Origin of the sequence: Roseivirga echinicomitans (genome assembly GCF_001592935.1) — a bacterium.
In the GTDB taxonomy this organism is placed as follows: domain Bacteria; phylum Bacteroidota; class Bacteroidia; order Cytophagales; family Cyclobacteriaceae; genus Roseivirga; species Roseivirga echinicomitans.
The window spans coordinates 1-44,826 of record NZ_LRDB01000052.1 but is presented as its reverse complement, the minus strand read 5'-3'; the positions used below and the strand labels follow the sequence as shown (position 1 = coordinate 44,826).

Below are 44,826 nucleotides of genomic sequence, written 5' to 3'. Positions count from 1 at the left end.
ACGGTTATACGAACCGTTGGCTGTAATCTAAAAAACGAAATCTATGAATGAAATTATACAATGGATAAAAGATAATTCAACAGCTATTATTGCTGGTATAATATCATCTGGTATTGTTTTGCTTTTGCAAGTCTTTATAGGTTCTATTATAAATTCAATAACATATTTACTTACGAATAGACTTACTTTATCTCGATTATATGGAATCAAAGATGGAGATTCTGCCTATATCGCTTCTGGAGAAATCCCAGTCACACAACCTCAAGGAAATAACACTACGATTCTTCAAGGACCAGATTCGACAGCAGCTAATTTTTTAGTCGGGACACTACAAGAGTTATACAAAGATTCAAGTATAAGACATATTTATACTGGAGCTTCAACTAAAATTCAACCTATTCACGAAAATATTTTTACAGTTGGAGGACCAAAATATAACAGTACTACAAAACATTTTATGAAATATTTACCTGATGAAGTTGACTTTGACCAAAATGGAATATTAAAAGTATTTGGAGAAAGTTTTCAAAAGGATAGTACAAATCAAGAAGATTACGGATTATTAGCAAAAATCAAAAGCCCATATATGCACGATAAATATATTTATATTTTGGCTGGTTGTGGCACATATGGTGTACTTGCAGCTTCTTATCTTATTTCTAATCAGAGATATTTCCCAAAACTAAAGTTGGAATTGGCTAAAGAGTTAGGCCTTTTCAATAGAATTAAGAAAATGGAATACGTTGCAGTTGTAAAATGTGACACAAATAATAATGAAACTGGAAAACCAAAGCTTGTTTTAGTTAAAAAAATATCGGAATGAATAAATTAATAACAAAAGACAATCATCAAATTTCTTTTTTGGAAAATGAAATATCAGATAATGAAACTGTTTTAATAATGGCTCACGGTATTACTGTGAATAAAGATGAAAATGGTTTTTTTGTTGAACTTGAAAAAAAGTATAACGCTGAAGATTTTAGTACTATTAGATTTGATTTTCGTGGTCACGGAGATTCGCCCATTAAAGATATTGATTGTACAATTACAGGAATGATAGAAGACTTGTATACTGTTATCAACTACGCAAAAAACAAATACAAAAAAGTAAATTTATTGGCTACAAGCTTTGGATGCAGTATATCATTATTATTACTTAAACACTTTAAAAAAAACAAACTAAATAAGATTGTTTTTGTAAACCCAGTTATTAGTTATAAAACAACCTTTACTGATACAGATTTACCTTGGGGAAATTCATTTTTCCCTCAAAAAGGTATTGAAAGTGCAATAGATTCAGCACCAATCTTAATCGGAAGAAGAAAGTTTAAAACAGGTTCAAAAATGATTTCAGAATTGTTCTATTACGAACCAGAAAAAGTCAAAATAAAAGAGATTCCATTATCGCTTCATCACGGAACTAATGACACAATGGTTTCTTATAAAAGTTGTTCAGATTACTATGAAAGTTGTAAAAGTGGTAAAATACAAATGACTGCTTACAACGCTTCACACGGAATAACGGAAGAACGTGAAAAACTATATATCAACATTGATAAATTCTTAATTGATGCTTAATTCAATTATTCATCCTTCAAGTATTATATCAAATAACGTAACTATTGGAAACGGTGTATATATTGGACCTAATTGTACAATAGGTTTCCCCAACTATAATACAAAAAATGAAGAACTTTTAAACGTTGACAACTCTTTAAATAAAGTTGTTATTTCTGATAATTGTAAAATTATGGGGAATGCTGTAATATGCCAAGGTTCTTTGATTGGAGAAAATAACAGAATTGATTATCATTCATACATTGGAGAAAATGTGAAAACTGGAAGAAACGTTGATGTTAAATATGGTAGTCGTATATATGCCAATGTTAAAGTTGGCGATAATACTTCTATTTCATCATTTGTAGCGAAAAACTGTATAATTGGAAATAACTGTATTATACAGGGGAATATTTTTCACTTGTTTAAAGATGTTGTCTATGGAGAAGACGAACCTGCACCAATAATTAAAGATTTTGTTTTTATTGGTATGAATGCAGTTGTTATAGGTAGTATAACAGTTGCTGAATACTCATACATTGGAGCATCTGCTGTAATTAAAAAAGATACGCTACCTAATAAACTTTATATTGGAAATCCAGCTAAAGAAATTGGAAAAGCACCAAGTCCTTACAAAAAAAGACCATTTGAATAAAAGACTACAGCCAACAATGTATAAAAATAATAGCGGTTTAATCACTAAAACGAAAGTAAGTAAATATAAAAAAGGTCTTTGTTTAACCGAGAAGTTAGTGTGTGTAAATCCGCTACTATTCTTATACTAGACCGTTGTAGCAAGTAAAAGATAATCATGAATTCCGAACAGATTAAAGAACGAACAAGACCCTTAGTCAACAGAGTGTCTCCTGTGTCTGAGGGGTCATTAGATCTGATAAGTGATTTGATTTTAGTTGAATTTTATGAAAAAGGAGATGTGTTTATTGATAGAGGGAAAAAGAATAACAAGGAATACTTTGTTTACGAAGGTGTCTGCCGGAGCTTTTTGCTAAGCCCGGAAGGTGAGGAAGTAACTATATCTTATTTTCTTGAAGGCAGTGTACTTTCTCCCAATAAAACGAGAACAGCTAACCAAAAATCTCACCTCAACTTTCAAGCGCTTACAGAGCTGACCGTAGCCAGTTTAAACGCTGACAAGTTTGAGCAGCTAATGATAAATCACATTGACATCCGCGAGTTTGGAAATATGGTTTTACAATATGAACTCCTTGCAAAAGTTGAAAAAGAAATTGCATTGGCCTCGCTGAACGCTAAAGAAAGGCTCATTCTTTTTAGAGAAAAATATCACTTTCTGGAAAATCTAATCTCACATGTTGACATTGCCTCCTATCTGGGAATTACAAATATTTCCCTAAGCAGGCTCCGTAAAGAACTCATGAAGTAAGATGTCATCCTTTAACAAATGTTAATGGATTCGAAATCAACATCATCAATCTTTGTAGTGAACTTAAAAACAAAGAAAGATGAAGAATTCATCAAGTACCCAAACACAAGGATTCTCTGTAGATAAAATTAATCCACTTTATTATCTCGCAATTGGAATGGTTACCATGGCCCTTACTCACATGACATTTAGTATTGAAGTCATGGCTTGGGTTTCAAGTGTTCCATTTCTAATTTATCTAAGTCACACACAAGGTTGGAAGTCAAGGTTAACTTTTTTTCTCGCTTTAGTTTTGGCTTGGTCCTTCGTTGTAACCAAGATTATTAGCGATCCAATTCCATTGGTGTTGGTCTTTCTCTACTCGATCCCAATTAGTTTGTTTCACCTGCCGGGATACTTGGTCTGGAGTAAGTTTAAAAATCAAAAATTCGCGTTGTTTCTATTTCCTGTCATCATGGTTATTATGGAATGGATTCAATACACCTTTACCCCTCTTGCCAGTTGGGGAGTAGTTGCATATACCATGCACGACAATGTATCGCTTACTCAAACGGTGTCTTTGTTTGGTATGGCCGGTCTAAGCTTTCTGATTTATTGGGTTAATGTCTCAATTGCCAACATCATAATCAAACGAAAAATCTCTATTCCAACATTTCAGCTGCCGTTATTTGTGCTGTTACTTTTTATTTTTTTTGGCTCCATCCGATACGACATGAGCAAAGCCAATGGTATTGACACTGTTACTGTTGCGGCAGTTGGAACAGACTCGGAGGCAAGTGGTTTACCATTACCAACTAAGGAAAGAACTGAACAAACAAGAACGGCATTATTTAAACGAACCAGAACTGCAGCGGAAGGTGGTGCTAAAATAATATCATGGAACGAAGCTGCTATATTTATAATGCCTGAAGATGAGAAGGAATGGATAAACTCCATCAAGGAACTAGCTTCTGAACTCAATATCACTTTGGTCGCTTCTTATGTGTCACCCATTTCACAATCTCCCTTGAGGTATGAGAACAAGTACCAGTTTATCGATTCATCAGGAAACATTACGCTTACATACCTCAAGCATCAACCCGTACCAGGAGAACCAGCTGTGCAGGGAAAGTCGCCTTTAAAAGTTACTGATGTGAAAGGAACAAAAGTCGGAGCCGCAATTTGCTATGATTATGATTTTCCGTATCTGGCAAAGGGGTATGGTGAATTAGGGGCAGATATGGTTATTCTTCCGTCAAGTGATTGGAGAGGCATTGACCCTGTTCATACAGAAATGGCAGCCTTTAGAGCTGTTGAGCAAGGTCACTCGGTGCTGCGTTCAACGCGTTTTGGACTCTCTGCAGCAATTACACCATACGGTGAAATGGTCTCACAAATGAGCAGTTTTGACGATAATGATAAAATCATGTATTCACAACTACCTACCAAAGGTGTCATTACATTATTCTCAGTTATTCAAGATAGCTTCGTCTACCTGTGTATTGGATTCTTACTGTCGTTCATGGCTATTGCGTCTCAATCAAAAAACAAATCAAACCCAACAACAAAAGATGATTGATTTGAATAGAACTATATTAGTATTACTTGCTACAACATAGGCTATGATAATGGGGTGAGTTTACAGAACCGTTTTAACGGTTTATAATTTAAGAATTCAACAGTAGCCCTACAATTAGAAAGAAGCGAGTTTTTAGGTCACAATTCAAGCCCAACAACTGACCCCGAAGCCTCAGGGTATACACATATTACTCATAAGGGCTTGGAAAAAAATCACCTTTAGACAAATTAGACCTTCAATAAACTTCCTTATAGCGACTGATTTGGATGCTATAAGGAAGTTTTGATAAATTACATGATATATATGCGTCACAAACGTGGCGTAAACATAACGTTGTAGCCAACTAAAGGAAAAATCATTAAAAATTAAATGTCAGTTCGTAGAAGATGATAAGGTATAGTAGAAAATGAGCAACAACCTACCTATATCATCATCCAATAAGTCCATTGTGGTTCTCCCTTTTGTTAATATGAGTGCCGACCCAGAGAACGAATACTTCAGCGATGGCATTACCGAAGAAATTATCAATGCTCTAACCACCGTGAAAGGCTTGAAAGTCATTGCCCGCACATCCTCTTTTGCATTTAAGAATAAAAATATAGATGTACGAACCATTGGTGATCAATTAGGGGTGAGTACTGTTTTGGAAGGGAGCGTCAGAAAAGTCAATAACAAAGTTCGTATTACAGCACAGTTAATCAATACCAATGATGGGACTCACTTCTGGTCAAAAAATTTTGATCGGGAGATGGAGGATATTTTCGCCTTACAAGATGAAATAAGTTTGCGAATAGCTGACCAGATTCGAGAAAATTTTGGTCACATCAACATTCAAGAACATTTAATTGAAGCACCAACTAAAAATATAGAGGCCTATGACCTTTATCTTAAAGGTCGTTATCAGCATTTAATGTGGGATGGACAAGGAATGGTAAATTCAATAGCGCTCTATGAACAATGTGTAACAACAGACCCCTCATTTGCTTTACCTTACTTTGGTTTGGTCTATAGTTATGCCATGTATGGATCATGGACAAATAACAAAGGATTATTACAGTTGTCAGAAGAGAATCTTAGCAAAGGTTTTAAGCTTGATAAACAATCCTATACAGGGTATTTTGGTAAAGCGACATTACTTTTTTGGGGTCAATGGGATTTCATCAATGGGCATAATTTTTTTCAAAAAGCAATAGAACTTAATCCATCCTATACGGAAGCAGAAGAAGGTTTATGTGAATTGTACACAGCAATAGGGTATTTCGAAAAAGCACTATGGCATGCCGATAATATTTTAAAAATAAACCCTCTGTCTCCAAATCATTATTTCACCAAAGCGAATATTTATTATTTAAAAGAGGACTATACAAAAGCACTGGAATGTATAGAGACCTCATTGAGCATCAACCCAAGTTTTACACATCCCATTGCACTAAAACAACTGTGTTTAATTCTAACAAAAGATTACGAAAAACTAAATGACTTCTTAGATAAAACCCCTTTGGCGGAAAGACCAGAAGAATGCCGAGTATTATACAAATTGGTAAATCCGGAAGATAAAATCCATGTTGATATCAGCAGGGTTACCTCAATGATTAAAAAAGAGATTGGGGAAGCGCTTTTTCCCTGGCAACTGTTTTTGACGGTCCATTTGGGGAAGCACGAAATGGCGTTGGACTTTTTGGAAGAAAACATCAAAATGCGTACTGGTCAAATCATAAATTTCATGAATATTCCGCTGCTTAAACCATTACACCGATATAAGCGATTTCAAGATTTAGTTCAAGCTGTTTTCCGAGAAGAACTATTGCCATCTAATTCCGAAAAACAAATACGAATTGCCCCTCCCAAAGCCTTAATGTCAGAGGCTGAAATCGACATGGCTTTAGAAATTTTTGAAAAGGGAATGAAGGAAGAAAAGTGGTTTCAAAACCCATCCTTATCTTTACGCGAGCTAGCCGAAAACGTGAATATTAGCAGCAACAAGCTTTCCTGGTTACTGAACGAACGAATCGGCCAAAACTTCAATGAATACATCAATAGTTTGCGTTTAGAGGCCTTCAAAGAGCTTGCCCTAAACCCAGCTAATAGCCACTTTACCCTCTTAGCACTAGCCTATGAAAGCGGTTTTAATTCTAAAACGGTATTCAATGCCTTCTTTAAAAAAATCGAAGGGATGACACCGAAAGCTTGGTTGAAATCTAAGCAAATTTAAGCCTGTTATAAAAGTCCCAAATCTTACCATTAAGTCCTGAATTACATTTCAGAACGATTCACTTTGCTTTCCAGCCCACCTTTGAATTATCAATCCGGTCAAAATGTAAATATACATTGGATGATATTTCCTTCTCTTATGCTAAACAGTCTAACAGTAAGCGAAAGTACTTTGTGAAAAGCAATTTAATTCAAACAACATTAAAAATTAAGGTCATGAAAAATCTATTAATCATTCTTTTATTCTTCAGCACATTTGGTGCTTTTGCTCAAACACAATCACAAGAAGAAGGAAAAGAAAAAACTGAAGTAACCCATAAGTGGAGGGTAAGCACACCTTTTTTTATTCTTACAGATCCTCTTGGAGGAGGGTGGAATGATCGGACAAGTACACAAATGATAGAGCTTCACGTAAAGCGTAATCTGGATAATAAGAATATCATAGGATTGAAGCTTGCCACCTGGCGATTGTTTCAACCCATGGGCATCCAATGGTGGGATGGCCTTTTGGATAAGTTAGATACAGAAAGTGAATTCTATCCAGGACATGTGCGAGAAAGAGGAATAGGATTTACATACCAACGTATGTTATGGAAAGGACTATTCGCAGCTGTTGAAGTGTTACCACAATTTCAAACCTACATGGATCTAGATGGTAACAAAATCGGGAATGATTTTAAGCTCTATAATTCATATCATGTCGGTTATCATATCGCATTTGGTAAGAAAAAACGTTTTTTTATTGAGCCTCAAATTCATGTTAACCACTGGATGTTTGACAACAATGCTCCCGAAGCATTTAAGGTAATAGACGATAAGTGGAAAAACTACTTTCTTTTTGAGCCTAACATTTACTTAGGGGTGAATTTTTAAGTTATAGTCTGACAAGTCAAATCAATTGCTTTTCACATAATTATTAAAAATGAAAAACTTATTAATTTTTGTATTTACGTTTTGTACGCTTCTCTGTTATGGTCAAAATGAGACCAACCACATTGAAAGAAAAGGATTTGTCATTGGTTTTGGAATTGGCGGTGGTGCTATCAGTATATCTGACAGCGATCAAGCAATGCCTTTTGATGAAGCTCAAGCAGGCGGCAGTTTTCCTAATTTGAAAGTGGGTTGGATGGTCAATGATCGTCTAGCCATTCTAGGCATGTATGCTGGAATGGGCTACGCATACGAAGACAATGACCGAAGTTTTGATGCATTTATGCCCTCTGTTCAATATTGGGTAAAAGACCGTTGGTGGGTCAATGCTGGTGCAGGTCTAGCTATGGATTTTCCAGCAATCTATGAAGACAACATTAAAAATGAAGATTGGAATTTTGGTGGAGCAGTTGCCCTTAGTACAGGGTATGAATTAGTGCAAAAGAAACGCTTTGCTTTAGACCTTCAAACGCAACTGCAGTTGGGATGGACAAATTTGAGCAATAACAAAGATCGAGACGTTGTGATACTCTCCTTTGGAGTCGGATTTAATTGGTATTAAAAACGGATGTCTTGAAACGTTTATATAGGAGTAAATTTTTAAGCTATAGTCTGACAAGTCAATATTCACAGTTCTTGGGTTCTCAGACAATAAGTAAAAAACAACAAATAGCATGTCCAGCAAAAAGGAAGGGTATGAAATAACACAGGGACTTAACCAATCTACTGTCGCAGGTTCTCAGATTTATCTGCCTTTGGCAGAACCTGCCACCACTATTCACCAAAGGCTCAGTCCTTGGGATAACAAAGCTTATCTCCAACATTTATGTTTTAGCCCCTTCCTCGGAAGCCTCGGAGTAAGGGTAGGAAAACAGGCAGATGCTACTGAAATGGTTAAAACCATTACCCCACTAGCAAACGGATCCTGAAACGAGTTCAGGATGACTGTTAAAACATAGCCCACGGTTTAAACCGTGGGCTATGATAAAGGGATGAATTGATAGAACCGTTTTAACGGTTTATATTGGTAATTATAAAAGAAACACCATGTCACATTCCTTCAATAAAATATGGGTTCATACCATTTGGGCAACTAAAGAAAGGGCTCCGCTCCTAAAGGATAACATAGAGCAAAAGGTTTATCAATTTATTTCTACTCAACTGCGAGAACAAGGCTGCCCAGTTAGAATTATCAATGGTATGCCAGACCATATTCATTGTCTATTTCTTCTAAACCCACAAAAATCAATAACTGAAGTCATCAAACAATTAAAAGGGAGTTCCTCTCATTTCGTTAATCAGAATAACCTGATGTCTGAGAAATTTTCTTGGCAAACTGGTTATGCCTCCTATTCCGTATCGGAATCGATAGTGGAAAAGGTTTTTCTATACATAAAAAACCAAAAAGAACACCACCAAAAGAAATCATTTCAACAGGAATATGATGAATTCTTGAGTAAAAACGGATTGAATACCGACTGTTTTAGTACACATAACAAAGCCCACGGTTTAAACCGTGGGCTTTGTTATTCTATACATTACTGAGACCGTTTTAACGGTCTACATAAGCACTATTAATAATTACCGAAGAACACCGCATTAAACAATAGCCTGTTGGTGCCGTACCACATGCCACGGAAATTCGGATTATCTACAAACATGACCACATTGCCCCTACCCATTCCGGTAGCAATCAATGAGGCTGTTCCGCCAATATCTTTCAAATTCGCTTTGTTTACATAACCACTCAACAGCGGGTTTTCAGTGTATTTTACCACCGTATTGGTTGGGCTTGAGCTCGGCTGAATTAAAGTAGTATGGTTTCTATATACTGGTAATTCACGGCTTGTATATCCAAAGCCAATCGGATGGCTAATGTCAATGTCCGTCATGTACATTGAACCACCCACAGAACGGGCACCGAAGAAGTCACGTGAAGTCACATAATCCATACGGTCAGGCGTTACTTGTTCGCTACGTGCAGCATATTTTTCATTCACCCATTTTGCGCCAATGGCCCAACTGGTCGCTCCTTTAATGGTAATCAGTGTTCCGCCTTCTCTTACCCAAAGCTTAATTCTATCCAGCGTGCTTTCGCCCAAAGAATTATAAGACCCAGAAACCAGAATCAATGTGTTATAATCGCTCCAGCTAATTCTTCCAGCATTGTTCATGTCCACTTTCGTGATAGGCATTCCTACTTTAGAATCGAACAAATGCCAAACCTCACCCGCTTCTGCACTATTGGTGTTTCCGCCAATCAGCATAATCGCTTTTGGCTTTCTTACCGTGGTAAAGCTTCCGCTTCCTAAGTCTACTCCAGAAGTACTAAAACCAGTTTTCACACTTTGCGCACGAATACCAGCAATTTCGGTGGCTTCTTCTACATAGGCATGTACCAAATCGGCATCCATTTCCTGACGGGAAACTGGAATCATTAAAGTGCCATAGCCATATTCCTTTACGCCTTCGTTCGTTTCGATAGAGAAAGGCTTACTGCCATAATTCACATAAACGCCCTTTTCCAAAAGGTAATTCAAAGCCTTTGGCGCATAGTATTCATTCCATTCAATCAGGTAAGCATAATTGGTTTTTGGAACTCTAGCGTACGTGCCTTTCAGGTCTGTTCTCGCTAATTCTTTTCCCGACAAATCTTGTTTCCCTTTCCATTCGGCATAAGGCATATTGTAGGTTAAAGCAGCCGTCCAAGAAGAAGCATCATAAAAAATACTGTCATAGAATGTCGTTACCTGCTCAAACATGGTTCGTACCATTCTGTATTGCTTTTGCGCATTAGGCACATAGAATGCTTTGCCCGCTTTATAGTTTTTTCCATTCAGTTCGATGTCATCATTCAAAGCCACCGTTTTGATTCTGTGTCTCAACAACAAATCAATGAAAGCTTGATTTCTTCCATCATCCGCAGGATCACCAAAAACCCATCCTTTTACTGGGTTCCTACTTCCTTCTTCTAAGGCAGAATCGAAATACTTTTCCATGTGCTTTAAGAGTACTTCACGTTCTCCTACCGAAGCACGCACTGTGGCCAAACTAGAGGTCACGTGGTTTTTTATTGTAAAAGCAAAACCCACTTTTCCTGTTGGAGAATCTTGCACATGTCCTCTTGAACTGGCTTGTTCAAACACCAAACCGAGCGCTCCGTGAATATCTGGGTAAGTTGAACCATAACCAGGGTAACTATTGTCGTACTGTTCTTTGGTGAAATATAAAGAACCAATCTCGTCCAAAGCTTCATGGAAATAACCAGCGAACAAGTTGTTCAAGCCATCATAATTATCTCTCGGCACCACTGGGTTTTCAGAACCAAAAGGTTTTGTGGGTTCGAAAAAGTAAGTAGAGTTCGTTCCCATTTCGTGAAAATCGGTCACCACATTCGGATACCATTTATGATAGAAGTCGATTCTCGCTTGACTTTCTACATGCGCCAATGGCAACCAGTCACGGTTTAAGTCATACCAATAGTGATTGGTTCTACCGCGTGGCCAAGCTTCATTGTGCTCCACATCAATGGGGTCAGACACCATAGGGTCGCCTAAATAGGAATTGGCCCAAGTAGTATGGCGATCTCGCCCATCGGGGTTAAAAGCCGGGTCTACCATTAACACCGCATCTTTTACGGCAGCCCTTACTTCGGCAGACTGACCCGCTACATAGTAATAAGCCGTCAGCAGGGCGGCTTCTGAACTGGAAGGTTCATTTCCATGCACATTATACCCCAAAAGCACCACAGACTTCATGTTCGAATAATCGTCAATGCTTTGATTTGGGTCCGTAAGCTTCAGATGTTCTTTCCTAATACTTTCTAAGTTCCTATGATTTTCAGGAGACGTGATGGTCAATACCACCAACTGTCTGTGTTCATAAGTTTCTCCTATGGTATCAAGTGTAGCACGATCCGAAAGCCGTGCGAGTTCACGCATATAACCTACAATCGCATCGTGACGCGTATGCAAAGACCCAATTGGGTACCCTAAATATTTCTCAGGGGTTGGGATTTTCGGATCGAAACGAGCACCTTCTGCAAAAAAGTAATCGTTTTGAGCATTAAGGTTCAGCAGGCCAAATAAAAGAATAATGGCAGTAAATAGACTTCTGTACTTCATGGTTGAATATTTTTTTTCTCTTCAAATGTGAGTAAGTTAGAATAATACTATTCAAACTTTCTCATTTAGGTTTGCTCCTTTTTGCGAACTTTACTTCCCGAAAATATAACACCAAGTTAAAATCAAAGCATGAAAATCTCAGGTCATATTTTAGATGTAAGAAACAGAAGGTTGTTCAAAGGCATCCTGCACATCAAAGATAACAGAATAGAAAGAATTGAGCCATCAGATACTGTGGACGGTCAATTCATTATGCCTGGGTTTATCGATTCGCACGTCCATGTAGAAAGCTCGATGTTAGTTCCTTCCGAATTTGCCCGACTTGCGGTAGTGCATGGAACTGTGGCTACCGTGTCTGATCCCCATGAAATCGGCAATGTTCTGGGTGTGAAAGGCGTGGAATACATGATTGAAAATGGGAAACAGGTAAACTTCAAATTCAATTATGGAGCGCCATCTTGCGTACCTGCCACAACTTTCGAAACCGCAGGAGCCGAAATAACCCCTGATGAAGTTCGATACCTGCTCGAAAAAAATGAAATAAAATATTTAGCCGAAATGATGAACTGGCCAGGCGTGCTTTTTAACGACCCTGTGGTTTATGAAAAAATAAACATCGCCAAATCACTAGGTAAACCTATAGACGGTCATGCCCCTGGTTTAAGAGGAGAAAAGGCAGAAGCCTATGTAAAAGCAGGCATGTCAACCGATCATGAATGCTTCACCAAAGAAGAAGCCCTCGACAAGCTAAAGCATGGAATGAAGATTGCCATCAGAGAAGGCAGCGCAGCAAAGAATTTCGAAGCGTTAATAGATCTCCTAAATGACCACCCTGAAATGATCATGTTTTGTTCCGATGACAAGCACCCCGACAACTTGGTGGAAGGCCACATTAACTTACTGGTAAAAAGGGCGCTTGCGAAAGGTCATGAGTTATTCAATGTACTTCAAGCGGCATGCATTAACCCCATAGATCATTACAGCTTGGAAGTAGGAAGCCTCAGGGTTGGAGATGCTGCAGACTTTATCATCATTGACAACCCGAGCAATTTCAAAGTTTTGGCCACCTATATTAATGGTGAAAAAGTAGCCGAAAAGGGTAAGACATTAATTCCAAGAGTCAATAACGACATCATCAATAATTTCAACTGCCACCCGATTGTTGAATCGCAAATTCAAATCAAAAATGAAGGAGGAAAAGTAAATGTCATTGAAGCTCTGGACGGACAATTGGTCACCAACTGTATTCAAGCAGAAGCCGCCACCGACCAAAACGGGAATATAGTATCGAATACAGAAAGTGATGTGTTAAAGATGGTAGTGGTAAACCGCTATCAGCCAGCAAAACCAGCCATAGCATTTATCAGAAACTTTGGTTTAAAAGAAGGCGCCATTGCCTCTAGTGTGGGGCACGATTCGCACAACATTATTGCCGTAGGCGTTACTGACGCAGACATTGTAAAGGCGGTAAACCTAATTATTGAGGCAAAGGGTGGTGTTAGTGCCGTTTCTGAAAAAGAAGAAGCATTAGTGCCATTACCCGTAGCAGGCATCATGAGTGCAGAAGATGGTTATAAAGTAGCCGAGGCCTATTCGGCAATTGATAAGATCTCCAAACAAATGGGAAGTAAACTAAATTCACCGTTTATGAGTTTGTCTTTTATGGCATTATTAGTGATACCATCATTAAAGCTTAGCGACTTAGGTTTGTTCGATGGAGATAGTTTTAAGTTCAAACCATTATTTGTTAAGTATTCGTAACAATTTAATAACGAGCCTAGGTTATCGCCATTTTTAATTGCGTTAATTTTGGCTCATTAAAATGACAATTATGAAAAAGTTAATATTCTGTCTTCTTCTAGGGCTCTTTGCTTTTCCAGGTTTAGCACAAAACCCGGAAATAATCTATCCTGATGACCCTAAAATGGCGGGAAAAGCAAAAGAAAAATTCGCTATGTCTTTGGACGACATGTCCCTAGAAAGATATAGAGAAGCTGCCAATTCATTGGCCTGGTTACTAAAAAATGCACCAGACCTTTACGAAGGCCTATACATCAATAGCTACAAAGCTTACGAAGGAATAGCTGAAAAAGAAACTGATCCAGCCAAAAAGAGAGTATATCTAGACTCCATGTTTACAGTATACAAGTTGAAAGACGAAAGGTTTCCACTTAGCGATACAGAGATTAACAATGTGGCTTACAGGTATTACAAATACCATAAAGATGATGCCGACAAATACGATGAGGCCTTAAAAGCCTTTGCTAGAGCATATGAAAACCCTGATGAGGTGATCAATAACAATTTGGTTGCCTATATGGATATTGTTAGACGAAGCCATATAAAAAAGAAGAACATTACGGAAGATCAGGTTTTGGATATTCATTCTAAAATAACCGAAATCATTGAAAAGAGAATTGCAGAAGGTCAGGATGAACCCAAATTCGAGCAGTACAAAACAATAGTAGATCAGGCACTCACTTCTATTATTGATGTAAATTGTGACTTCATACAGCAAAAACTTTATCCCCAACTCAAAGAAAATCCAACCAATGTGAAATTGGCTAAAAGGATATTTCAACTATCACTTACTGCTAAATGTTCTGACTCTAAATTCTTTATGGAAGCCGTTGAGGTAGTACACAACGCTGAACCCACAGCCGGACTTGCAGGCATAATTGGACGTAAGAAGCTAATTAGTGAACAGTATCCAGAGGCTATAAAGTACTTACAAGAAGCCGTCAGTTTAGAGCAAGACAAAGCAAAAAAAGCAGAAACAACCCTTTCTCTAGCCAAAGCATACGCCTTGTCTGGCGAAAAAGGGAAAGCTAGAAACGAAGCTATAAAAGCTGCTGAGCTTGATAAAAGCGTAACTGAAGGTGCTTACAATCTAGTTGCTACACTTTATATGGGTAGTTTTGAAGATTGTAAACAAAACGTAAGTCAAGTTTCAGATAGGGCCGTTTTCTTTGCTGCATATGATGCCTATAAAAAGGCTGGGAATGCAAAAGGAATGGAAAGTGCCAAGGCTCAATTTCCTACAAAAACTGAGGTTTTTGAACAAAACTTAGAAGAAGGCGCTTCCATTAAAGTAGGTTGCTGGATTAATGTTACTTCAACAATTAGAACTAGACCCATAGAATAATGACCATAAAAGATGATGCGGAACAGCTAATCAAAGACCTCCGCAATAAAATTGATGAACTTATAGAAAAAGCTAAGGACGCTTCAGGAGATGTTCGTGAAGAAATGGAAGACACCATTGAAAAACTCAAAAAGCAACGCGACAAGCTTGAAGATAAGATGGACGACTTTCGGATTAAGAATGAACCGAAGATAGAAGAAGCTAAACATCATTTAAAAAATGCTTTAGACGAAATAAGTAAAGCCTTCGAGAAAATGTTTAGAAAAGGTCCGAGTGCCGAAGAAAAGAAGGATTGAGTTATTACAATTTACTGAATTTAGGAGCCAGCCATATCTTAGCGCTGGCTTTTCATTTAACACCTAACCATGAAATAGGTTAATAAAAAACATTACGTTTTTCTATATTACATTCAACTCTGATTAAATTATAATGTAACACCACTAAGCAACACACATTACTTTTACCATACTACCCAAAAAACATCAATGCAAACCCCGACCAACAAACCCTCCAAAGACCGTAGCGAGTTATTCGTTGAGCAGTCTCCTTCGGCAATTGCCATGTTTGATCGTGAGGTACGTTACTTGGCCGCCTCTCAACAATGGTTGAAAGACTATGATTTGGAAGGGTTGGACATCATTGGGAAAAGTCATTATGATGTTTTCAAAAACATCAGTCAAGAATGGAAAAAAATTCACCAAGAATGTCTAAAGGGTGCCATTAAAAAGAAACAAGAAGATTCCTTCTTGACCAACGATGGATCTCTGCAATGGATAACCTGGGATGTTAGACCATGGTATACAGAAAAAAATGAGATTGGGGGTATTCTTATGTATACAGCGGACATCACTACGATTAAAAAGAAAGAGCACCTGTTAACAAGATATCAAGACCTGCTTGAGAAAACCAATGAAGTAGCGAGTATAGGTACTTGGGAGATTGACCTCAAGAAAATGTCTGTCACATGGAGCCCAGTAACCAGAGCAATCCATGAAGCGGAGGAAGGTTTTGAGCCAAATATCGAAACTGGAATTAATTTTTACAAAGAAGGAGAAAGCCGAGATACTATTTCAAAATATTTTCAAGCATGTATAGACGAAAAGGAGACCTTTGACTTAGAGCTTCAGATTGTTACTGCAAAAGGCAACCATAAATGGATCCGTACAGTCGGAATTCCTGAAATTGAAAATAACAAAGTAGTTAGCGTATATGGTGTTTTTCAAGATATTGACGAAAAAACCAAAGCCAATAAACTTCTAGCCCTTCAAGAAGAACAGTTTCGCCAAACATTTGAGTTTGCAGCCAACGGAATGGCATTAGTAGGCCTTAAGGGGGAGTGGCTACAAGTAAATAAAAGCCTCAGCCTGATTATTGGTTATACCAAAAGTGAGTTCGCAAGACTAACCTTTGCCGACATAACACACCCTGAAGATTTAGAGAAAGACTACAATTTGCTAAACCAACTTACAAGAGGTGAAATTGATAGTTATCAAATGGAGAAAAGATATTTCCATAAGAAAGGCCACATTATTTGGGTGCTGCTTTCTGTCTCCATGGTGAAAAACAACTTAGGGTTACCAAGCCACTATGTTGCCCAAATCAATAATATAACGGAAAGGAAGCAAGCGCAATTTCAATTGCAAGAGAGTATAAGCAAGCTCCAAGGAATACAGGATGCCAGTACTCAAGTGAGTATTATTGAAACCAACTTAAACGGAGTGATAAAATCATTCAACCGTGGAGCAGAAAACCTACTAGGATATTCGGCAAGTGAAATGGTCGATCAGACAACACCTGAAATTATTCATTTAGCAAGTGAGGTTGAGGAGCGAGGTAAAGAACTATCTAAAGCTTATGACAAAGATATCCAAGGTCTACAGACTTTGATTTATCAGGCCTCAATAGGGCTTTACGAAACAAGAGAGTGGACTTACATCCGCAAAGACGGTTCCACCTTCCCGGTCCAACTCACAGTAACTGCCATAAAAGATGCGAAGGGTGAAGTAAAAGGCTATTTGGGTGTAGCCACTGATATTTCAAGTTTAAAAAGAGTGGAAGAGGAGGTTAAATCTCTACTTGATGTTACCCAAGAGCAGAACGAACGCCTTCTTAATTTCGCTCATATAGTTTCACATAATTTAAGATCTCATTCTGGCAATCTTTCCATGCTCACGGAATTAATGAAAATGGAAGTACCTGAAGCTACTCAAAACCCATTCTTCCCCTTATTAACCGAGGCTTCTAACAACTTAAAAGAAACCATACAGCACCTTAATGAGGTGGTTGCTATGAGTACCAAGACCAACGACAATTTACTTTTATTAAACCTTCTAGAGTATATAAAAAAGGCACAAGTCAATCTGCATGCCTCAATTGTAGAGAGTGAAACCCAAATAGAAAACAACGTATCATCTTCAATTTTTGTACAGGCAATTCCTGCCTATTTGGAAAGTATTTTTCTTAACTTGATCTCCAATGCGATCAAGTACCGATCATCGGATCGACCCAACCGAATTACCATTGACGTAGAAACCAAAAAACAATTTGTTGTTATTAAGTTTACCGATAACGGCATAGGTATGAACATGAAACTGCATGGCCGTAAACTATTTGGCATGTATAAGACATTTCATGGCAATGAAGATGCAAGAGGAATTGGCTTGTTTATTACTAAAAATCAAATTGAAGCAATGAATGGGAAAATAGAAGTTGAAAGCGAACTCAATAAAGGAACAACCTTTAAAGTATATTTGAAATTATGAAGAAGATTGACATAGCATGCATCATAGATGATGACCCAATTTTTGTTTTTGGAGCAAAACGAATGATGGAATTGGCCGACTTCTGTAATGGTTTTATGGTGTTTCAGGATGGCAGAAAAGCACTAGATGGACTGTCCGCCATAGTTGCCTCAGGAAACAATTTGCCCGAACTTATTTTGCTGGACCTGAATATGCCAGTAATGGATGGATGGCAGTTTCTAGATGAGTTTACCAAGATAAAAACCGACAAAAAAATCACCTTATACATTGTCAGCTCTTCCATTGATAGTGAAGATTTCAATAAGGCTGAAACCTATAAAGTAGTTAGTAATTACATTGTAAAACCCATTACAATGGATGCCCTAAAAGGTATACTTGAGGATTTTTAACTCAAGTATACCTTTTCATTTACCTCCTACATATCACTACTCATCTCTAAGCGTATCGGCTGGGTTTGCTTTAGACACCTTCATAGAAAATAACAAAGTCACCAACAGGTTCAGAACGAAAAACCCAACCAAGGCTAACACAAAAATTACAGGTTGAATAGAAACCCGATACTTAAATTCAGCCAACCAATCTTGCATAGCGTAAACTGTGATGGGCGTAGCAATTAAAAAAGCGACAATCACCAAAACGCCATTCTCTTTATTCAACAAAAGAATAAGCTGCCTCATAGAAGCGCCTAATACCTTTCTTACACTGACTTCCTTTTTTCGCTGCTCGGCAGAATAAGTAGCCATGGCCATTAAGCCCAATAAAGAAATGAAGATGGCCAAGCCAGAGAAAGTATTAAACAAAGCCACTTGATCGGCTTCTTCTTTATAGTATTTTTCTATCTCATCATCGACATAACTAAACTCAAAAGGCCTATTCAAAAGACTTTCGTATTTAGCTTTGATTTCTTTGAGTGTGGCCTCATGCCCTTCCGCCTCAAAGCGGATCAATAAGTTCTCATTCCACCAACTTTCTTTACCCAATATTACAGAAGGTAGAATTTCATCCTTTAAGGAAGAAGAATGAAAATCTTCAATGACAGCTACCACCTTCATTTTATAACCTGCGTATTGATACACGTATTTCCCTATTGCGCTTTCATCCTTCCAACCTAAACCATCGGCAACAAGCTTGCTGATCACAATTTTTGTAGAATCAAGTTGTTCCATCTTAAATCCTTCTTCTGATTCCAGTACTTTCAATCCCAATGTATTGATCACATCTCCATCTCCTAAAACAAAGGATACCTCAACATAAGGTGGACGTTCCTCCACATCACTATCGAAATAGCCTGCAAAAACGCTACTCCAAGTATGCTTGCCAAACATCCAATTGGTCACTGTGGCTTGTGAAACGCCCGACATACCAAGCACTTCATTCTTAAAGACTTGAGACTTCCCTTTCAAGTCTTCAAAAAGCGGAACGTACACCAGCAGTTCTTCATCAAACCCCATTTTCTGCTCTTTCAAAAACTTCATTTGAGAATGCATAATGAGGGTAACCAAAATCATAATGCCCGCCACTAAAAACTGAAAACCAACCAACACTCTTCTTAAGCCACCCTTGCCTGCGGTTCCGCTCATGTTGTTTTTCAATAGCACTAATGGCTTATATCGACTGATATAAAAAGAAGGATAAAGCCCTGTCAAAACACCTATAGCCAATCCCATCAATGGCACAAAGAGTAAAAATTCTAAGCTGAAGTATTTCAGCTCCATTGTTTTCCCTAGTAAACCATTCATTATTGGCAATAGGCGTTCCGTGAATGCAAAAGCCAAGACTAGAGCAATTGTTGTCACCACAACAGATTCTACCAATTGATACCAAACCAGTTGAGATTTTTGTGCACCAATGACTTTTCTAAGGCCAATTTCCTTGGCCCTTTTCAGAGAACTAGCCGTTACCATATTGACATAATTGATCACCGCCAAAAGGAGAATTACCAAACCAATACCAGAGAAAAGATACACAAAGCGAATGTCACTTTGATCTGTCAGGTTTGCATAAGTAAAATTAGCGTGAAGCCTTTGGTCGGTGATTGGCAATAGTCCAAACACATCATCCTTTACAAAAAGGCCATAGCTCGATTTCATCTTAAGCTCATTGATCATTTTTACCACCTCTGTCTTATCTTGATCTTCTGATATTTTAAGGTAGGTAAGTGCAGACCTCATACTACTCGGTCTTGGGGTATCCATTTCTGCTACCCCGCTTCGGATCAGCATATCGAACCTGAGTGAGCTATTATTTGGTGGAGTTTCACTGATTCCCGTGACCACCAACTCTCTTTCTTTATTTAGAGTAATCGTTTTTCCGATGGGGTTTTCCTCACCAAATAATTTTTCGGCAAGAGCGGTGGTAATTACTGCCTGATATGGCTGATCCAAAACCGATTGAGCAACACCCTCCACCAGCTTAAAATCCAGCATCTCAAAAAAGTTAGCATCCGAAAAAATCACCTTGTCGGAATAAATTCGTTCATCACCAACAGTTAAAAGGCTCTTTCCTCCCCCACTAATCATTCGCACTGCGGACTCCACTGCCGGAATATCGGTCAAGACAATCCCTGCTAAATCAGGTGCAATTGCCCCTTGTTTTACATCTCGTGTAGTATCAGTAGCGTAAACCCTGTACAGCTGCTCATGATCTGTATGGAACTTATCATAACTCAGTTCATCCCGAACATATAAGGTGATCAACAAAAAAGCAGTAAGGCCAATCGTGAGTCCCAACAAGTTGATGATACTGTAGAGTCGTTCCTTGCGGAGCTTTCTAAAAATGATGGTTAAGTAATTTGATAGCATAGCCCTTCAATTTAATAATTATTCCTCCCTTAGCGTATCCGCGGGATTGGCGTTAGACACCTGTAATGACTGTAAAAGCGTAACCATCCAGCTCAAGGCCAGAAAGCTTAAGAATGCTCCAATAAATAACAATGGGCTGATATCGATGCGGTATTTAAACTCTGCCAACCAACCCTGCATGGCGTAGTAGGCGATGGGCGAAGCAATGAGAAATGCCAAAATGACCAGAAGCGTATATTCCTTATTGAGCAAAAGCAACAGGTTTTGAACTGAAGCCCCAAGTACCTTTCTAATACTCACTTCTTTTCTGCGCTGCTCTAATGTATATATGGTTAATGCTATTAAGCCCAAAAGTGAAATGAAAACAGCCAACCCCGAAAAGATTTGGAAAAGCATAAACTGGCCTTGTTCTTTTTTGTAGAAAGCTTTGATTTTATCATCCAAGTAATAAAACTCAAAAGGTCGCTGTGCCATCTTTTCGTAAACATTACCCACATTTTCAATAACCTGCTTTGCATCATTAGCATCAACTTTTACAAGCAAGATTTTGCCCCCCCTTTCCGACAGAGGTGAGATATATAAAGGCTCAACTTCCTGTTTTAAAGAGTAAGTATGAAAATCTGCAATTGTCGCAACAACTTCTAATTCCTCATTGCCCCAGCTGTACACCTTCCTGCCAATAGCTTCACCTTCCCAACCAAATTTCTTTACAAACGACTCATTTACTATTATTTGATGCTTCGCCAAACTACTCACATCGAAACCTTCAGTCTTCTGTTGAAATTTTAGACCAATAGTTTCTGCATAATCTTTATCCGCGTTGACTAAGTTAAGTTCATAATTATTGGCCTGTCCGCCTTTAATATTGGGGGCGTCAAACAAGGCCGTTCTTGTTCCTTGACCAACAGACCAACCTGTTGCTGTTACAGACTCAACACCGCCTACACGTTCTACCTCATTTTTAAGTATCTGGTAATTCTTTCGCATTTCATCATATAGTGGTATTTCGACCACAAAATCTGGGTTAAAGCCTAAGTCTTTTGTTTTTAAAAAATCCATTTGACTAAACATAACAATCAATACTACCATTAAAATTGCGGAAGAAATGAACTGAAACAGCACCAAGAATTTTCTTAAATAACCTTTGCTTCCGATTGCTGCCGTGCTCTTATTAAGGAGCGTCAAAGGTTTAAATTTGGAAACATAGAATGCAGGGTATAAACCAGCAATTAGTCCCAAAACGATACCTGCTAAAAACACCCAAATAAAGAATTCGGAGCTACCGTATTGCAAGGTGATTGATTTATCGAGCACAGAATTGTAGAAAGGCAATAAGCGTTCGGCAAGAGCAAAAGCAAATATAAAAGCGATAAGCGTAAGTACGATAGATTCGGAAAGTTGAGAAAACACCAATTGTGCTTTATTTGCGCCTACCACTTTTCTCAATCCAATTTCTTTTACCCTGCGCATGGATTGAGCGGTAACTAAATTGATATAATTGATTAATGCAAGTAGTAAAACCACCAAGCCTATGCCCGAGAATAACGTAACATATCTAATGTCATTTTTATCAAAGTAATCGAACTCGAAAGGCGCGTTTAGGCGTAAATCGAGTAAAGGCAATAATTCATATTTGTTCCCTTCCAGAAACCCACGGTACATAGGTTTATCATTGGCAGCCTCTATTTTTTCATCGATTCCTGACGGGGATTGCCCAGGTGTAAGAGAAATATAGGTAAGGGCGTCACTTGCCATCCCCTTTTTCTCATTTTTAAAAAAGCCATCTTCATAAACCACCATTTCAAATTGGATGTAGCTGTTTTTTGGTACAGCCTGAGACACACCTGAGACAATGACTGACTTGTCTCGGTTAAGCTTTACAGATTTACCAATCGGGTCTGTATCTCCAAAAAGTTTTTCGCTTAAAGATTTAGAGATTACTGCTGATCCACCTTGGCTAAATACTCCTTGAGCTGTTCCTTCTTCCAACTCGAAGCTAAAGAAGTCAAAGAAATTAGCATCCGCATATAAAACCTTCTCAACATTTACAGTGGTTTCATCAGCCTCTACCAAAGAGTAAAGGCTTTGAATTGAAATTCTAGAATAAGCATCAATTTGCGGAATATCCTCTTTAAAATACTCGACATAGTCGCTGATGATCGAAGGAGAATAACCTCCCCTCTCTTCATTATGGCTGATCACCCGATAGATATTCTCCTTGTTCTCGTGGAAATTATCGAAACTGAGTTCATCGCGCACATAAAGCGCAATGAGTAAAAATGCGGTAAGACCAACGGTGAGCCCAGCAATATTCACAAAGGAATAGAGCTTCTCTTTCCGTAGTTTTCTGACAATAAGTTTAAGGTTGTTTTTGAACATAGCTTTAAGGTTTATTCGTTGCGTAAAGTGTCTACTGGGTTAAGGCGGCCTGCTTTGAGGGATTGGAGCAACACAGTGGTTACAGCAATTGTAATTGCCAGAATGCCAGTAAAGAGCACCACCTGATATCCAATACCGATTCTAGCTGAAAAATTATTCAACCATGCATCCAAGAAGTAAATGGTTAAAGGCATGGAGATGACAAACGCGATAAAAATGAGCTTCATAAAGTCGCCACTAAACAGCTTTACAATGTCAGTTATCGATGCCCCCAGCACTTTCCTTATCCCAAACTCCTTAATGCGCTGATCTACTGTGAAAGCGGCCAACCCAAAGAGACCAATGCAAGAAACCAACACTGCGAAAATTGAAAAGGCGAAAACCGTATTAAAAGAAGCCTCTTCGGTCTTCACAAGGCGTTCATAATTATCATTGAGCATATAGTAATCGAGAGGTTTTCCAGCCATTCCCGCCCAAAGAGTTTCTATCTGATCCATAACAGCAGCTTTGTCGGTTACCTTAATCAATATTGGATCAATAATCCCCGGTTCTCGTTTCTGTTCAATAACGAGTGGCTCAATCTCCCCATGTAAATCCGTGTAAACAAAATCCTTTACTACACCTATAATTACATAGTGCTGTAGTCTTTTACCTATGGGGTCGTCCTTTATTAAAAGTGCGTTAACAGCCGCTTCATTTACCAATATAGGCTTGGGGCTGCCTGTATCTATTGCTTTACTTTCTCCTACACTCTCATCATAGTTCCTTTGGGTAATTTGGTAAGGTGATTCTTCAAAATTTTCACCCTGCAACAAAGTCAAGTCCATGGCTTCGAGCAATGATTTATCTGCCGAAATATTATAATGATAAAATGGTCGATCATTGTCATCTTTCAACTCTATTGGAGCATCCCATTTAGTCAAACCGCTTGGTACAAGAGAAATAAATGAGACTTGCTCAATTCCAGAAATTCGTTCCAACTCATTTTTAAAAGCTGCCTTTTCATTTCTTAGAGAAAATGAATTTGGGATTACAATCACATTATCAGAATGATAACCTATATCTCTTGTCCTTAAAAAATCTATTTGCATGAACATAGTGATCACAGCCCCGATTAAGCCAATTGAAAACACGAACTGAACTACAGTAGCAAACTTGCGCAGCAAGGCGGCATTAAACACACTAAAACTGTATTTCGAGCTACCACTTCTGAGTATAGTAATGATCTTCCCACTGGACAAGTAAATCGCTGGGTAAAGCCCAGAAAGCAAGGTTATACCAACAACTAAAAGAACAATGGCGCGCATAGTTTGCCCAGAATGTAAGACGGAAAACTCCACAAAATCACCAAAAAGTGTGGGTTTAATTTTAACCATCAATTCTGTAATTGCCAGGGCTAAAACAGAAGCTAAACCAATCGTAAGGAAAGCCTCTATCATGAACTGACCTACAAGCAAAAATCGAGAAGAGCCCATGATTCTCTTAATCGCCACTTCTTTCATTCTATTAGAAGCTCTTGCTGTACTGATGTTTATAAAATTAATTACTGATATAAGCAGGGCTGCAATACCTACAATTAGCAAAGTATTGGTTTGGTTAAGGTTGGCCTTGGGCATTAAGCCAGTTTCTGTTTCAGATTCGTACCTAAGTGATGCTAACGACTCTGCAAAATACCCTAAATATGCCTCATTACTCCTCCAGTCGCTGAATGACATGCTTCCGTCAGGGATAAATAGTGGATAAATATATTTTTCATTCAATCGATCCAATTGGCCATTGACTTGATCAACTGTTACATTGGGTTGCACTTTTACATAAACATAAGAACTGATGGTACCCCACCCTCCCCTACTTGGGTTAGTACGCCTTACCTGCGAAACCAAAAGATCAAAATTCAATTGAGTTTTATACTTTGGACTTTTACTAACCCCTTTTATTATACACTCCCTATTTTTGCCAACTCTAATTGTCTTTCCGACTAAATCTGTTGTACCAAAAATATTATTGGCCATTTGTTCGCTAATAACAACCGAGTTGGGCTCATTGAGTACAGTTTGTCGATCGCCAACAATCAAGTCAAAGTCAAAGACTTTAAAGAACAGTGAATCAGCACTAATTACCGTTTGCTTTGTATATGTTTCGTCCTCAAAATGGACCTCTTGGTTACTGCTATGAGTGAACACCGTAGTATATTTCACTTCGGGCATTTCAGAGGTCATAATGGGCACATTTACAGAGGTTATTGCTCTGGGTCCCATATTGTAAAAGCTTGTTCCAATTTGATAAATCCTTTCATGACCTGTGAAGTCGTGCTCATAAGTAGACTCTTGGTAAATGAAAAGGGAAGTCAAAAAGAAAATGGATAAACCGAAGGTCAAACCAATAACATTGAGATAGTTCATCAGTGCTGACTTCCTGAAACTCTTAATGGCAAATTTGAAGGTCTGTTTGAACATAGCTTTAAGGTTTATTCGTTTCGAAGGGTGTCTACTGGGTTAAGGCGGCCGGCTTTAAGAGATTGGAAAAGGATGGTGGAAAAAACGATGAACAGTGTTATTAGCCCAGTGAACAAAAACACTTCAGTAGAAAGTGAAATACGATTAGCAAAACCATCGAGCCAATTCTGCAGGGCATAAATGGAAACTGGAATGGCGATAACAAAAGCAATTGCAATAAGTTTGGCAAAATCCTTAGAGAACAATTGGACAATATCGATTACCGATGCACCCAAAACCTTACGGATACCGAATTCGTGGAAACGTTGATCAACCGTGAATACAGCTAAGCCAAATAAACCAAGGCATGACACGATCACAGCCAAAACTGAAAAGAAAAGCATATAGGAAAAACCTTGATTTTCTTCACTCATCAATTCAGCATAGTTAGATTCAAGCGCCTCCCATTCTAAGCGTACATCACTGTAACCTACCCAAGTCAATTTTTCCCAGACACTTTCAACAAACGCTTTTGCTGAATTCTGATCTTTCGATCTAATTGTAAGATAGCTGTATAAATTAGGCTGTGACTCTACGATAATAATTGGGTCAACCGCTCTTCTTATATCATTAAAAAAGAAATCTTCTATTACTCCAACAACTTTATACTTACCACTTATCAATTCTCCAATAGGGTCTTCAAACCCAAATACTCTTGCAGCCATCTCATTAATAAGCACAGGCCTAATTAAGGATCGTTTTTTGGCTGTTGAGTCTGAATTTAACACGGTAGAAGTACCTATTTCTGCACCCGAAAACATTGTGCCTTTGCTCAACCTAAACTTCATCAATTTTAAATACTCAATGTTAGCGTCCATTATAACAGCATGGTGTTCGTTGCCATTTGCGTCTTTCAATGGCATAGGGATTTGCTTTACATCATCCATTGGTAACCTACTAGAGAATCCAAACTCTTCAATTAATGGGCTTTTCGACAATTCATTTTGGAAAGCGCTAATTGTGCTACTTCCATCTCTTGGATTGGATAAATAGAAAATACCATTTGTCGTTAAAATCCCTTCATCATCATAACCTAGGTCTCTATTCCTTAAAAAATCAATTTGCAGGAACATAACGATAACCGCTACGATTAAGCTAATTGAGCCTACAAACTGAACTACCGTAGCTACTTTTCTAAATCCTGTGGCATTAAAAATACTCAGCTCTGTTTTAGGTGATCCCTTTCTCATAAGAACGAAGGACTTATTACTGGATAAATAAAGCGCTGGATATATGGCTGAAAGAAGTGTGAGCCCCACAATAAAGAAAGCAGCGCCCATCAACCATTCACTAAAATGAAGGACAGAAAACTCCACAAATGAACCTCCAAAGTCGGCACTCAATTTGATCACCAATTCTACTACACCTAAGGCCAGTATGGCCGAAAGCAAAACAACGATAAAGGCCTCAATTAAAAACTGACTAATCAATAGCCCACGATTAGCTCCCAAAATACGTTTCACACCAACCTCCTTAAATCTCACAGTAGCCTTCGCTGTTGATAGGTTAATGAAATTAATGACCGAGATTAGTAAAGCGGCAATGCCAACAATAATCATCGTAGCCAATCTACTCTGATCAAGTTTTGGCATTAGATTAAGCATGGCCTTAGATTCAGTCCTTAATTCATCCAAAGACTCAATCATTAAGCCTCGATAAGCCGGGTCTTTCTTCCAATTTTCAATGCTTAGATTTCCAGCTTCATCACCCTTCGTATGTGGATAAATATATTTTAGAACGATTTCATCCATACTTTGCTCGAAACTGTCTCTGTCAGTAGCTTGATTGATTCTTGCGTAAATGTGTTTCGTAGCACCTCCCCAAGCTTTCGTTTCGTAAACATCAACTTTAGCGTTATGCATAATTGCATCAACATTTAATTGAGTTTTATAGCTTGGCTTTTCAATTATTCCATTTATCAAATAAGTATCCCCAGCATACGTCACTACTTCTCCCAACACATCGGTCGACCCGAAAAGCTGTATTGCAAATTCATTTGTAATTACGGCAGTACTGGGTTTACTTAACACCGAAGAAGCATCTCCCACTATTACTTTAAAATCGAAAACCTTTAGAAAGTGAGCATCTGTCCTGATAGCATCAGCCATCAAGCTTTTATTATCATCAGTGGCCAGATCAGCCTTACCTTTTGTAAAAGCCGTAATAGCTTCAACCTCCGGTATTTCATCCTGAACTAAGGCAAGGTTTGGAGTACTTATTGCTATCCCATCTATCATTCCTTGCATTTCAGAGCTTATTTGAAAAATATCCTCCTTATTACTGAAGTCACTTTCATAGCTTTTCTCTTGATAAACATATAGTGAAACTAAAAAGAAGACCGACAGCCCAATGGTAAGGCCAGTTAAATTGAGCAGATGAATTAGAGGCGTTTTTCTAAAACTCCTTATGGCAAATTTGAAGGTCTGTTTGATCATAGCTTTAAGGTTTATTCGTTGCGAAGGGCTTCTACTGGGTTCTCATTCGTTACTTTTAAAGAGGGGAAAAGGGTGACCAACCAGCTGAGAAGCAAGAAACCAAGAAAGGCTCCCACAAAAAGCAAAGGGCTAATATTTACGCTGTATTTGAATTCGGCCAACCAATCTTGCATGGCATAATAAGCCATAGGGGTTGCGATCAGAAAGGCGATAATAATCAAAATCGTATATTCCCTATTGAGCATAAAAATCAGCCGCTGAATGGTAGCCCCGAGCACTTTTCTAATACTCACTTCCTTTCTGCGCTGTTCTACCATGTAGATAGTAAGCGCCACCAAACCCAATAGCGAAATAAACATGGCAAGAAAGGAGAAAGCTTGAAACAGCTTAAACTGACCGTTTTCTACTTTGTAGTAAGAAGCGATTTTATCATCTACATAATAATACTCAAATGGGCGATCAACAATTCCCTCGTATATAATTGCTAAATTCTCTAAAGTTCTTTTTCCTTCAGCAGCATCAAGTTTGAGCAATAGGTTATTGTAATATTCCGAATCTCCATTTTCTATAATCAAAGGCGCCTTTTCCTCCTTCATAGAGTAGCTATGAAAATCTTCTATAACAGCCACAACCTCTTTGTAATTACCTTCATAATCAAATACCCTTTGCCCGACAGAATTCTCTGGCCACCCAAAAACCTTCACCAAGGATTGATTCACGATCACTTGATTATCCGTTAAAGCCCCTCCCTTATAGTCGTCAGAAGTATAGTGCATTTTGAGTGACATGGTTTTCATGAAGTCCTCGTCCGCCTCAACAGCATCCAACCAAACATCTACAATAGTCGACTCTTCCCCTTTCACGTAGGCTTTATTGACTCTTCCAGTTGAGGTATTGTCACCAAACTTCCAATTGTTAGCAGTGATTAATGTTACTCCAGATTGTTTGAGCAGTTCAGATTTTAACTTAACCCAAGTATTCAAGCTATCACTGTATAAAGGGATTGAAACCAAATTATCCTTATCAAAACCCAGCTTCTGCGTTTTCAGATAACTCATTTGATTGGTCATGATAAAGAGAATAACAATCAAAGTTGCTGAAACAGTAAACTGAAAGAGTACCAGCGCTTTTCTAAACAGCCCTTTGCTCCCTAATGATGTGGCTGATTTTTGCATGAGGCTTAAAGGGCTCACCTTAGTAATATAAAAAGCAGGATAAAGACCCGATAAAAGGCCTAAAAGCAAACCAAACACCAAAGTCCAGATGACAAAGTCGGAGCTTAGATAATTGAGTGTCACCTGTTTGTTTAAAGCAGAATTAAAAATGGGAATTATCCTTTCCGCAATGGCAAATGAGCAAACAAAAGAAATAAAAGCGATTACGGTGGACTCCAACAAATGGTAACGCACCAATTGCCCCCTTGTGGCGCCAATCACTTTCCTTAACCCTATTTCTTTAAAGTTTTTAATGGATTGAGCAGTAACAAGGTTGATATAATTAATTACAGCCAGCAGCAAAATGACCAGACCAATTCCTGTAAAAAGAAAGACCACTTTAGCATCGTTAGTTTCAAGCGAATCTCTTTCGAAGTTCGAATACAGTCGAATATCCCTTAAACTCCCTAACTCATAATAAATATCTCCCTTTACCCTGAAGTAATTAGGTTTTTGTCTGATTCCGTTATTTATTTTGGATTCAAGGTTTGCCAGGTCGGTAGACTCAGGCACCATCAAAAAAGTAGTAGCAGCCGTTAAATAGCCTTTACTGAATGTATTCTCAAACGTTTTATCATCCCCCCTTGCCACCAATTCGAATTGGATAGAGCTGTTTTTAGGCACATCGGCACAAACACCCAACACCTGATACTTATCGGTTTTATTGAATGTGAGCTCTTCTCCAACCACATCAATTCTCCCGAATAATTTCATCGCGAAACTTTCCGTTAACACTACACTTTTGGGGCTTGCAAGGGCCAGTTCCGGTTTACCATTCAGGATATTAAAGTCGAAAAAAGAGAAAAAATTGGCATCGCTATAAATCAATCCACCCGTATAAAAGGCTGATTCTTCAGTGGCTATTAGGTTGTTTAGGCCTTCGGTTTTTATTCGGACAAAAGACTCCACCTCAGGAGCATCTTGTTGGATGTATTCTGCAAAATCAGGAGGGGAATAAGTGTTTCTCTTTGAAGAAACTTCATTATAATTCGTTAATCGATAGATCTCATTGGCGCGAGAATGAAATTTATCGAAACTCAGTTCATCTCTTACGTACAGGCCTATCAGCAAAAAAGCAGCAAGGCCTATGGTCAACCCTAAAATATTGACGAAGGAATAAACCTTTTCTTTGCGGAGTTTTCGGATCACTAATTTCAAATGGTTTCTAAACATAGCTTTAAGGTTTATTCGTTGCGTAAAGTGTCTACGGGGTTAAGTCTTCCGGCTTTAAGGGATTGAAAAAGAATGGTGGTGGCCACTATAAAAAGTATAATAATGGCCGTAATGATAAAAATGCCTACCGAAAGGTGAATGCGGTCAGCAAAGCCATCGAGCCAGTTTTGCATGGTATAAATGGAAATAGGAATGGCAAGCAAAAAGGCAACGGCTACTAGTTTAATAAAACTAAGCCCGAAAAGCCTCATTATATCGCTCACCGAAGCGCCTAAAACTTTTCGAATGCCAAACTCTTGAATTCGTTGGTCTACGGTGAAAACGGCTAAGCCTAGCAGGCCCAAACTGGAGATAATTATTGCAAAAACAGAAAACACAAATACTGACTTAAAACCTCGAGTTTCTATCTCTAAATTTTTAGCATACTGTGAGCCCAAGGCAAACCACCCCATGTCCATATCCGTAAATTCAGACCATACTTCTTTTATGGCCTCTGTTTCGTTTTTGGACGAATTAAGCCTCACTACTATTTGCGCATTTCGAGGAATTACACTCATTCTTCTAAAAATGGCGGGTTCAATGGCATTTCTTAAGTCGCTAAAAGAGAAGTCGTTTACAACTCCCACCACTTCATATCTCTCATTGATGACACGACCTACGGGGTCTTTAAGCCCTAATAACCGAGCAGCGGTTTCATTGATCACGGCTGGAGAATAGCCAGCGAACTCCTCATTATTATTGGTATCTCCTGCCTTTTCTTTCTTCTCTGCTTCTTCCTTCTCCTCTACCAATTGCATAGCACGGCCGCCCTTAAAATCATTTCCCTCTACAATTTTCATATTGGTGGCAGCGAAAAAATCTTCATCTACATAATATGGTGACAGACGAACCTCAATACTATCTTCCCCCATTACAGGGATTGCAGATGAACCTGGGGTATGATTATCCGAAAATCGGTAGGTATAACCTGCCGCTGCCACATTAGGCAGACGGAGAAGCTCATTCTTAAAAGCCTTCTTAGATTCTTTTAAGAAATAGGAATTAATCACCATCGCTCCATCGGTTGCATAACCACGATCCCGACTTCGGATGTGATCTATTTGCAAAAACATGGTAATTACCGCTGTAATTAGTCCGATAGAGCAAACGAACTGAAGTACGGTAACTGTCTTTCTTAAAAAAACAGCATTCAAAACACTGAAGCTGTTTTTTGAAGTCCCTTTTTTAAGAATGGAAACTATATTTCCACTAGAAAGATAAAGCGCAGGGTAAATGCCAGAAATAAGCGTGAGGATCAGGATGGAGAGGAATAAGCTACCCACCCATTCGGTAGAATGAAGTGATGAATACTCAACAGACATTCCTAAAAAGTCGGGTTTCAACTTCACAAGCACTTCCACCAAGCTTAAAGCCAATACAGAAGAGAACAAAATCAGCAAAAAGGATTCAAGTAAAAACTGTGTGACCAAAAGGCTTCTTGACGAACCTAAAATTCTTTTCACCCCTACTTCCTTCATTCGAGCAGAAGCCTTTGCCGTAGATAGATTGATAAAATTGAAAATAGAAATCAACAATGCGACCAGCCCAACAATACCCAAAGTCTTCAGTTGATCATTATTAACTTTAGGCATCATGTTGGACAAAGTTTGGGACTCTCTTCTCAATTCATTAATGGACTCCACAAAAAAACTAGTGTAATATCCTTCAGCTTTCCATTCTTCCACACTAATTGTTTTGGCATCTCCACCATAAAATGTTGGATAAACATATGTAAGACTTAATTCATCTAGCTTCCTGTTCAGGTCTTTAACACTTACATTATTATTGGCAACTATATAAGTGTAATCACTGGCACTCTGCCATTTCTCTTGGTTAATTGGCCCCCGTAGTTCAGAAACAACCAGATCAAAATCCATTTGGCTTTTAAAATGTGGGGTTTTACTAATTCCTTTGATGACCCCAACTTTATCTCCGTACAAACTCACCACTTCCCCAAGTATATCAGTAGTATGGAAAAGTCTGAGTGCCGTTCTTTCATTCATCACGATGGCATTGGGCTCTTTCAACACTGTGCTTATATCACCCTGTAAAAGCTCGAAGTCAAACACCTTAAAAAAACTAGAGTCAACCGTTAATTGCCTTAAGCCTGTGTACTCAATACCCTCTACTGAAATTTTAGCAGTGGGTGCATTGGAAAATGTAGTGAATAGTTCTATCTCAGGAATTTCATCCAGCACATAAGGGAGGTTTTCAGAAGCATAGCCTAACTTTCTCCCATAGAAATCAGCGCTTACTTGGTACATTCTATCCCTGTACTCAAAATCCTTTTCGTAGCTATTTTCTTGGTAGACATACAGGGATACCAGATAAAAGACCGTCAGACCAAGCGCCAAACCCAGCACATTAATAAAAGTCATGAAAGGCGACTTCCTGAAACTCTTAATGGCAAATTTGAAGGTTTGTTTGATCATAGCTTTAAGGTTTATTCGTTGCGCAAAGTGTCTACTGGGTTAAGTCGGCCAGCTTTGAGGGACTGGAAAAGGATGGTAGAAAAGGCGATCATTAAAGCCAAAATACCGGCAAGGATAAACACACCTGCGGATAATGAAATTCGGTCGGCAAAGCTTTGCAGCCATGCATTAACACCCCAAATGGCCAAAGGAATAGAAATCAAAAAGGCAATGCCTATCAGCCTCAAAAAGTCAAACGAGAAGGTACTGACAATATCGGAAACGGAAGCCCCTAACACTTTTCGGATGCCGAATTCATGGAGTCTCTGGTCGGCAGTAAAGGCGGCCAAGCCAAACAAACCGATGCAAGAAATGAGAACAGCTAAAATGGTAAAAGCCAGCACTGAATTGGCCGATTGCGTTTCCTTCTGAAACTGGGCATCAAAATTTTGCTCCAGCATTTTTGACTCTAAAGGAACTGCAGTAAACTGACTCCAAATATTGGCAATGGCTTCGGTCGGTACTTTATTGACATCCAACTGAATGGCCAACTGTCCTCCAGCTGTTGCTGAATAATTGAATAGCGCTGGGCCAATTTCGTTGCGAAGAGAACCATAATGGAAATCCTCTACCACACCCACAATTCGGTAGTAATTACCAATTTTTTCTCCCACAGGATGTTCCAAACCTAGTAGTTGAGCGGCAGCATTATTGATAAGCACTAGAGAATCTGATGTAACAAGTTCGTCCCTAAACCACTCTCCTTCCTTCATCTTTAAACCCAAGGTATTTTTGTAATCCTCATCTACCGTAAATGCAGCAAAGACTACCGTATTATTGGCATCGAGCATTATAGAATGCACATCATCGAAATTACCTCCTGGTACTCGTTTGCTAAATGAAGCTGATTTTACGCCTGGTATTTTCAGCAGTTCATTTTTGAAAGCTTGCTTGCCGTCTTTCAAGTCTTGGGCGTTACTGATCACTAAAACTTGGTTTTCGGCAAAGCCTAAATCCTTATTTTTCAAATGTACTAACTGACTGTAAATGAAAAGTGTGGCGATAATCATTCCTGAAGAAAGGGTGAATTGTGTAATCACAAGCCCGTTTCTGAGCAGTTTCGCCACATTTAGGTTCAGTACTTTAGAAAGACGCATGCCTTTGAGTAAAGGCACCACTTTTACCGAAGAAAGGTAAAATGCGGGATACAAACCTGCGACCAAGCCCACCAACAAAACACCCAGTCCCATGTAGGCAAGTAAGGTGGCGTTTGAGAAAAGCGAAAGGCCAATCACAGAACCGAAATAGGCATTAATGCCGTAAATCATAACTTCAGAAAGCCCAGCCCCAATCAAGGCCGAGAGAAGCGTAATCAATAAAGATTCGGCCAAGAACTGTAAAACCAACCCTTCTCGCTTCGAACCTAAAACTTTGCGTACTCCAATTTCTTTGGTTCTGGAAGAAGAACGCGCGGTAGTCAAATTCATAAAATTGATAATGGCAATCGTCAAGATAAATACCGCGATAATTGATAAGGTGGTAAGCATCTGCGGGTCACCACCAGCCGACATTTCGAAAGACAAATTGGAATGGAGGTAGATATCCGCAATGGGTTTTGCCATAAACTGAATGCGGTTTTCGTTTACAATCCAATCTTCAAAACTCATGTCGGGAGAAGGCTTGAAAACCACTGGAAATACATGGGCTTTGGCCAGTTCGTTCAGTTTGGTATTTAAAGTTGCCATGGAAACATTAGGCGCCAAACGCACATAAGTATAGCCTGCGATGCCGTACCAACCACTTTCGGCTGAAAAGACTTCTTCCTTTTCAGGATACACCAATAAATCAAAATCGAGGTGCGATTTAACCAAAGGCGTAGATGCAACAGCACTAATGATCAATTCATCCTTTCCTTTCAATTTGAGTGACTCGCCAATCACATTCTTTCTCCCAAAAATCGTTTCGGCCAAAGCTTCTGAAATCACCACAGTGCCAGGCCCATTCAAAGGACTGGCTTGATTACCCATTGAGAGTTTGTAATCAAACAGTTCAAAGAAATCATTCTTTGCCCGAAGGGTTCGGTTTACTTTAATTCCTCTTCCATCCAACAAAACCGTCTCCCCTACATTCAAATGCACTCGGGTGGCCGCTTCTATTTCAGGAATCTCATTCAGCTTAAATTGTAGATTGGGGCTGGTGACGGCCACCTGCCCCATGCTTAAAAAGTGCTCCTCCAATCGATAAATCCGTTCACTATCTTCAAAACCCTTTTCAAAAGTATTCTCCTGAAAAACATACAGGGAAATGACCAAAAAGGAGGCGATGCCCAAACTAAGTCCGGCAATGTTCAGAAAAGACATCATGCCTTTTCGTTTTATATTTCTGGTCGCTATTTTGAAAAAGTGTGTAATCATAGCTATTCTGATTTAAGTGTTTCTATTGGGTTTTTGGTAGCCGATAGATATGACTGACGATAAACAGTTATAACAACCGCAACACAAATAAAGAGAGCGCCCATTAGAAAATTGACAGGAGAAATTGAAGTACGGTAGGCAAAATCGCTTAACCACTCCCTAGTAGCCCAGAATGAAAGGGGAAAGGCCAAAACTAAGGCGACAAAGGCCAGTTTCATAAAAGTATTGACCAACAGCTTTATAATATCTAAAATGCTGGCACCTAACACTCTTCTTATTCCAAACTCTTTCGATCGTTGATCTGCAGCAAATAATACCAGTCCATACATACCCAAGCATGAAATAAAGATAGCCAGTGCAGTGAAAAGTGTAAAAGCCTTCCCTATTTCTTGCTCGTTCTTCAAAAAGCTCTCATAATTCTGCTCCAGAAAATGATATTGAATAGGAAGATCAGAAAACTTACTCCAAATCGATGCAACAGCCTCAATATTAGCCTGATCCAAAGGCATCTTTATTAGTAAGAAACCGCCTTCATCATAGTTTTGGATCATCACCGGCCCAATCTTTTCCCTTAAAGGTCTATAATGGAAGTCTTTTACAATCCCTATAACAGTTTTACCGTTGAACGTTTTGCCTAATGCATCACTATTACCCAACAGTTTAGCCGCAGTTTCATTAATAACCATACCTGGCTTACGTTCAGAGAAAAACTCTCCCGACTCCAGTTCTAGCCCCAAAACAGAGAGCTGTTTAGCATCTCCCAAAAACTCATCAAAGTACACCTCTTCTTCACCAACTTCCATGGACTTACTCATCATTTCCAAGGTTTCTCCTGGGATTCTAAACATAGAAGAATAGTCCTCGACAAATGAAAGAGTTGCCAATTCATCTTTTAGGAGGCGACTATTTTGTCTCAAGAAACCTGCATTTTCGACCACAAGAATATTTTCGGGATCAAAACCTAGCTCTATTTGTTTCATAAAACTCAATTGTTGAAAGACGAGAATAGAAAAAATAATCAAGCCACTGGACAACGTAAACTGAACAATGACCAAGGTATTTCTTAGCCAATTTGCTGTTGGCATTTGATTCCCTTTTTGTTTTTGACCTTTTAATAGAGAGGTTACCCTAAACGAGGAAAGGTACAAAGCGGGGTAAATACCAGAAATAAAACCTACTATCAAAACCACAGAAATTATAGGAAATAACTGTAGTGAAGAACCGACCAACGAAATGGTGATAAAATCAGGAAACATCCCTTTAATCAAAGCCAAAGACAATTCTGCCAGACCTAAAGCTAACAGACCAGAAAATGCGGTAATCAAGAGGGTCTCGAAAAGCAACTGTATAATCAGTATCCTTCTTGTAGCACCCATTACCTTTTTAACCCCAATCTCTTTGGACCGATCTGAGGCTTTTGCTGTAGATAGGTTTATGAAGTTCACGCAAGAGATAAACAGTATGAAAATAGCAACTAGAAAAAATGTTAGTACCGTTTTTTTGTCACCCCTACCAGGGAAATCAAAACCCAATGTAGATTCAAGATGGATTTCGGAAATGGGTTGAGCATAATTTCGAATGACTCTTCCACTATCCTTCCATTCCTCAAAAGTATAGCCATTCCTTATAGGAAGGGCCTTTAAAACTCCTGGGAAAATATGATCCTTCATTATATAATCCAGCCGCTTGTCCAGCTGTTCGGCTTTTACATTTTGCACCAAAACAGCATAAGTATATACCGAGATACTAGCCCATAGCACTGGGTTGGTTTTTTTGAAGTCCTTTACCCATAAAGCGTTAAAATTCAAATGCGTTTTGGATGAAGTTGGCTTCAGTACCCCCGTCACAAAGACGTCTTCACTATCTATATTCACCATCTCCCCCACAACATCTGCACGACCAAATAGCTTAATGGCTTCATTTTCAGTCAGGATCAACGAACCTGGGTTTTGGAAAGATAAATCAGGACTTCCATATAGCAGTTCATAATCAAATACCTTTAGAAAATAAGGATCGGTTTGCAAATAATCCTTCATTTGAAACACCTTGCCCTTAGCGTTTAACCCACTTTTCGGGAATACCTTCGATACATATGTAGCTACTTCTATTTCAGGCTGCTCATTTAGGACCGTACTTAAGTTGGGTGAAGAAGTGGCAAGCAGAGAAGCATTTAGAAACTTGGTATACACTCGATAAGTACGATCCGCTTTAGAAAAACCTCTCTCAAAAGTAGATTCTTGAAATACGTATAAACCAATGATTAAAAATGAGGCCAAACCAACACTCAAACCCACAATATTGAGCACAGAGAAAAAGCCTTTTCTTTGAATATTTCGAATTGCGAGTTTAAGGTGGTGGCGTATCATATGTTTATTCGTCTCTAAGCGAATTAACTGGGTTGGCGGTAGCGGCTCGCATAGAGCGGTAGCCTGTGGTACCTAAGGCAATCAGCAATGACGCACCAATACTGATCAAGAAAATAATTGGCCCAATGGCAATGCGGTATTCATACTGCCCAAGCCAACTGTTCATTCCCCAATAGGCCAAAGGAGCGGCCAACAAAAATGATAGCCCAACAAGGACGATGAACTCCATTGAAAAACGACTCATTAGGCTAGCTACCGTAGCGCCTAAAACCTTACGAATTCCAATTTCTTTGGCTTTTTGATTCGCCATAAACGACACCAATCCATAAAGGCCCAAGCAACCGATGAAAATGGCAATGAAGGCAAACACCGTCAGCATTTGCGACATCTTTCTTTCTGCTTCATAGAAATCCGCAATCTGCTTGTCTAAGAAAGTATAGTCGAACTCATATTCCTCATGGATGTCGTGCCATATGGTTTCCAGTTCAGTAATCACATTGGCAGAACTTTGCCCATTTACGCGCAAACCCAAGGTCCTAAACTCTTCTGGCAAGGTGAACATTGCAACTGGGTCGATGGCTTGAGATAAAGTAGTGACATGGTAATCCTCCACCACGCCCACAATTGGAGCGGTCATGCCCCATAACTTCATGCGTTTCCCTATTACTTCATTGGGATCGGTAATGCCCAGTTTTTTCAGGAAGGTTTCGTTGACCACAAACTGGTTTACGGTATCACTTTTCATCAACCAATCACCAGCCACCAGCCTCAAACCATAAGTTTTCTGATATTGGTCATCAGCCATCTTTATATGAGTATTGAGTTCATTTACAGCACTATCTACTCCATAATAAAAGGCATTGGTAACGGATTGAGAGCCCGAAAAAGGAGGCTTGTAATTGAAGGAATAAGAGATAACACCCGGAATATTCTGGACTTTCGAGTCCCATAGATCACGTGTGTTTTTATCGCTTTCGGCCAAATTAATATTCAGAATATATTCCTGATCATAGCCCATATCTACCGAACTGAAATAGTTCATTTGCTGTACTGCCACCACGGTTCCGAAAATCAGGATCTGACAAATTAAGAATTGTGTAAAGACCAGTGATCTTCTGAAGAACAAATTGCCCTTCCCTTTGGTCATACTTCCTTTAAGTGCGTAAATAGGTTTCGCACTAGATAGTACAATAGCAGGATACAAACCAGCCAAAACGGATACAGCGACAAGAATAACAAGTAAATAGCCTAGAAGGGCTAAGTCGGCAATCGGATTAAAGGGCACCTCAATTCCAATAAAGTCATTGATCACCATAGGTAAAAGCCTTTCGGTAACAGCCATGGAAATCAGCAAGGCAATAAGGGTTATGGCAAAGGTTTCTCCCATAAACCTCAATACCAATTGTTTTCTTGTACTACCAAGCACTTTACGCATTCCCACCTCTTTGGATCGCTTAACGGCCATGGCAGTAGACATATTAATAAAGTTGAAGCAGGCGGTTACAATGAGTAGTACCCCAATAATGATATAGGCGTAAAGAATAGTTTTTGGCGCTACACGGCCACTGAAAGTACCGAAACGCTCATCAAAATGATATTCAGTAAAAGGGGCTAACAAAAATGATCGTGCCTCACGGGTATCTTTGTCCCAATGCTTTTCAATAAAATCAGGAAACTGGGCGTCTACCTTGACTGGATCTACATTATTCTCTAAAAGCACAAAGGCTACGTTGTCACTTGAAATGCTCCCCCAATCATTAAACTCCTTAGGCGCTTTGGTCTTTTTCGTCTCCATGGAAATAAATATTCCAAAGGGAAAATCTGAATTTCTAGGGGCATCTTCCATTACCGCTACCACTTTCAAGTCCGTTTCCTTGTTCAGTGTTATGGTCTGACCCACAGCCGATTGATTGGGGAAATACTTATCGGCCAGCGTTTTATTCAAGGCTACAATGTTGGGTTGGTCAAAAACCGACTCCACACTACCTTCAAGCAATTTCCAATCAAAAATATTGAAGAAGGAAGGCTCGATATAGACCAATTCGGGCTCTTCTTCATAATATTTAATTTCGCCACCATTATTCACAGAAATAAGACCGTAACGCTCGTGCGAAATCAGTGTAACTTCCTTTACTCCCACAATTTCGTCCTTGATCGAGGGAGGCATGACCAAAGGCACTCCTCCCTGAGGATACTCTCTACCGTCTTCCACATCAATATGCCCAACCCGGTATATCGAGTTGAGATTTTCATGATAGTGGTTAAAACTGCGTTCTTGTTTTACAATCAAGAACATGACTAAGCTGCATGTAATCCCCAGCGTTAAACCGCTGATATTAATGAGCGTGAAAGTTTTGTTTCGAACAAAATTTCTAACTAGGATTTTAAGATAATTTTTGACCATTGTTCCTTGAGTTATTAGTTATTAGTTAAAGAGAGCACACTGAGTTTTCTTTCCGATAATTCGGGACTGATCAACCCTTTTCTCCTTTCTTCCCACTTCGGGCTTCCCACTCCTTTCATTCATTCCTTAAAATATCTACTGGGTTGGAAAGCGCTGCTTTTATTGATTCATATCCTATTGTGAGTATTACCACCAAAAGGGCCAAGCCAAAGCCAGACAAAAACACCAAAGGAGAAATCGAAACGCGCAAATTAAAGTCTTGCAGCCAGCCCGACATAAAGTAATATGACACTGGCACAGCGATAAACATGGCCACCAAAATGAGGAGCACATAATTGCTGATCAACCGGACAACAATGCCCGAAACGCTCGCCCCAAGTACCTTTCGGATACCTATTTCTTTGTATTTCTGAGCAATAGTATAAGCGCTTAAGCCGAAGGTGCCTAAAGCTGCAATCAATATAGCAAGCCAAGAAAAGTAGTTGAAAATCTGGCCAAAGCGCTCTTCCTTTTCATAGTTAGCAGCCAATCGATCTTCTAAGTAAGACACTTCAAAAGGCGTCTCTCCAAATTCTTCATTCCAGGTTTTAGTGATCTTAGCTATGGTTTCTTCCTGACTCTGATCGGCCAACTTAATATTTACATTATAGACTTGGTTACTCGAAAACATTACGTTCATGGGTGCTCCAGTTTTTAAATAGACATTGATGTCTTGATACACCCCGATAATTCTTCGGCTGGTCAATTCATATTTATCATTAAACACCTCCACCGACTTGCCCAATGGGTTTTCCCAAGCAAGCTTTTTTGCTATAGCCTGACTTATCAAAATGGAATTATTAAAATCATCTGAATTACCTTCTTCAAAATCTCTTCCTTGCAATATTTTTATGCCCAGTGCTTTTCCAAAATCTAGTGTAGTCCAACTGTAAGAAACCAACATTTCTTCCTTCTCAGTATCCATATTCCAATTCAGTGGCATTTGTGAAGCGCTCTGTCCATAGGGCAATGGAGAGGACACCACTTTCTCAACTCCGCCTACCCCTTCTAACAACGATTTGAAAACAGGGAAATCTATGCTCCTTGGTTTAGCAGTGATAAGCACGCCTTCCGGGTTAATTCCTAAATCACCAGACTTAAATAGCTTCACTTGATTTTTGATAATAAGGGTACCAAAAACCAAAACAAGGGTAATGGCAAACTGAAAGACCACTAAGGACTTGCGGAGTGTTCCTTTTCCTTGACTTTGTCCTCCTCTAAAAATCTTCAGTGCGTTGAATCTGCTCACAAAAACCGAAGGATATAGTCCAGCCAAAAGCGTAATTAGAGGCACCAAGCCTAGAATAAAAGCAAGGTTGAAGGGGTTATTGAAGTAATCTAAAGTCAGATGCTTTCCTGAAAGCTGATTGACCAATGGCAGACAAATTTCCGCCAAACCTGCGGCTATAGCCACGGATATAAGCGTCAGCACAAAGGTTTCGATCAGAAATTGCTTTTGGATGTGCCCGTTATTAGCACCAGCCACTTTTCGTACCCCTATTTCTTTCAGTCTAGAAAATGATTTTGCAGTGGCTGAATTAATATAATTGATACAGGCAATGCTCAGAAGAAGAAGCCCCACTATAGCGAAAATATTGATAAACTGCTTGTCTCCAGAAACACCAGAAGCCGTAAAAGATCGCTCACTTTCCAAATACAGATCTCCAAAATCTTCAATCAAAAAGTTAATTTGATCCACCCCTGGGTAACCGCTCTCTTTGGCTATTTCCTTGAGCCGAACAGAAAGTTCTTCCGTGTTAATTGGCGTTGAAAAAAGACCATAAAACAAACCTTTTGGTTGCCAAGGGCTACCAGCAGTTGCTTTAGGAAAGGTTTTAATAAAGTTGAACTGAAAACGGGAGTTATCAGGAATATCCTCCAATACGCCTGAAATAACATAGGATTGATCATTATTAGCAAATTTCAAAGATTGACCCAATGGGTTTTTTCCTTCGAAGTATTTGTTCATAATGTGTTTTGAAATGACCAAATTATTGTCGGCAATCAGTGCATCATTTTCATTTCCATACAACAATGGGAAGTCGAAGATTTGGAAGAGTTCAGGGTCGGCTGTGTAGAGTTCATCTTCAAAAACCAGTTCATCCTTATACTTTAAAATTGCCCTCGTCCCGAAATCAATTCGTGCTGCCTTTTCTAGCCCTGGGATTTTACTTTTCATTTGATCGATCACTGGATCAGCCATCCCAAAAACAAAGCCTCTTTCATGTACCGAAATACCACGGTAGATGCGATCTACTTTGGTATGAAATTTATCATAAGTGATTTCATCACGCACAAACAGCGTGATCAATACAAAGGCTGCCACACCAACGGACAGACCAATAACATTCACTAAAGTGAAAACCGGGTTCTTCTTTAGCGATCTTAATGTGGTAATGAAGTAACTTTTTAGCATATCATTCTAGTTATTGGTATTTGGGCTCCAGCTTCGATGAGAACTTAAGCTTCCAAAACACTCGATTTTATTCTTTTCTGTTTCCCTATCAACTACCTTCCTCCTCTTATTCATTCCTTAAAATATCTACAGGGTTAATCAATGATGCCTTTACCGACTGATAACCCACCGTGATGAGTACAATCAGCAATGAAGCACCAATGCCTATCGCGAAAATGGCTGAGCTTATTTCAATATGATTGACGAAATCGTTCATCCATAAATTCATCAAATAATAGGCTGTTGGTATCGCTATTAAAGAGGCCAGTACAACCAGCCCTAAATAGCTTCGTAAAAAGCTTAGGATTAAGGCAAAAACTGAGGCGCCTAAAACCTTTCTTATTCCAATTTCTTTGTATCTCTGAATGATGGTAAAAGCGCTTAGGCTGAAAAGCCCTAAACCCGCTATAAGCATGGCTACCCAAGTGAACACCTGAATTACAGTTCCGAATTTCTTCTCCTTCTCATAGTTGGCTTCAATCTCATCTGCCATCACGGAATAGACAAAAGGACTGCTAGGAGACAGCTCGTCCCAGGCTTCAGAAAGCAATGGAATGGTTTCCGCTTTAACCCCTTCACTGAGCTTAATATTGATGGAGGAAAGTCTTTTATCTGCTTGCATAATTACCGCAGGAGTAGATTCCTGTTTTAGGTTGAATGCAAGGTTTTTCGAGACTCCAATAATGGTATAGTCAACCATTTTATAATTTGGAGAGAGCAGTTTAATCTTTTGACCAAGCGGCTCTTCAAAACCTAACAAGCCCACCATCGCTTGGTTAATAATGACCGAACCGTTTTCATCCTCTACACTTCCGCTAATGAAATCACGGCCTCTTATAAGTTGTATATCCAGTACGCCCAGCGCATTCTCAGCCACTTCTTGATATGGCACACCATCAATTTTTTGCTCATTTTCAACTATCCATTGCAAAGGCATTTTAACCGTTCCATTGAATGGAAATGGAGAAGAAGTTACTGCCTCAACCCCTGGGATTTTTTCAAAGGCAGATTTCATTACATCATAAGTGGTTCCTCGCGCTTTATAAGTCGTCATAATTGAAGAGGGATCCATTCCTATATCTCCTTTCACAAAGAAATCCACCTGTTTCTTTATCACTTGTGTTCCGAAAAGTAAAACCAGTGTAATAGTCAGCTGAAAAGCCACCAAGTACTTTCTGAACAACCCTTTACCTCCAACAGCTTCCCCTTTCATTAACCGTAGGGTTTTAAAGCGACTAGTGAAGATTGCGGGGTATACACCTGCCAATAATGTGATTCCGGGAATCAGTAAAATCAAAAAGGTGAGTGTGAAGCCATCAGAGAAATAGTTGAGCTTCAAATTTTTCCCAGAAAGGGAATTCAGCGTTGGTAAAAAGTATTCAGCCAAAGCAGCCGCTAGAAAAACCGCCACAACCACCAAAATAGCCGTTTCAATCAGAAACTGGAATCGAATTTGAGTTTTAGTCGCTCCAATCACTTTACGAATCCCCACTTGTTTTAAAGAGGAAAGTGATTTTGCTGTTGAAGAGTTGATGTAATTTATGACAGCGAGTAAAATCAGCAATAAGCCAACCGCAGAGAAGATAAAAATAAATTCCTTATTCCCTTTTACGCCAGAAGCGGTTTGAGAAAATTCGCTCTCAAGATGTAAATCACCAAAATTTTCAACTTTAAATTTTAAGTTGGACCTGTTGTTAAAGCCGTTCTGAGCAGTCAAGTCCATCAACTTATTTTCTAGGCCCGCTTCATCCACCGGTTCTTTCAACAAAGCATATAATTCACCTTGTCCACCAAACCGGTAGCCTCCGTTACTGGCATTACGAATGGGTACAATCATATTGAATTGGAATCTCGAGTTCTGAGGAATATCGTTTAAGACCCCCGTTACAATACCAATTCTGTCATTGTCGGCCATCTCGAACTTCCTGCCAATCACATTCTCTTCTCCAAAATATTTAAGTGCCATATAACGCGAAAGAACCACGCTGTTTTCGGCTTCCAAGGCATTTAACTCATTTCCGTACTTTAATGAGAAATCGAAAATCTTGAAAAAATCTGGATCGGCCCCATAAGTTTCTTTTTCAAAAACCTTTGCGCCTTCATAGTCCATTAAAGTTTCGCCCAATACCTGCACCCTTGTCATGGCCTCTACCTCTGGCATTGACAGTCTTACAATTTCAATTAACTCGGTAGGAAAAGGTTGGGGATTTCCGTCCTTGTTGATCATCATCGCACGATATATTCTGTCGTGGTTTTTATGGAAACGATCAAAGGTCAATTCATCACGAACAAACACTGTAATCAAGATAAATGCGGCTACTCCCACCGACAAACCAATAATGTTTACCACAGTAAAAACTGGGTGTTTTCTAAGCGATCTTAGAGTAGCGATGAAGTAACTTTTTAGCATAGCGTTTTAGTTATCAGTTATCAGTTATCAGTTATCAGTTATCAGTTATCAGTTCGAACTAGTTTATGAGGAAGAAGTTCTTTACAGATTATGATTTAAAGG

Annotated in this window: 27 protein-coding genes; 15 read left to right on the top strand and 12 right to left on the bottom strand. The window is 39.0% G+C overall.

Annotation, left to right across the window (positions count from 1 at the left end; translation table 11 throughout):
- Positions 1 to 43 precede the first annotated feature (43 nt).
- From AWN68_RS18420 to tnpA, 10 genes are all read left to right on the top strand, one after another.
- A complete protein-coding gene (locus AWN68_RS18420) occupies positions 44 to 823 on the top strand; it encodes a hypothetical protein (protein ID WP_068419202.1) in 780 nt (259 codons plus the stop codon).
- The gene (locus AWN68_RS18415) at positions 820 to 1,578 is read left to right on the top strand and encodes an alpha/beta hydrolase (protein WP_068419199.1); all 759 of its coding nucleotides are present in this window, start codon (positions 820 to 822) and stop codon (positions 1,576 to 1,578) included. The genes AWN68_RS18420 and AWN68_RS18415 overlap by 4 nt, the downstream gene beginning before the upstream one ends.
- On the top strand, positions 1,571 to 2,212 hold the full coding sequence (locus AWN68_RS18410) for an LbetaH domain-containing protein (RefSeq protein ID WP_068419198.1): 642 nt from the start codon (positions 1,571 to 1,573) through the stop codon (positions 2,210 to 2,212). Before AWN68_RS18415 ends, AWN68_RS18410 begins: the two co-directional genes overlap by 8 nt.
- A gap of 156 nt (positions 2,213 to 2,368) precedes the next feature.
- Positions 2,369 to 2,959: a Crp/Fnr family transcriptional regulator gene (locus AWN68_RS18405; RefSeq protein ID WP_068419195.1), complete on the top strand. Its 591-nt coding sequence runs from the start codon at positions 2,369 to 2,371 to the stop codon at positions 2,957 to 2,959.
- Between the two features lie 79 nt (positions 2,960 to 3,038).
- Positions 3,039 to 4,517 (top strand): nitrilase-related carbon-nitrogen hydrolase, encoded by a 1,479-nt coding sequence (locus AWN68_RS18400; RefSeq protein ID WP_084362936.1) that lies wholly within the window; start codon positions 3,039 to 3,041, stop codon positions 4,515 to 4,517.
- 541 nt (positions 4,518 to 5,058) lie between these two features.
- Positions 5,059 to 6,729: a helix-turn-helix domain-containing protein gene (locus AWN68_RS18395; protein WP_245658035.1), complete on the top strand. Its 1,671-nt coding sequence runs from the start codon at positions 5,059 to 5,061 to the stop codon at positions 6,727 to 6,729.
- A gap of 215 nt (positions 6,730 to 6,944) precedes the next feature.
- A complete protein-coding gene (locus AWN68_RS18390) occupies positions 6,945 to 7,601 on the top strand; it encodes a hypothetical protein (RefSeq protein WP_068419205.1) in 657 nt (218 codons plus the stop codon).
- 49 nt (positions 7,602 to 7,650) lie between these two features.
- Positions 7,651 to 8,220 (top strand): hypothetical protein, encoded by a 570-nt coding sequence (locus AWN68_RS18385; RefSeq protein ID WP_068419193.1) that lies wholly within the window; start codon positions 7,651 to 7,653, stop codon positions 8,218 to 8,220.
- Positions 8,221 to 8,332: 112 nt separating this feature from the next.
- Complete coding sequence (locus AWN68_RS18380; RefSeq protein ID WP_068419190.1) at positions 8,333 to 8,587, top strand: hypothetical protein; 255 nt, start codon at positions 8,333 to 8,335, stop codon at positions 8,585 to 8,587.
- A gap of 118 nt (positions 8,588 to 8,705) precedes the next feature.
- On the top strand, positions 8,706 to 9,203 hold the full coding sequence (gene tnpA / locus AWN68_RS18375) for an IS200/IS605 family transposase (RefSeq protein ID WP_245658034.1): 498 nt from the start codon (positions 8,706 to 8,708) through the stop codon (positions 9,201 to 9,203).
- Between the two features lie 29 nt (positions 9,204 to 9,232).
- Here the strand turns inward: tnpA and AWN68_RS18370 are convergent, their stop codons facing one another.
- Positions 9,233 to 11,782: a M14 family zinc carboxypeptidase gene (locus AWN68_RS18370; RefSeq protein WP_068419187.1), complete on the bottom strand. Its 2,550-nt coding sequence runs from the start codon at positions 11,780 to 11,782 to the stop codon at positions 9,233 to 9,235.
- 129 nt (positions 11,783 to 11,911) lie between these two features.
- Between AWN68_RS18370 and ade the strand changes: the two genes are divergently transcribed.
- The 5 genes from ade (at position 11,912) to AWN68_RS18345 (ending at position 18,078) form a co-directional block, all read left to right on the top strand.
- On the top strand, positions 11,912 to 13,543 hold the full coding sequence (ade, locus tag AWN68_RS18365) for an adenine deaminase (protein WP_068419184.1): 1,632 nt from the start codon (positions 11,912 to 11,914) through the stop codon (positions 13,541 to 13,543).
- 70 nt (positions 13,544 to 13,613) lie between these two features.
- Positions 13,614 to 14,927 carry a hypothetical protein gene (locus tag AWN68_RS18360; protein ID WP_068419181.1) on the top strand — a complete coding sequence of 438 codons (1,314 nt, stop codon included), beginning with the start codon at positions 13,614 to 13,616 and terminating at the stop codon, positions 14,925 to 14,927.
- Entirely contained in the window at positions 14,927 to 15,223 is a 297-nt protein-coding gene (locus tag AWN68_RS18355) for a sll1863 family stress response protein (RefSeq protein ID WP_068419178.1), read from the top strand. The genes AWN68_RS18360 and AWN68_RS18355 overlap by 1 nt, the downstream gene beginning before the upstream one ends.
- Positions 15,224 to 15,412: 189 nt before the next feature.
- Entirely contained in the window at positions 15,413 to 17,689 is a 2,277-nt protein-coding gene (locus AWN68_RS18350) for a PAS domain-containing sensor histidine kinase (protein WP_068419176.1), read from the top strand.
- Complete coding sequence (locus AWN68_RS18345; protein ID WP_068419173.1) at positions 17,686 to 18,078, top strand: response regulator; 393 nt, start codon at positions 17,686 to 17,688, stop codon at positions 18,076 to 18,078. Before AWN68_RS18350 ends, AWN68_RS18345 begins: the two co-directional genes overlap by 4 nt.
- A gap of 36 nt (positions 18,079 to 18,114) precedes the next feature.
- On the opposite strand, the gene AWN68_RS18340 is transcribed toward AWN68_RS18345, so the two are convergent.
- The 11 genes from AWN68_RS18340 to AWN68_RS18290 form a co-directional block, all read right to left on the bottom strand.
- Positions 18,115 to 20,490 carry an ABC transporter permease gene (locus tag AWN68_RS18340; protein WP_068419170.1) on the bottom strand — a complete coding sequence of 792 codons (2,376 nt, stop codon included), beginning with the start codon at positions 20,488 to 20,490 and terminating at the stop codon, positions 18,115 to 18,117.
- A gap of 18 nt (positions 20,491 to 20,508) precedes the next feature.
- Positions 20,509 to 22,869 carry an ABC transporter permease gene (locus AWN68_RS18335; RefSeq protein ID WP_068419168.1) on the bottom strand — a complete coding sequence of 787 codons (2,361 nt, stop codon included), beginning with the start codon at positions 22,867 to 22,869 and terminating at the stop codon, positions 20,509 to 20,511.
- 11 nt (positions 22,870 to 22,880) lie between these two features.
- Positions 22,881 to 25,325, bottom strand: coding sequence for an ABC transporter permease (locus AWN68_RS18330; protein ID WP_068419167.1), 2,445 nt, complete (start codon positions 25,323 to 25,325; stop codon positions 22,881 to 22,883).
- A gap of 11 nt (positions 25,326 to 25,336) precedes the next feature.
- Positions 25,337 to 27,799, bottom strand: coding sequence for an ABC transporter permease (locus tag AWN68_RS18325; RefSeq protein ID WP_068419165.1), 2,463 nt, complete (start codon positions 27,797 to 27,799; stop codon positions 25,337 to 25,339).
- Between the two features lie 11 nt (positions 27,800 to 27,810).
- Positions 27,811 to 30,186, bottom strand: coding sequence for an ABC transporter permease (locus AWN68_RS18320; protein WP_068419163.1), 2,376 nt, complete (start codon positions 30,184 to 30,186; stop codon positions 27,811 to 27,813).
- Positions 30,187 to 30,197: 11 nt separating this feature from the next.
- Positions 30,198 to 32,657: an ABC transporter permease gene (locus AWN68_RS18315; RefSeq protein ID WP_068419160.1), complete on the bottom strand. Its 2,460-nt coding sequence runs from the start codon at positions 32,655 to 32,657 to the stop codon at positions 30,198 to 30,200.
- 11 nt (positions 32,658 to 32,668) lie between these two features.
- On the bottom strand, positions 32,669 to 35,050 hold the full coding sequence (locus AWN68_RS18310; protein WP_068419157.1) for an ABC transporter permease: 2,382 nt from the start codon (positions 35,048 to 35,050) through the stop codon (positions 32,669 to 32,671).
- 2 nt (positions 35,051 to 35,052) lie between these two features.
- Positions 35,053 to 37,416 (bottom strand): ABC transporter permease, encoded by a 2,364-nt coding sequence (locus AWN68_RS18305; protein ID WP_068419156.1) that lies wholly within the window; start codon positions 37,414 to 37,416, stop codon positions 35,053 to 35,055.
- Between the two features lie 4 nt (positions 37,417 to 37,420).
- Positions 37,421 to 39,820, bottom strand: a complete 2,400-nt coding sequence (locus AWN68_RS18300) for an ABC transporter permease (protein ID WP_068419155.1) — start codon at positions 39,818 to 39,820, stop codon at positions 37,421 to 37,423.
- Positions 39,821 to 39,935: 115 nt separating this feature from the next.
- Entirely contained in the window at positions 39,936 to 42,275 is a 2,340-nt protein-coding gene (locus AWN68_RS18295) for an ABC transporter permease (protein ID WP_068419154.1), read from the bottom strand.
- A gap of 106 nt (positions 42,276 to 42,381) precedes the next feature.
- Positions 42,382 to 44,724, bottom strand: coding sequence for an ABC transporter permease (locus AWN68_RS18290; protein WP_084362935.1), 2,343 nt, complete (start codon positions 44,722 to 44,724; stop codon positions 42,382 to 42,384).
- Between the last annotated feature and the right edge of the window lie 102 nt (positions 44,725 to 44,826).

What these genes read in the sequence shown, in the direction of transcription:
- AWN68_RS18420 (WP_068419202.1), top strand. Translation starts at nt 44, where the DNA reads ATGAATGAAATTATACAATGGATAAAAGATAATTCAACAGCTATTATT.
- AWN68_RS18415 (WP_068419199.1), top strand. Translation starts at nt 820, where the DNA reads ATGAATAAATTAATAACAAAAGACAATCATCAAATTTCTTTTTTGGAA.
- AWN68_RS18410 (WP_068419198.1), top strand. Translation starts at nt 1,571, where the DNA reads ATGCTTAATTCAATTATTCATCCTTCAAGTATTATATCAAATAACGTA.
- AWN68_RS18405 (WP_068419195.1), top strand. Translation starts at nt 2,369, where the DNA reads ATGAATTCCGAACAGATTAAAGAACGAACAAGACCCTTAGTCAACAGA.
- AWN68_RS18400 (WP_084362936.1), top strand. Translation starts at nt 3,039, where the DNA reads ATGAAGAATTCATCAAGTACCCAAACACAAGGATTCTCTGTAGATAAA.
- AWN68_RS18390 (WP_068419205.1), top strand. Translation starts at nt 6,945, where the DNA reads ATGAAAAATCTATTAATCATTCTTTTATTCTTCAGCACATTTGGTGCT.
- AWN68_RS18385 (WP_068419193.1), top strand. Translation starts at nt 7,651, where the DNA reads ATGAAAAACTTATTAATTTTTGTATTTACGTTTTGTACGCTTCTCTGT.
- AWN68_RS18380 (WP_068419190.1), top strand. Translation starts at nt 8,333, where the DNA reads ATGTCCAGCAAAAAGGAAGGGTATGAAATAACACAGGGACTTAACCAA.
- tnpA (WP_245658034.1), top strand. Translation starts at nt 8,706, where the DNA reads ATGTCACATTCCTTCAATAAAATATGGGTTCATACCATTTGGGCAACT.
- AWN68_RS18370 (WP_068419187.1), bottom strand. Translation starts at nt 11,782, where the DNA reads ATGAAGTACAGAAGTCTATTTACTGCCATTATTCTTTTATTTGGCCTG.
- ade (WP_068419184.1), top strand. Translation starts at nt 11,912, where the DNA reads ATGAAAATCTCAGGTCATATTTTAGATGTAAGAAACAGAAGGTTGTTC.
- AWN68_RS18360 (WP_068419181.1), top strand. Translation starts at nt 13,614, where the DNA reads ATGAAAAAGTTAATATTCTGTCTTCTTCTAGGGCTCTTTGCTTTTCCA.
- AWN68_RS18355 (WP_068419178.1), top strand. Translation starts at nt 14,927, where the DNA reads ATGACCATAAAAGATGATGCGGAACAGCTAATCAAAGACCTCCGCAAT.
- AWN68_RS18350 (WP_068419176.1), top strand. Translation starts at nt 15,413, where the DNA reads ATGCAAACCCCGACCAACAAACCCTCCAAAGACCGTAGCGAGTTATTC.
- AWN68_RS18345 (WP_068419173.1), top strand. Translation starts at nt 17,686, where the DNA reads ATGAAGAAGATTGACATAGCATGCATCATAGATGATGACCCAATTTTT.
- AWN68_RS18340 (WP_068419170.1), bottom strand. Translation starts at nt 20,490, where the DNA reads ATGCTATCAAATTACTTAACCATCATTTTTAGAAAGCTCCGCAAGGAA.
- AWN68_RS18335 (WP_068419168.1), bottom strand. Translation starts at nt 22,869, where the DNA reads ATGTTCAAAAACAACCTTAAACTTATTGTCAGAAAACTACGGAAAGAG.
- AWN68_RS18330 (WP_068419167.1), bottom strand. Translation starts at nt 25,325, where the DNA reads ATGTTCAAACAGACCTTCAAATTTGCCATTAAGAGTTTCAGGAAGTCA.
- AWN68_RS18325 (WP_068419165.1), bottom strand. Translation starts at nt 27,799, where the DNA reads ATGATCAAACAGACCTTCAAATTTGCCATAAGGAGTTTTAGAAAAACG.
- AWN68_RS18320 (WP_068419163.1), bottom strand. Translation starts at nt 30,186, where the DNA reads ATGTTTAGAAACCATTTGAAATTAGTGATCCGAAAACTCCGCAAAGAA.
- AWN68_RS18315 (WP_068419160.1), bottom strand. Translation starts at nt 32,657, where the DNA reads ATGATCAAACAAACCTTCAAATTTGCCATTAAGAGTTTCAGGAAGTCG.
- AWN68_RS18310 (WP_068419157.1), bottom strand. Translation starts at nt 35,050, where the DNA reads ATGATTACACACTTTTTCAAAATAGCGACCAGAAATATAAAACGAAAA.
- AWN68_RS18305 (WP_068419156.1), bottom strand. Translation starts at nt 37,416, where the DNA reads ATGATACGCCACCACCTTAAACTCGCAATTCGAAATATTCAAAGAAAA.
- AWN68_RS18300 (WP_068419155.1), bottom strand. Translation starts at nt 39,820, where the DNA reads ATGGTCAAAAATTATCTTAAAATCCTAGTTAGAAATTTTGTTCGAAAC.
- AWN68_RS18295 (WP_068419154.1), bottom strand. Translation starts at nt 42,275, where the DNA reads ATGCTAAAAAGTTACTTCATTACCACATTAAGATCGCTAAAGAAGAAC.
- AWN68_RS18290 (WP_084362935.1), bottom strand. Translation starts at nt 44,724, where the DNA reads ATGCTAAAAAGTTACTTCATCGCTACTCTAAGATCGCTTAGAAAACAC.